The organism is Kribbella sp. NPDC104740 (genome assembly GCF_055583505.1).
Genome location: NZ_JBVJNV010000001.1, coordinates 1,416,446 through 1,472,464, shown reverse-complemented (window position 1 = coordinate 1,472,464; position 56,019 = coordinate 1,416,446). Strand labels below are relative to the sequence as shown.

Here is a 56,019-nt window from a genome sequence, read left to right as displayed (position 1 = left end):
GCCAGGAGATGACTCGGTCTTCTGGTTCGGCGGTGGGGTCGGTGGTGGCGAGGACCTGGGCGGTGAGGCGGGCGTGGACGGCGTGGAGGTCGTCTCGGAGGGCGGCTCGGGCCATGGTTTGCCAGCGGTCGGTTCTTGGGAGGGCGACGATTCGCTCCAGGAAGCGGCCTAGTTGCAGGCGTTCTCCCAGGGCGAAGTGGACCTTGGCCACCTCGAGGATGTCGAGGTCGGCTCGGTCGGCGGTTTCTACGATGCCCAGGCCGGCGTAGGCCGGCGGGAGGACGGCGATGCGGGTCGCGAAGTCGGCGGGGACGCCCTTGGTGACTAGGGCTTCTCGGCGTTGTTCGAAGAGGGCCAGTTCGCGGCCTCGGAGGACTTCCGGCAGGGCGGTGGTGAGTTTGGCGATGCCGGGGGTGAAGAACTCGATGAGTTCGGCGATGTCCATCGGGGGGCGGCGGTTGCTGACCAGCCAGCGGGTGGCTCGTTCGACCAGAGTGCGGGTTTCCAGGCGCATCTTGGTCTGGGTGTCGGCGTCGACGACGTTGTCGAGGTCGGCGTTCAACGCGAGCAGGTCGGGCTGGGCGAAGATGCGGGACGCCGCGAGGTTCGCCCGGACGACGTCTTCGGCGGTGCCGCCGGTCTCCAGGGAGAGGCGGTGGAAGGCCGTGATGCCGGAGGAGTTGACGAACTCGTTGACGACCTGGGTGGTGATGATCTCGCGGCGCAGCTGGTGCGAGGCCATCGGTTCGGCGAAGCGTTCCTGGATCGCGCGCGGGAAGTAGCTGACCAGCTTGTTCGACAGGAAGTCGTCGTCGGGCAGGGAGGTCTTCAGCAGTTCGGCTTCGAGCACGATCTTGGTGTACGCGATCAGGACGGACAGCTCGGGCGAGGTGAGCCCGCGGCCCTCGAGCTTGCGGCGCTTGAACTCGGCGACGCTCGGCAGGAACTCCAGCTCCCGGTCCAGCAGGCCCTGCTTCTCCAGCCGGCGGACCCAGTCCTGGTGGACGTGCATCAGCGCGGCGGCCTGCGAGGTCGCGTTGGCCAGGCCGATGTTCTGCCGGTAGTTGCTCTTCAGGACCAGCGCGCCGACCTCGTCGGTCATCGACGCGATCACGTCGTTGCGCTGCTTATCGGTCAGGTCGCCGTCGGCGACCACCTTGTCGAGCAGGATCTTGATGTTCACCTCGTGGTCGGAGGTGTCCACGCCGGCCACGTTGTCGATGAAGTCGGTGTTGATCCGGCCGCCGCCGCCGGCGTACTCGATCCGGCCGAGCTGGGTGAAGCCGAGGTTGCCGCCCTCGCCGACCGAGCGGGCGCGCAGGTCGGCGCCGTTGATCCGGATCGCGTCGTTGGCCTTGTCACCGACGTCCGCGTGCGTCTCCCCCGCAGCCTTCACGTACGTGCCGATGCCGCCGTTCCAGAACAGGTCGACCGGCGCCTTGACGATCGCCTGCATCAGCTCTGCCGGGGTCAGCGTCGCCGGATTTCCTTCCAGGCCGAGCGCCTCGCGGACCTCCGGCGAGATCGGGATCGCCTTGTCGGTGCGCGGGTAGACGCCGCCGCCGGCCGAGATCAGCGCGGTGTCGTAGTCGGCCCACGACGAGCGCGGCAGGTCGAACAGCCGCCGTCGTTCCACGAACGAGGAGGCCGCGACCGGGGTCGGGTCGAGGAAGATGTGCCGGTGGTCGAACGCGGCGACCAGCCGGATGTGCTCCGACAGGAGCATCCCGTTGCCGAACACGTCACCGGACATGTCGCCGACGCCGACGACGGTGAAGTCCTCGTTCTGGCAGTCGACGCCCATCTCGCGGAAGTGCCGCTTCACCGACTCCCAGGCACCGCGCGCGGTGATGCCCATCGCCTTGTGGTCGTAGCCGACCGAGCCACCCGAGGCGAACGCGTCGCCGAGCCAGAAGCCGTACTCCTTGGCGACGCCGTTCGCGATGTCGGAGAACGTCGCGGTGCCCTTGTCCGCGGCGACGACCAGGTACGCGTCGTCACCGTCGTACCGGACGACGTCGCGCGGCGGCACGATGTCGCCCGCGACGATGTTGTCGGTGATGTCGAGCAGACCCGAGATGAACGTCTTGTACGACGCGACGCCCTCGGCCAGCCACGCATCGCGGTCGACCGCCGGGTCGGGCAGCTGCTTGGCGTAGAAGCCGCCCTTCGCGCCGACCGGCACGATCACGGAGTTCTTCACCATCTGCGCCTTGACCAGGCCGAGCACCTCGGTGCGGAAGTCCTCGCGCCGGTCCGACCAGCGCAGACCGCCGCGCGCGACCGCACCGAAGCGCAGGTGCACACCCTCGACCTGCGGCGAGTACACGAAGATCTCGTACGCCGGCCGCGGCTGCGGCAGGTCCGGGATCGCCTTCGGCTCCAGCTTGAAGCTGATGTAGCCGCGCGGCTCGCCGTCGGCCCCGGGCTGGAAGTAGTTGGTCCGCAGCGTTGCCTGGATCACGGTCAGGTACGAGCGCAGGATCCGGTCCTCGTCGAGGCTCTTCACCGTGTCCAGCGCGGCGCCGATCTCCTTCTCCAGCTGGGAGATCGTCTCGCGCCGTACCGGGTCGTCGAAGGCGCCGCGCGCCGGGTCGAAGCACGCCTCGAACAGCTGGACCAGCAGGCCCGCGACGTCGACGTGGTTCAGGAACGTGTTCTCGATGTAGTCCTGGCTGAACGGCGTACCGCCCTGGCGGATGTAGCGCTGGTACGCGCGCAGGATCGAGACCTGCCGCCAGCTCAGGTTGCCGCGCAGGACCAGCGCGTTCAGCTTGTCCGACTCGGCGCGACCTTCCCAGACGGCGCGGAACGTGTCGGAGAACAGCTTGCGCAGCTCCTCGCGCTCCTCGGCCTCGCCGGGCGCACGCAGCCCGAAGTCGTAGATGTAGGCCGTACCGCCGCCGGGCCGGCGGATCTCGTACGGGCGCTCGTCGATCACCTCGACACCCATGTGGGTCAGGTGCGGCAGCACCTGCGACAGCGACAGCGGCGAGCCGGTCCGGTAGACCTTGAACCGGCGCTCGCCCTCCCACTCCTCGTCGATCGGCGAGTACAGCGACATCGCCAGGCCGTTCTCGGCCGGCAGCTTGTCGAGGATCGTCACGTCCTGGACCGCGACGCGAGCGTCGAAGTCCTCCTTGTACGCCTCCGGGAAGGCGCCGGCGTACTGGTTGTTCAGGCGGGTGACGGCGCCGTCGCCGCCGAGCGCGTGCAGCGCGACGGCGAAGTCGTCCTGCCAGGCACGGGTCGCCTCGACGACCTTCTGCTCCAGCAGGTCGGCGTCGTACTCGCCGACGGTCTGGCCGTGTTTCATCCGGACCACGAAGTGCACCCGGGCCAGCACGGACTCGGTGACGTGCGCGGCGTAGTCGACGGAGTCGGCGCCGATCGCGTCCTTGAGGATCTGCTGCATCTTCAGCCGGACCGCGGTGGTGTAGCGGTCACGCGGCAGGTAGACCAGGCAGGACAGGTAGCGGTTGTAGACGTCGCGCCGGACGAACAGCTTGACCGCGCGCCGCTCCTGCAGGTGCAGGACGGTCTGCACGATCGGCAGCAGGTCCTCGACCGGCGCCTGCAGCAGCTCGTCGCGCGGGTAGGTCTCCAGGACGTCGAGCAGGCCCTTGCCGCTGTGGCTGTTCGGGTCGAAGCCGGTCAGCCGGAACAGCTCCAGCGCCTTACGGCGCAGTACCGGGACCTGCATGACGCTCTCGGTGTACGCCGTCGACGACAGCAGCCCGATGAAGCGGCGCTCGGCGACCGGCTCACCGTTCTCGTCGAACGACTTCAGACCGACGTAGTCCAGGTACGACGACCGGTGCACGGTGGAGCGCGAGTTCGCCTTGGTCAGGATCAGCAGCTTCTTCTCGCGGGCCTTGGCGCTCACCTCCGGCGGCAGCAGCCCCGCGTTCTCGCCCTGGGCCGGGTCGGGCCGCAGGATGCCGAGACCGGTGCCCGGTACGCCGCGCAGAACGCCCTGCTCACCGCGCATGGTGAACGCGTACTCGCGGTAGCCGAGGAAGGTGAAGTGCTCGTCGGCCAGCCACTGCAGCAGCTCGCGGGCCTCCTCGACCTCGGTCGCGCCGACCGGCAGGTTGGTGGCCGGGTCGGCCAGCTCCTCGGCGATGCCGACGGCCTTCTCGTGCATCTTCGGCCAGTCCTCGACCGCTTCGCGGACGTCGCTGAGGACGCCCTGCAGCGCCTTCTCCAGCGCGCGGTGCTCAGCCGGGTCGGCGATCCGCTCGACCTCGAGGTGCATCCAGCTCTCCCGGACGCGGTCGTGCGCGTCCGGCGAGCTGGCGTCGTCCAGGACCTCCAGCAGGGTGCCGGTGACGTCACGGCGGACCACGAACTGGGGGTGGATCAGCAGCTGCAGCTCAAGAGCGCGGTCGGTGACGACCATCGCCGCGCTGTCGACCAGGAACGGCATGTCGTCGACCACGATCTCGATCACGGTCCGGCCGTTCGCCGACCAGCCGTGCTCCTCCACCGTCGGGGTGAAGACGTGCACCTTGGCCGTGCCCTGCGGCCGCGAGGTGGCCGACTTGTAGTGGTGCTTGGCCGCGCCCAGGCAGTCCTGCGGCTGGCGCTCGGCCACGTCCTCGGCGGCCACGTACCGGTAGTACCGCTCCAGGAAGCTCCTCAGCTTCTCGGGGTCCACCGACTTGTCGTGCCCGTGTGATCCCGCAGCCACTGCCTTGGCGAGCACATCGGCCTTCTGGACGTCCAGCTTGCTCTGCATTCCCCACCGTTCCACGCGATTTTCGGCGCTGCTCGCGCCCGGTCGCACGCCGTTGTGCGCCTCCCTCAGAGATTAGTCCACTTCGGTCACTGGTGTGATGGCGGGACGGTCCTTTCGGGTGCCTTACGAGTCACGTTTAACAGCTGGACGAGCGCGGTTCAGCTCCGCTGCAACCGGAGCGCCAGCGCGGGGCAGGCCAGGGCTGCGCGGCGGGCGTTCGTCAGCTCACCGGGAGTGATCTCGCGGCCGCGCAGGACCGGGAAGCCCCACTCGTCGAGCGTGACGTCGTCGGGCAGCAGCGTCGCGCACAGGCCGTGGGCGTCGCAGCGGGTCCAGTCGATCTCGAGCTTGTGGTCGCTCATCACGCACCTCCGGGCACGGGAAGGACACCTCGTACGGCGCGGCCGCAGGTGCCGGTGGACAGGTGGTGCTGCAGGTCCTCGGTGAAGACCTCCAGGGCTGACGCCAGGAAGCGGGCGGAGCCGTCGGGGTGGGCGCAGGCGCCGCGGCCGGGGACCAGTCCGAGGTGGCGCTGCGCGTCGTGCCAGCCCGCGGGGGCGCCGGCGAGGAGCCGGGCGAAGTCGTCGACGAGTGCGCCGAGTCCGAACAGGCAGGGGCCGCACTGGCCAGCTGACTGGCTCGCCAGCCACTGGGCGACGCGGTGGACCTCGCCGAGCGGGCAGGTGGTCGAGCCGAGCGCCAGGACGATGCCCGCCGACACCTGTGGGCGGCTGAGGGTGATGCCGTCGGTCTGCGGGAGCCAGCGGCCGTGGTAGCCGCCGAGGAGAACCGGGCCGGGTTCCGCACCGGCGTACTGGAGGACGGTGTCGAGTGGTATGCCTGTCGGCGTCTCCAGTACGCCGGGACGCTGGACGGCGCCGGCGATCGTGAGGAGCTGCGTACCGGGCTCGCTGCGGAGTCCGGTCGCGCCGAACTGCCGGGAGCCGAGGCGAGCCAGTACGGCGAGCTGGGCGAACGTCTCGACGTTCGACAGGAACGTCGGGCGGCTGTCGAGGCCTTGGCGGGTCGGCAGCGTACGCCGGCCCGGCGGCACCGCTGCGCCGCCGTTGAGGATGCTCAGGACCGCGCGGGCTTCTCCCGCGACGAAGCGGCCTGGGGTGTCAGCGATCTGGATGTCGACGCCGTCACTGCGGTAGCGCTGCTCGGCCTCGTCGGTGACGCGCTCGGCCAGCGCCGCCCGGAGCGACGCGGCCGCGGTGGCGTCGTGGACGGCCAGGACCACGCGCGGCGCACCCAGCGCTCGGGCCAGGCCGGTGGCGCCGTCGAGGACGAGGTGGGGAGCCAGGGTGAGGAGGAGGCGGTCCTTGCGGCTCACCGGTTCGCTCTCGGAGCCGTTGACGACCACTGCTTCGACACCGGTCGCGGGGAGGTCTGCGAGCTTCAACGCTATGGGGAAGCCGGCACCGCCGCGGCCCCTGAGGCCGACCTCCTCGGTGAGCGTCGCGTAGTCCGCTCGGGTGAGCTGCGGCTGCTCGCCGTGGGTCCAGAGGTGGCGGGCGAGGTCGGCGCGACCGGTGCCGAGTCCGGCGAGCATCCGGGCTTCGCCGATCACCCGGACCTGGTGAGCGGTGTCCTGGAGGGTGGTCATCGGGTTCTCCCGGCTCTGGCGAGGTTGAGCGGCGTACTAGCTCTGGCGGTGCGGCTGGTGAGGCGGGCTGCGGCTGCTGCTCCTACTGCGGCGAGACAGGCCAGGGTGAGGGCGAGCATCCACGGCGTGCCGCGGTCGGTGCCGGCGAGGAGGCTGTGGCCCATGGACAGCAGCCAGCCGAGCGAGGCGGCGACGTGGATCGCGCGCCAGCGCTTGGTGAAGGCGTGGGAGCGGGCCAGGCGGCCGCGGGCTGCTCCGACGACGGCTGCGAGGAGTACGCCGTACAGGGCCAGTACGCCGACGGTGATGGCGAAGGGGCGGTAGCCGGAGGTCCACGGGAGAAGCAGGACCTGGGTGCTGATGTCCACGTGAGCGTCGGCGATCACTGCGATGACGTGGGTCAGCAGGAGGACCAGGCCGGTGGCTGAGGCCGAGCGGTGGACGTACTGGAGCCAGAAGCGCTGCTCCGGTTTGCGGCCGCCTGCAGCGAGCAGGCCGAGTGCTGCCGCGACGGTGAAGAGGATCAGAGCGGTGACGCCTGCGGCGCGGGCCAGGTACCAGAGGGTCATCAGGCGGCCCTGCTCGCTGCTGGCCAGCCGGCCAACTCGGTGACCTCGCCGTCGGCGTCGACCAGGCGGGCGGGGTGGCGGGCCAGGGTGAGGCGACCGAGCGCGGCCTCGCCGGTGGCGATGATCGCTGTGCTGAAGGTGTTCGCGCGGACAGCTGTGGGCGCCCAGATCGAGGCGGTCCGGTACGGGCCGTCGGCCGGGCGTCCGGTGCGCGGGTCGATCACGTGGTGCGCCGTACCGGTGGCGGTGTCCCAGGTGCGCGCCGTACGGGTGGAGGTGGTCAGGCCGCCGTGGGCAAGGGTGACCTTGACCGCTGGGTCGCCTTCGCGTTCGGCGACCTCGATGACCCACGGCTCGGTCGGCGTACCAGCGGCTCGGAGGTCGCCGCCGATCTCGACCAGTACGGCGCAGCCGTGGCGCTTGCTGAGGACCAGTGCGGCGCGGTCGGCGGTCCAGGCTTTCGCGGTGGCGCCGAGGTCGAGGCTGCTGCCTTCGGGGATGCCGATCAGGGCCTGCTTGCGGTTGAGCTGCACGCGCTGCCAGCCGGGCACCGTCGGCGGGATGACGGTCGGAGCGGTCTTGGCTCGGACGGCGTCGATGTCGTCGTCGTACCCGGCCGCGATGACCGCTGCGCCGACAGTGGGGTCGACGGCGCCGCCGCTGAGGGAGGCGGCGACCAGGCTGACGTCGACGAGGTCGACCAGGAGGCGGGAGACCGGGACCATCGCACCGGCGCGGTCGTTGACGGTGGAGAGCTCGGAGTCGGCGCGGAAGCGGCTGGCGGCCTTGTCGACGCGGTCCATCAGCGCCTTGAGGGCTCCGCAGGCCGGGGAGAGCGCGGCTGGGTCCTCGACAGTCAAGCGGACTGTGCAGCTCCAGGCGGTCCAGCTACGGGTGGCGGTCATGAGCCGTTGCTCCCGCCTTGCGCCGGGGCGTCCTGGTCGGCCTGGCCGAGACCGCTGCTGCTCTGGTCGTCGCTGGGGCTGCTGCTCGACGTACTGGTTGCTTGGGGATCGCCGGCGGTGTCCGGCTGGCGTGCGGTCAGTACGGCGACCGCCAGGCCGGTGCTGCCGAGACCCAGTACGGCGGTCGCTACGGCGGCAGCACCTGCGCGGCGTAGCCAGCGGGTGCGGGCGAGGTGAGGGACTCCTGTGGTGACCATGCCCGCAGCTTCGTGGCGAACAGCTCAGGGGCGCACCAAGGGAACCTCAAGCCCCGATCAAGTCCTGCTGAGACTTCGCTGAGAGGTCCTCTCAGCGAAGGGCGGTCAGCACTCGCCGCGGACGTCCGGTGGGCAGGTGGTCTGGCGGTGTTTCTCGACGGCCGTCGCCACCTCGGCACCGGCCTCGCCGAGCTCGATCAGGCGCTCGGTGCCGAGCGTGTCGAGGACCAGCTCACGGATCAGCGCGGCGTGCGCCGGCGCGCAGGCCTTGATCGCCTCCATGCCCTGCTCGGTGATCACGATCTCCGGGTACCGCGCGTCGCAGGCCACCTTCGCGATCAGCCCGCGCTTCTCCATCCGGGTCAGGTGGTGCGACATCCGGGACTTCTCCCACTGGGTCGCCTCGCCCAGCTCGAACGCGCGCATCCGCCCGGTCGGCGCCTCCGACAGGTTGACCAGGATCTCGAAGTCCGACGCGGACAGCCCGAACTCGCGCTGCAGGTGCCGCGAGACGTGCGTCTCCAGCAGCTTCCACATCAGCAGGTAGCTGCGCCACGCCTTCTGCTCGTCGTCCCGGAACCACGGTTCATTCGCCACGCCTTCATCCTACTAGGCGCAGTTGACGCATCAACCTTTTGTGGTGTAGGCGGCAGCTATTGGCCGAGGAAGGTGAGGTGGACCGCCGAACCGTGGATGGTGAGGGTGCCGCCGGCGGCCTCGGTGGCGCGCCGGGCGATGTCGAGGCCGAGGCCGGTCGAGCCGCGGTCGCTGCGGCCGCGGGTGCCTGCGCCGAGCGGAATGCCGGGGCCCTCGTCGGCGACGACGAGGCGGATACCGGGATTGGAGGCGACGCGCTCGCGGGACAGGGTGATCCGGGCGGCGGTGCCGTCGGGGGTGTGGGCGACGACGTTCTCGACCAGCGCGTCGACGGCGGCGGCCAGGTCTTCGGCGGCGAGGCGGATCTCGGCGGGCGGGGTCGGCAGGTCGAGCGTGAGGTGGCGGCCCTGGTCCTCGAACAGCGGCGCCCAGAACGCGGCGCGGGTGCGGACCACCTCGACGGCGTCGCAGTGCGGGACGCGGCCCTCGCGCTGCGGGCGGCGGGCGGCCTTGATGACCGCGGTCAGGGTGCGTTCCAGGGAGGTGACCTGGGTGTTCAGCTCCTCGGCGCGTTCGCGGTCGGGCAGCGCTTCGACCTGGAGGCGGAGCGCGGTGAGCGGCGTACGGAGGCGGTGGGAGAGGTCGGCGACGGCCTCGCGCTCGACGGCGATGACCTCGTCGATGCGGTCGGCGAGGCCGTTCAGGGCGGCGCCGACCTGGGCGACCTCGGCGGGGCCGGTGGTCGGGGCGCGGGCGTCGGTGTCGCCGCGGGCCAGGCGTTCCGCCGTACGGGCTGTTTCTTCGAGCGGGCGGGCGAGGCGGCGGGAGACCAGCTCGGCGCCGGCGATGCTGAGCAGGAGGACGAGCAGGCTGCCGGCGATCAGGAAGCCGATCTGGAGCGCGAGGCCGTCGTACAGCTGGGAGTCGGTGAGGAACAGGCAGACGCCCGCCGGGCCGCCCTCGCGGGCGACGTCGATCTCGGTGACCTTGCCGCCGTCGACCTCGCGGACTGTCGCCGCGGACACCTTCGGCGGGCCCTTGTGGCCCTCGTCGTAGCCGCCCGGGACCGACTCGGGCTGCTTGGCGCCGCCCGGCGGAGCGTCGCCGAGCAGCGAGCCGCCGGGGAGCTGGACGGAGATCAGGCCGGGGCCGTCGTCGGCGACACCTTCGATGTACGCCGCGATCTCGTCGGGCGAGTTGTCCTTGTCGCCGACGTAGTACGCGACGTTCTGGGCGCGCAACTGGGCCTTCTCGAGCGCTTCGTCGACGGCGGCGTTACGCATCAGCAGCGTCAGCGGTACGGCGAACGCGAGCACGACGAGCGTGGTCATCCCGACGGACAGCAGGAGGATCCGGCGGCGCATCGTCAGCTGCCCTCGGGGGCGGCGAGTTTGATGCCGACGCCGCGGACGCTGTGCAGGAAGCGCGGTTCGGCCGCGGTTTCGCCGAGTTTGCGGCGCAGCCAGGACAGGTGGACGTCGACCGTCCGGTCGCCGCCGCCCCACGGGAGGCCCCAGACCTCGGCGAGCAGCTCGCGTTTGGTGACGACGGCGCCGGGGCGACGGGACAGGGCGAGCAGGAGGTCGAACTCCTTGCGGGTCAGGTCGACCGGACTGCCGTCGACGGTGACCTCGCGGCTGCGCGGGTCGATCTTCAGGGCGCCGAGCTGGAGGGCCTCTGATTGTTGCTCAGGGCCCCTACGGCGGAGGACGGCGCGGATCCGCGCGTCGATCTGGACCGAGCTGAAGGGTTTGATGACGTAGTCGTCGGCACCGGCGTCAAGCAGGGCGACCACGCTGGCGTCGTCGTCGCGGGCGGTGGCGACGATGACGGGGACGTCGCTGACCGAGCGGACCATGGCGAGCACGTCACGGCCGTCGAGGTCGGGGAGGCCGAGGTCGAGGAGGAGGACGTCGGGTTTGTCGCGGGCGACGGCGGCGACGCCGTCCGCTCCGCCGGCGAGGGGGGTGACGACGTGGCCTGCTGCGGTGAGGGATTTGGTCAGGGAGGTGCGGATCGCGTCGTCGTCCTCAACCAGCAGCACCCGGGCCATGGGTTGAGAGTAGACGGGCGGGCCAGCTCACTCCGTGAGTTCCTGGGGTGGGGTGAGTTGTTTGGGGGCCTTCAGGCCGGTAGCTCGGAGTTCCAGGTCGGCCAGTTGGGTGATGACTGCTTGGTCCTGGTTGCGCCAGGCGGCGACCGGGTCGTCGGAGATCTTTGCGAGCTTGTGCATCGGCTGGTTGGCCATGGCTCGGAGGGCGAACAGGTCGAGGTCGGCGGCGTTGTGGATGAACTTCTGGGCGGCGGTGGCGCGGCGGGAGAAGCGGATGCGCCTTGGGAGCCAGATCAGGAGGGCGAAGAGGACCGGGAGGGTGATGGTGACGCCGGCCAGCAGGTAGGCGAGTTGTTCGACCGCGTGGGCCTGCTCGCGGCCGGCGTCGGCGAGGCGGACCGCGGCGCCGGCGGCGCCGTCCACGGGGGCTTTGAGCTCGTCGCCGACGACGGGGACGCGGCCGACCGGTTCGGAGAGTTTGCGGAGGTCTTCGGCGAGGCCGTCGCCGGCCGACGCGGCCTTGCGGCCGGGGTAGCCGAGGGCGTTGGTGATGCGGAAGACGGCCAGGCCCAGCGCTGTGCACAGGGCGATCCAGCCGACCAGCATCAGGTCTCCGAAGACCTGCCAGAAGCGCTGGGTTCGCACTGCGGAGTAGAGCTTCACGTGCCGCCTCCCGGGAGCTGTAGAGGCGTGACACTAACGCAGGAGCCGCCTACCCGCGCCCCGAACTCGTGCGCCCGCCTGGCTTTAGTGCGCATTAGTCAGCGAGTACGCTGAAAGACATGCACGTTCAACTGGCCGGGCGGCTGGCCCGGCGTGGGAATGAACCACTGGGTGAGCACTGCCCGATCGACGTGGCCGTGCAGGCGGTCGGGACGCGGTCGGCGATTCTGTTGCTGCGGGAGGCGTACTACGGCGCCACGCGGTTCGACGACTTCGCTGCGCGCAGCGGGCTGACGGAGGCGACCACTGCCGGGCGGCTGAAGGCGCTGGTCGAGCAGGGTGTGTTGGAGAAGTTCCCGTACCAGGAGCCGGGGCAGCGGAAGCGGTACGAGTACAAGCTGACCGCCAGTGGCGAGGCGCTGATGCCGGTGGTGTTCGCGCTGGCTCAGTGGAGCAACGAGCACCAGGCGGCGGCAGCGCCGATCAAGCTGAGCCACAGCGGGTGCGACGCACCGGTGACCATCAAGGCGGAGTGCAGTGAGGGCCACGCGGTGGCGATGGAGCAGCTGACCGTCTCGTCCTAGAGCGACGTCCGCAGATGCCACAGGTGCGGGTAGTAGCGCAGGTCGAGCCGCGAGCGCAGGTAGCCGGCGCCTGACGACCCGCCCGTGCCAGGCTTGGTGCCGATCATCCGCTCGACCATGACCACGTGCCGCGCACGCCAGGCCGCTGCCAGCTCGTCGTGCTGCAGCAGTGCCTCGGCCAGCTCCCAAATCGCGCCGTACTTGCTCCGGTCGCGGGCGACTGCCGACAACCCGGTCCGCAGGTCCTCCTCCGACGACGTACCGAACCCGGCAGACTCCAGTACGCCGAGGAACGCGTCCCACAGCGTCGGCTCGTCCAGCCGCTGCTCCAGCCGGGCCTTCTCGGTGTCGGTCAGCCCGCGGAACCGCTTCACGAACGACGGGTCCTTCGCGCCGGACAGGAACTCGATCTCCCGGAACTGCACCGACTGGAACCCGCTGGCCGGCGACAGCCGGTGCCGGAACTCGCCGAAGTCCTGCGGCGTCATCGTCTCCAGGATGTCGACCTGCTGGGTCAGCGTCCGCTCGATCGTGTGCACCCGGCGGAGCAGGTGCTGGGCCAGCCACAGCTCACCGGACAGCATCGCGTCCCGGGAGGCGGTCATCTCGTGCAGGACCTGCTTGAACCACAGCTCGTACACCTGGTGGATGGTGATGAACAGCAGCTCGTCGTGCGCCGGCGGGTCCGACTCGAGCCGCTGCTGGTCGAGCAGCTGCGGCAGCCGCAGGTAGCTGCCGTAGGTGAGCCGGCCGCCCTCCTCGCCGAAGTGCACGTCGACACCGTCCCACCGGCCGGTCACGGCGTCGGCGCTGGGACGTCCCTCGTTCTCGCTCTGGCTGCTCACGGGCCGAGGATAACCGCCACTACAGCCGGTGACCTGTGGAACTCGGTCCCGTAGGCGGCACTGCGACGCTCCGGCTGTGACGTGTTCGAGAAGGTGGTGTGACGCAAGCAGCCTTCGTTCGTTGGAAATGAGGTCAACGGGGTCGATGTGAGATGTGGTGGGCACGTGCACACGCTGGAGCGAGTGGCGGCGGTCGAGGTCGGTCCGGCCGAGGTCGAGGCGGCGCTGCTGGAGAACTACCCGGCGCTGGTGCGCCTGGCCTACCTGGTGCTTCCGTCGGCGTTGGGCCGGCACCGGCGGGTCCTGGCGGCGCACGGTGTGGTCCAGCGGGCGATGCCCGACCGGCGCAAGCTGGAGCGGCAGCTGACCGGTGAGACCAGCGCGGCGGCGTACGTCCGTCGCAAGGTGCTGCACGACGCCGTCCGGCAGGCGCACACGCGGCCGCCGCTGCGGCTGCTGCCGCAGGTCTGGGGCTTCCGCCTCTTCCCGCGCTCCGGTGCGGCCGACGACCTCGTGCTCGACCAGGTGATGGCGGCCTGTACGCCGGAAGCCCGCGCCGCGTGGGCGCTGGTCCGCATCGAGCACCTGAGCGTCGGCGACGCCGAGAGCGAGCTCCGCGCGGCGGGGGTCGACTCCGCGGCCGCGGCGATCAAGGAGGCGGCCGAGCTCGACGAGAGCGCGGTCGCCGGGGTCAGCGGGCCGCTGGACGCGCAGGTGTTCGACCCGTGCGCCGTGCGGCTGGCGCCGACCGACCTGATGCGCCGCAAGGCGCGTGGCCGGGCGGTGGCGATCATCGTGACCGTGCTGCTGGCCCTGGTCCTGCTGGCCTCGCTGGTGCTGACCGCTGGGCGCAAGGAGACGGCGCAGGCCGCTCCGGTCGTGGCGCAGCAGCCGGTGACCAAGCAGCTCAGCGCCGACGACCTGCGACGGTCGCGGGTGCTGTGGCAGGACACGGCCCGGGTGGACTTCACCGCGTGGCCCGCACGAGGCGGCCGGATCGGCGACCGCGAGCTGCTGTCCAGAGCGCTCCGTACCTGGTCGGACGGGACGAGCGTGATGGCAGTGGCCGGTACGTCGCCGGTCGCCCCGGCGGAGGCCCCGCAGCTCCTGTACGCCGGTGACGTCGACGGCGCCGCCGTGGTGCTGTTCCACGACGGCCAGCGCATCGCCCGCTACAGCGACCGCGACGGCAAGCTGGTCGTTGCGCGCTCCGACGACGCGGACGTGACCACCTCCGCCGTCGTCGCGATCAGCGAGAACGCCGACGGCGTACGGTTCCTGGCCGCGCCGTGGGTCGCGGAGACCGGCCTGCGGGACCTGAAGAAGCCGGACACGCCGACCGGCAAGCTGCCGACGGCGGATGGCATCACCGCGCCGGTGAAGCCTCCGGCTGCCGACTGTTCGTCGTGGCCCGCGCTGCAGCTGCGCTCGTCGGAGGCGATCGCGGAGAAGCATGCGTTCCTGGTCACGTACCTGGGCGGGCTGTCGCCGGTGCACCTGACCTACATGCCGCCGCCGTCGCTCGGGCCTGCGCGCTTCCCGCGGGAGGCGACCAGTGGTGCCGCGCTGGTGAGCTGGGCGCGCACGGTGTGCGGGCTGCAAGCCCTGGAGAACAAGGGCGTCAAGGCGGCCAACAACTGGACCTTCGCCGAGCAGCGGCTGCCGGACGGGACCTACGGCGCGTGGGTGTGCACCCGGTCGGACAGCTGGTCCGGTGGCGGCTGGGCGAGCGTGAAGCTGTTCCCGGCCGGGCTGGCCGCCGGCCAGGCATCCAACACGGCTATCTGCAGCCGGTTCGACCAGAACGTGCTGGCAACGACCGCCTGGCGCTCACCGACCGGTACGACGTACCTGCTGGCAGCTGGTAGCCGCAAGGTCGACCGGCTCACCGTTGGTGGTCAGAACATCCCGGGCTCGGTCGTAGCGCTGCCGGGGAAGGTGACCTCGCCGGTGAGCGCGCACCTGACCACCGGCGACACCATCCGGCCGCTCATGAAGTAGCGGCCTCCGCTGCGGACAGCGGGCGCAGCGTCACGGCGTACGTGCGGGGCTTGGTCGGGTCGATCCGGTGCGGCGGGAGTACGCCGTTCGGCGTCTCGCCCATGCCGGTCTCGGCGGCGCCGACGTGCAGCGTCACCCAGCCGCGGTTGCGGACGAGCGGGAGCTGGAAGTCGTACTCCGCGCGGTCCAGCCGGTCGTACGGCGTGACGCTGACGTCTACTGAGGCACCTGCTGCAGCGGCGACCATCAGGCCGTGCTGCCGGTCGGACAGGGTGGTCCAGCGGGTGTCGGTGTGGTTGCCGTAGGCCTGTGGACGGGAGTAGGCGACGTACTGCTGGTCGACCGTGCTGTCGTAGACGCCGATGCGGGTGCCTTGCGCTCGGTCGCTGTAGGACTCTTCGGGGCCGCGGCCGTAGTAGGCGAAGTTCTTGAGGGTGTCGGGGACCTGGAGCTGGAAGCCGAGACGGGGCAGGTACGGGAGGGTGCTGAGTTTGCTGCCCGTCGGGGTGACCTGGTGGGCGAAGGTGATCGTCCCCGCCGCGTCGATCGTGTAGGTCATCGTCTGCTGGAAGGCGAGCTCACTCGCATGGCCGGGGGCGGCGGCGGAGCTGGGGACGGTGACCTGGACCCGGCCGTCTTTGAGTCGTGTGGTTCGGGTGGCGCCGGGGGTGGTGCGGAGGCGATCGAGACCTAGCTGGTTCCAGATCAGGCGGTCGGCGGTGCCCCAGGCGTAGGTCTCGTTCGAGGTCGGCGGGCGCCAGACGTCGAGGGTCGGGCCGGTGCGCAGGAGTTGTTTGCCGCGGGCAACCAGGGAGGTGAGGCGGCCGGCGGTGAAGGTGTAGGCGAAGTTCGGACCGGAGACGACAGTGCGGCCCGGGGCAGTCGCGACAGAAGGTCGACCGACGGCGATCGGGGTTGACGCGGTGGTGCCGCCGAGGGGGAACTGGTCGCGTTGCAGGGGGCCGGCGTCGAGGTCGAGGAAGCGTTCGGTGGGCGACGGGGAGACCGGGACGGTGAAGGTTTGACTGGCGTTCGGTGCGAGCCTCAGAGGGACTGCACCTTGCCGGATGACCTTGCGTTGTTCGCGGATCGTCCAAGTGACCTTCAGGTTCAGCGGCGCGAACTGTTGTTCGTTGTGCGCGGTGACGACGCCCGGACGCGTCGAGGTGAAGCGCAGTGGGGACAGGGCCCAGGCGAGCTCGGCGGTCTCGGGCTGCAGGGTTCGGTCGGTGCTGACCAAGCCGTCCGTGCCCGAGAGGCTGAGGCCGAGACTGGCGAAGGTGCCCTCGTTCTTCGTCGACTCGAAGTCCAGGGACAGGACGGGCTTGGCGCCGGAGAGAATGCGGACCTGGTCGATGGTGCCGTGGGCCAGGCGGGTGCGCGTGTGGTCCTGCTGGAGCTGCGCGTTGCGGCCGAGGTTGACCTCCCAGACCGTCGGCTCGATCGTTCCGGTCGCGGGGAGGCGCGTCGTCCGGCCGTCGATCGAGACGGTCAGCGCGGTGCCGTCGTACGAGCCGGTGACGTGGTGCCAGGTGTCGTGCCAGTTCTCCGGGACCGGCATCGCCACAGCCTTCTCGACGCCCTGCAGGGTGACGCGGAACTCGAGCGTTGCAGCGTTGGGCATCTGCAAGGCGTACTGGTTGCCCTTGGTGACGATCGGGAACGAGCCGGACCAGACGTCGGGTTTCACCCAGGCATCGACGGTCAGCGGACCGGAGACATCCAGCGCAGGATCGCGGAAGACGTTGACGAAGTCGTCGAGGCCCGACAAGTAGACCCCTCGGCCGTTGTGACCGGCAACGATCGAGGGTTTGCCGACGAAGAACGTCTGCACCTCTCCCGGCGTCGTGACCAGCGGCTGGTCGAGGTTCTGCTCGGCCCAGTCCCAGAGGAAACCGCCCTGCACCGACGGGTACTTCCGCGCGAGCGCCCAGAACTGGCCGAAGTTGCCCAGACCGTTGCCCATGGCATGCGCGTACTCCCCCATCACGATCGGCTTCGGCGACACCTTCGCCTTGGACTCCAGTGCGGCCGGCGTCGGGTAGCGCGGTCCCGCGACATCGGCGTACGGCGCATCGCCGTCGGGCACGTTCGACTGGTGGTAGAGCAACCGGGTCGGGTCGTGCTCGTCGGCCCAGCGGGCCATCGCGAAGTGCGCGGCGCCGAGCCCGGCCTCGTTGCCGGTGTCCCAGAACACGACGCTCGGGTGGTTCTTGTCGCGCTCGACCATCGCGGTGAAGCGGTCGGCGTACGCCGCCTGCCACTCGGGCTTGTCGGCCAGGCACGCGTTCGGGCAGCGCTCGTGCGCGTGCGTCTCGATGTCGACCTCGTCGGCGATCAGCAGCCCGTACTTGTCGGCGAGCTCGTACCAGTACGGGTCGCTCTCGTAGTGCGAGGTCCGGACGGCGTTGAGGTGCAACTGCTTCATCAGCCGGACGTCGCGTTCCATCGCGGTGCGGGTGACGTGCCGACCGGTCGCCGGATCGGTCTCGGCGCGGTTGACGCCACGGAACAGGATGCGTTTGCCGTTCAGCAGGACCTGCCGGTCCTTGACCTCGATCTCGCGGAAGCCGACCTGCTGGCTGGTCCGGTGCACGATCCGGCCGTCCTTGTCCGTGAGCGTGAGCAGCAGGCGGTAGAGCGTCGGCGTTTCGTCCGACCACTTCGCCGGATCCTCGACGACGCCGCTGAGCTTCAACTGCTCGCCGTCGGCCTTTCCATGTAGCGCCGTCACTTCATGCCCGGTTGCGTCGCGCAACGACGCGGTCAGTTGGTAGCCGCGGGCATCGACCAGCGAGGCGTCGACAGTGAGCGTCGCGTCCTGGTACGCCGCGTCGAGGTCCGTGCTGATGGCAACGTCCTGGACGCGCGAGGTCGGGACGGAGTAGGAGTAGACGTCGCGGAAGATCCCGGCGTACCGCCACTGGTCGTAGTCCTCGAGGTACGAGCCGGCCGACCAGCGGTGCACCTGGACGGCGACGGTGTTCGCGCCGGGCCGGGCGTGCTCGGTGATGTCGAACTCGGCCGGACTGTAGCCGCCCTGGTCGTAGCCGACGTACTCACCGTTGACCCAGACGAAGTAGCCGCTGGTCACGCCCTCGAACCGGAGCAGTTGCCGGCGGCCCGCTTCACCACGAGGCAGCTCGAACGTCTTCAGGTACGCGCCGGTCGGGTTCACGTCCCGCGGCGTCTTCGGTGGGACGTCGGGCCAGAGCTCCTCGGGGATGTTGCGGAACATCGGGTGATCCAGGAAGTCGCTCTGCCAGGTGTGCGGGACCTGCACGGCCGGCCAGCCGGCGCCGCCGGACTTCGCGAAGTCGTCGGGAACGTCGGCGGGCTTGTCGAAGAGGCGAAACTTCCAGGCGCCGTCAAGCGAGCGCACGTACGGCGTACCGGCGGCTTTGAGCGCCGAGGCATCATCGGCGTACGGCCAGAGGCGGGTGTGCGGTGCGGTCTGTCCCTCGGCGACCCGGCCGGGGTCGTCGAGGTAGCGGTAGACGTCGTCGGGCGCCGGCGCGGCCATCCCCACGCTGCCGCCGAGCAGCACCAGGACCAGCAGGCTGCCGATCAGTCCCCGCAGGCGGCGCATCGGTCTCCTCATCGTTGATCTTCCTAGGACGATGCGTGGAACGGGTCAAGAGTTGGGGGTTGACTCCGGGTCGGCGGTTGACGACGCTGGGTCGATGGATCGGCGAGTCGCGGCGGCGAACGGCCTGATGCAGTTCTACAACGAGGCGACGGGACTGTTCGACACGACCGGGTGGTGGAACTCGGCGAACGCGCTGACCGCGTTGATCCACACGCAGCAGCTGACCGGGGACGAGACGCATCGGGCTGCGATCGCGCGCACGTACGAGCTGAACCTGGATGCGCAGCAGGGGCAGTTTCGCAACGACTACCTCGATGACACCGGGTGGTGGGGGCTCGCTTGGGTTGCGGCGTACGACCTGACCGGGGAGGCGCGGTATCTGGAGACGGCGGGCGTGGACGCCGAGCACATGGCGGCGTACTGGGACGACCGCTGCGGCGGTGGGGTGTGGTGGAGCGAGGCGAAGACGTACAAGAACGCGATCACGAACTCGCTCTTCATCCAGCTGAACGCGGCGCTGCATCACCGGATGGCCGGTGACGCTCAGCTGGAGCGTGCGCAGGCGGGTTGGGCTTGGTTCGAGCAGAGCGGGATGATCAACGGCGCGAAGCTGGTCAACGACGGGCTGGATCTCGCGACTTGCCGGAACAACGGTGAGACGGAGTGGTCGTACAACCAGGGGGTGCTGATCGGTGCGCTGACCGAGCTGGGCCAGCTGGAGAAGGCGCGGGAGCTGGCTGATGCGGCGACGGTCGCGCCTGGGCTGCACACGGCGGACGGGATTCTGCGCGAGCCGTGCGAGTCGGGTGACTGTGGGGCGGATGCGCCGTCGTTCAAGGGGGCGTACGTGCGAGGGCTCGGGCAGCTGAACGCGGCGTTGCCGGATCGGCCGTACACGGCGTACGTGCAGCGGCAGGCTGAGCGGGCGTACGCGAGTGATCGGACGGAGAGGGACCAGTACGGGCTGCACTGGTCGGGGCCGGTTGATCAGGTGGACGCGGCGCGGCAGCACAGCGCGCTCGACCTGCTGAACGCGACGCCGTGACGGTTGGCGGCGCCGTCTAGGCTGGCCCGGTGGATCGCCGGGAGCTGCTGCTGGAAGTTCGACGGACCCGGAACGACTGCGTGTTCGGCCTGCGGCTGACGCTGGACGCCGGGCGCGCCGAGCGAGGGATCGCGTTCGCCGAGAGCTACGACTACCTTCCGCTGGGGTCCGACCCGGGGCGCGAGTACATCTACTCCGTCTACGCCGGGTACGCCGGGCTCGAGCCGCTGACCGTCTTCCTGGAGGAGCTGCTCGGCGAGACCTTCGAAGGCGAGCCGGCCGATCGGCTCGTGGCGTGCTTCCACGCGCTGGTCGCGGCGGGTGAGCTGGGCGACGGGCTCGCGCTGCAGGAGAACCACCGGAAGGTGGCGGTGTGGTGCGAGCAGGCCGGCGTCACCGCGGAGACCGAGACCTGGACGTGGATCAACTCGGATTGACCTGATCTATTCCCATCGTTGCGCCTGATGTGCCACTCTGAGCGGCGATAAGTCTGAACTATCGGACCCGCCCGACCGATTGGCCTGACTCATGCTGCGACGCGCCCTCGCGCTCACTGGTCTGCTCGCCTTGATCCCGCTCCCGGCTGCCGCGACCCCAGCGACCACCACCCTGTACGTCGCACCGACCGGCAGCGGCTCTGGGACCTTCGCGCACCCGTTCGGCACGCTCGAACAGGCCCGCGACCAGGTCCGGAAGCTCACCCGCCACCAGCGCGCCGACATCCGCGTCGTGCTGCTGCCCGGCGAGCACCGCCGTACCGGCACCTTCCGGCTGACCGCTGCCGACTCCGGCCGGAACGGCCACGAGGTCGTCTACCAGGCGCTGCCCGGCACGAAGGTGACGATCAGCGGCGGTCGCGCGGTCACCAACTGGACGCTGTCGGACCCCGCGAAGAACATCTACAAGGCCCACGTCGGTGCGATCGACTTCCGGCAGCTGTACGTCGGCGGCGAGCGTCAGCAGCGCGCCCGCGGCCCGGAGAACCCGGCCGGCTTCAGCAAGACCGCGACCGGCTACACCGACACCACGCGGAGCATGGTCGGCTGGAAGAACCAGGGCGACATCGAGGTGAACAGCCGCTGGGGCTGGATGCACTACCGCTGCCCGGTCCAGTCGGCATCCGGTACGACGGTGGTGATGCAGCAGCCCTGCTTCCACAACGCGAACCTGCACCAGGGGTACGAGATCCAGAACCCGAGCTGGATCGAGAACGCGTACGAGCTGCTCGACTCCCCCGGCGAGTGGTACCTCGACAAGTCGACGGGCGACCTCTACCTGTCCCCCAAGCCCGGCCAGGACCTGCGGACCGTCACCGTGCCGCTGGTCGAGGACCTGGTCAACGTCACTGGTACGGCGGCCGAGCCGGTGCGCGACGTGCGCTTCGACGGCATCACCTTCGCGTACTCGACCTGGCTGGCGCCGAGCAGCGCCGACGGCGTCGTCGAGGGTCAGGCCGGCTTCCGGATCGTCGGCACCGGGCACCCGGACTTCGACGAGACCCGGCCGCACTGGCAGAGGACGCCCGGCGCGGTGAACGTCGGTCACAGCCGCAACGTTGCCTTCACCAACAGCACGTTCACGCATCTGGGTGCCGTCGGCCTCAACCTGAACACCGGAGCCCAGGGCACCGTTGTTCGCGGCAACATCGTGACCGACGTCGCGGCGACCGGAATCCAGATCGGCGGCACCGACGTCGTCGACCACCACCCGGACGACCCGCGGGCGATCACCAAGGACAACCTGGTCAGCAACAACCTGATCACCCGCGCGGCGGCCGACTACAGCGGATCGCTGGCGATCCTGGCCGGGTACACCGAGCACACGGTGATCGAGCACAACGAGATCCGCGACCTGCCGTACTCCGGGATCTCGATCGGGTGGGGCTGGGGGCTGACCGACCAGGGCGGCAACCCGGCGTACCCGGGCAACGCCGGGATCCCGGTGTACGCGACGCCGACCACCGCGCGCGACAACGTGGTCCGGGACAACGCGATCAGCGACATCATGAAGAAGCAGGCCGACGGCGGCGCGATCTACACGCTCGGGTCGCAGCCGGGCAGCGTGGTCTCGGGCAACTACATCCGGAAGACGCCGGGGCCGGCGTACGGGGCGATCTACCACGACGAGGGCAGCAAGGGGTTCACGACCAGCGGGAACGCGCTGTGCGAGGTCGCGGAGCGGTGGATCTTCCTGAACCACGCGCTCGGGATCGATGCCCGGCGCAACTTCACGTCGACGCCGGTGTTCCTGGCCCAGGCCGGGACGGTGGACTCGACGATCGCGGACAACACGGTGGTCGCGGGATGCTCGGAACTGCCGGCGTCGATCGTGGCTCGTGCTGGGCTCGAGGCGGCCTACCGGCATCTCGATCCGAAGCCTGCGCCGGGTGATCGGGTGGCGCCGACGGCGCCCGGGCGGCCGGTGGTGACGACGAGCTTTCCGACGATCGCCGATGTGAGTTGGGCGGGGTCGGTGGATGCGGTCGGGGTGACTGGTTACACGGTCTTCGTGGACGGTCGGGCGCTCAGTGCTTCCGGTGGGCTGAGTGCTCGGGTGACCGGGTTGGAGGCAGGGCGTCGTTACAGCATCAGCGTTGCGGCGCGGGATGCCGCGGGCAACGAGTCCGGGCGGAGCCCGTCGGTTGGTGTGACGATGCCGGCGGCGGAGAACCTTGCGCTGGGCAAGGAGGTGAGCGTCTCGTCGTACTCGGAGCCGAACGTGCCGGCGCTCGCGGTCGACGGGAAGCTGTCGACGCGGTGGGCGCAGGGGCTCGGGCTACCGGATCCTTCGTTCTTGCAGGTCGATCTCGGGGCGCTGTACGACGTGACCGGGATCGTCACGACGTTCGAGCTGCCGCGGGGGTACGCGTACAAGCTGGAGGTGTCGGCGGACGGGTCGGACTGGACGCTGTTCGACGACCGCACGCGGGAGGTGACGACGCAGCCGGACAATTACGCGTCGGTGCCGGGGGCGGTACGGGGTCGTTACGTGCGGCTGACGGTGACCGGGTCGAGCTTCAACGGGGGCAGCGTCTACGAGCTCGAGGTGTACGGGAAGCGTTCTGTGGTGACTGACGATGACGTGGCGCCTGCCGCTCCGGTCCGGCCGTCAGCCGAGGTGTTGTTGCCGACGGCAATTGAGTTGAGCTGGCCGGCTGCTGGTGGTGATGTCACGAGCTATGTGGTCTACCAGGACGGGGTGAAGCTGGTGGCGACGCCGTTCGCCAGGCTGCGGGTCGACGGGCTGGCGCCAGGGTCGACGCATGCGTTCACGGTCGTCGCGCGGGACGCGAACCTGAACGCGTCCGCGCCGAGTGCGGCGAGCAGCATCACGACGTACGGCGAGGCGGGGCTCGCGGTCGGGAAACCTGTCACGGTGTCCTCGTACTCCGAGCCGAACCGGCCTGAACTCGCCGTCGACGGGGATCTGTCGACGCGGTGGGCGCAGGGGCTCGGGTTGCCGGATCCGTCGTTCGTGCAGGTGGATCTGGGAGCGCCGACCGCGGTCCGGAGCGTGGTGGCGCACTTCGAGCTGGAGCGTGGGTACAAGTACCGGGTCGAGATGTCGCTCGACGGGAGCGACTGGCAGGTCTTCGACGACCGGACGACGGTCGCGACCAGTCAACGGGTGAATGCTTCGATCGGCGCGGCGGCGGTGCAGGCGCGGTACGTGCGGCTCACGGTGGTGAACTCCAACTGGAACGGCGGCAGCATCTACGAGCTGCGCATCTATGGTGGGTCCTCATGAACGACACCTACCGGCCGGGCTACGAGACGGTCGCCGAGCGGTTGCTCGCCTACATCGCCGAGCAGGGGTTGCAGCCGGGCGACCGGCTGCCGACCGAGAAGGGGCTCGCCGAGATCCTCGGGACCGGGCGGTCGGTGACCCGCGAGGCGATCAAGGTGCTCGCGGCCGTCGGGCGGGTCGCCGTACGGAAGGGGGCCGGAATCTACGTGTCGGTGCCGACGAACGCGGATCGGCAGGTGTCGTACTTCCAGCCGACGGATCTCGCGCACGTGTCGATGCTGTTCGACCATCGGCGGTTGATCGAGGCGGAGTCGGCGCGGTTGGCGGCTTCGCTGGCGAGGCCGGCGTTGGTACAGGCGATTCGTACGGCGGCGGAGGCTTCGGTCGTGGCTGCCGGGGATCCGGAGGCGTTCCGGGTTCATGACCGGGCGTTCCACGATGCGGTGGCTGAGGCTTCGGGGAACGTGTTTCTCCAGGCGGCGGTGACGTCGTTGCGGGACTTCAAGGAGCAGTCGGACCGGCTGCTGTTCGCGGGGGCGGTGCCGGGGTCGCTGGAGGTGGCGGCCGAGCAGCATGTCGGGATCGCTGCGGCGATCGCGGCGGGTGATGCCGACAAGGCGGCGACGGGGATGGTGCAGCACATCGACACCACGCAGGCGCAGTTCGAGCAGCGGATCAGGGAACGATTGAAGGGCGAGGGACTGTGAGCAAGATCGAGCGCGTCGAGGTCGAGCTGGTCGACATCCCGGCCGCCTACCCCTTCCGGTGGCGGGACGGGTTGCCGGGATCGGAGCCCGCGCTGCGTGGCGGCGTACTGAAGATCACCACGTCCGACGGCGTCGTCGGGCGCGCCGAGACGCCGCGCGGGGTGATCGCCGCCGACCTCGTCGAGCGCCGCGTCCGCGACGAGCTGATCGGCCAGGACCCCTTGCACCGCGAGTGGTTGTGGCACCGGATCTGGGAACTCGACCGGATCGAGGAGTTCCCGCTGTACTTCCTCGGCCTGGTCGACATCGCGCTCTGGGACATCGCCGGCCAGGTCGCCGGGCTGCCCGTCCACGCGCTGATCGGCACCTACCGGACCAGCATCCCGGCGTACGCGTCTACGGTCACGTACGACTCGGTCGAGGAGTACCTCGACGTTGCCGACCAGTGCCTGGAGCGCGGCTTCGGCGCGATCAAGCTGCACGCCTGGGGCGACGTACGGCGCGACGCCGAACTGGCGACCCGGCTGCGCGCGCACGTCGGCGACGACGTCGCCCTGATGTACGACGGCTCGGCCGGCTTCGACCTGCCCGACGCGGTCCGCCTCGGCCGCGTCCTCGGCGACCTCGGCTTCCGCTGGTACGAGGAACCGATGCGCGAGTTCAACCTGACCAGCCACCGCTGGCTGTCCGAACGCGTCGACATCCCGTTGCTGGTCGGCGAAACCAGCGACGGCGCCCACTTCAACACCGCCGACTTCATCCACTCCGGCAGCGCGACGTACGTCCGCACCTCCGCGGCACTGAAAGGCGGTATCACCGGCGCGCTGAGGATCGCCCACCTCGCCGAAAGCTTCCAGCTCCGCGCCGAGATCCACGGCATGGGCATCCCCAACCAGCACCTCTGCATGGCCGTCCCCAACACCACGTACTACGAGGCCCTGGTCTGGGGAAACCCCATCATCACCGACCCGTCGGTCGGCCCCGACGGCCTGATCACCGCCGGGACCGCACCCGGACTCTCCTAGGCCTTGCCGACCAGGATCCACATGTAGTCGTGGTTCTTGACCGGGAAGGTGGCGGTCTTGTTGCTGACTTCCTTGGTTTTCTTGCAGTCGGTGGTGGTGTAGCGCCAGCGGACGACCTGGACGCGCCAGGACTGTTTGAGTTGGTGGAGGCGGCGGATCTTGTTCTTGGGGACCTCGGCGGTGTAGGACCAACTGTCGGAGACCGAGTGGGACTTGCCAACGGTTTTGGCGTACTGGGACTTGATCTCGGCGATCACGACATTGGCGCTGATGCCGAGGTCGCCGGTCCAGGACGAGTTGGACTCCGAGGTGGCGGTCTTCTGGTAGGTGATGCGGCCGGGGCCTTCCATCCAGTCGGAGTAGAGGTTGGTGCCGACGTAGACCTCGTGGCCGCCGCGGACGTACCAGTTGATCTCCTTGGTGTTGCACTTCTTGGCCACCGTGGCCGGGGCGGCTTCGGCGCCGAGGGCAACCAATCCCGGTGCGAGCAGACCGGCCAGTGCCGCGGTGGTCCCCAGCATCGTGCGCACACGGATCGCGAACTCCTACCTCGAAGTGGGCTTCAGTGGTAGGAAAATTACCAACCCGACCACTCAAGCCGACATGATGTTTCCATCACAGTGCGTCACAAGTGCGTTACTGGTCCAACGCTGAATCAGTGGCCAGGGCGATCACCTGTTCCTTGGTGATGCCGCCGGGCTCGGGCTGCTTGCCGGGGTTGTGGATCAGGACCGACGCGAGGTTGCCGTCCGGCTGCAGGTACGCGGCGCCGAGCATGTACTTCTGGATGCCCTGCCCCCGGGCCGGCACTCCCTCGGCGTACATCACCTTCCGGCCGTCGGGCGTCGTCTCCTCGGTGCAGGTCAGCCCGCCGAGTTGCGCGGAGCACTTGCTGACGAACTGCGCCGAGTCGACGGCGATGATCACCGACTGCTCGAGCGCCCCCTTGCGCCAGGTCTCGATCGAGCCGAACTGCTCCGGCACGGTGTCGTCGAACGCGTGCGTGAGCGTGCCCCCGGTCAGCACCCGTACGGCGGCCGCGTGCGCCTCGGCGTACGTCGGCTTGAAGTTCTTCAGCTCGTCCTCGGCCTCCTGCTGCTCGGTCGACAGCGGCGGCAGGTCGACGCGAAGGTCGGTGGCCAGTGCGAACAGCTTCGCGTCGGTGATCCCCATGCCGCGCACCGGCACGGTCGCGTTGTTGCCCCAGAACGGGTCGGTCCGGACCATCACGAACTCGCCGTCGGCCTTCGTGTAGGTCAGCTCGGCCGCCTCGCCGCGCCGGCCGAGCTGCGCCTTGCGGCCGTTCGGCAAGGTCACCGTTCGGCACTTCAGCGCCGGCGTGAAGGCCATCGAGCCGCACCGGTCGCTGGTCGCGGACGCCGACGTGGAGACGTGGAGATCGACGTAACCGACGCCTGCCTGGCCGGCGATCTTCCAGCCGACCCGGTTTCCGCCGCTGCGGATGCCTGGGGTCTGCCCGATCGCAAACCCACCCTTGCTGCCGTAGTCGAGATGCTCTCCCGCGGGATCGAGGTGCTGCCGCAGCGCGGCCCGCATCGCCTTGTCGAACGCCGCGTCCTGGGCCGCGTTCCCGGAGAACTCGCCGGGCGTGACCGCGGGCCTGGTCGGCGAAGGGGTGGAAGCGGGCGGCAGTCCGCCCTGCACCGGGGACAGCCAACTCGTCACCACCGCGATGAGCGCACCCACAGCGGCGGCCGAGACAACCGCACCAGCCCCCGTCAGCACTCGCCATCGACGCAGCCGGCGCTGCCCGGCCAGCAGGTCCTCCCCCGCGGTCCGCGGCAGCAGGTCGTCCTGCCACGCGGCGGCCTCGATGAGCTTCGCCTCCAGCTCCTTCTCGTCGATCATCGGTCCTGCCCTCCTACCGTCCCGAACTGGGCGGTGAGCAACTCGGTCAGCCGGGCGAGCGCCCTGGCGTTCTGGCTCTTGACCGTGCCCGCGCTGCAGCGCAGGTCCGCGGCGGTCTCGTCGATCGACATCCCGAGGAAGTGCCGCAGTACGACGACCCGCCGCTGCCCGATCGGCAGCTTCGCGAGCGCCTCCATCACCGCCCGGCTGTCCTCCACCGCGGGCGGCGGCATCGACGGCTCCTCCAGTCCGTCGAGGCCCGGCGCCTCCCGGCGCCACGGCCGGCGGCTCTCGTCGATGCCGGAGTTCACCAGGATCCGGCGCGCGTACGCGTCGACGTTCCCGGCCCGCTGGACGCGCGGCCAGGCGACGTACAGCTTCAGCAGGGCCGTCTGGACCAGGTCCTCGGCCTTGTGCACGTCGCCGCACAGCAGGTACGCCACCCGGCGCAGCTGCGTGCGCCGCTGCGCGACGTACGCGCTGAACTCCTCGTCCCGCGAAGCCATCCGGTCGTCTCCTCACTCGGTCCGTCACGAGCTAGTACGGAAGGCGCGCGGTGAAAGGTTGTCAGACGGCCGGGTGACCGACGGGTAATGCCATGATGTGGCGCATGGAGCTGAAGATGTCGGCGTCGTACGACGCCACCCCTGAGGAAGTCTTCGCGATCGTCACCGACGCCACCTTCCGCGAGCAGGCCTGCGAGAAGACCAAGGCGCTGTCGTACGACGTCAAGGTCACCACGACCGGTGACGACACGGTGGTCCGGGTCGAGCGGAAGATGCCGTCGGACGACGTCCCGGACATCGCCCGCAAGTTCGTCGGCGAGACGCTGACCGTGGTGCAGACCGAGACCTGGCACGCGGCCAAGCCGGACGGGTCGCGCGACGCCGACGTGCACGGTGAGATCGCGGGGACGCCGGTGACGCTGAAGGGCACCGCGACGATCCGGTCCGAGGGGGCGCAGACCGTGCAGGCGATCACCCTGGACGTGAAGGTCGCGGTGCCGCTGATCGGCAAGAAGATCGAGCCGTTCGTCGTCGAGGCGATCCGGTCCGGCCTGGCCAAGGAGCACGAGCTCGGCCGCGAGTGGCACGACGGCACCAACTGAGCCGTGTCGTTACCCGGCCGGCGCCGGCTCCGGTGGCAGTCTGGAAACGGAATGTCACCGGAGGTGAGCCAGTCGTGCGTACGAAGCGAAGGACTGCCGCACTGTCGGCCGGCGAGGACACGCAGTACTGCGTGTTCTGCGAGGCGACGGTGCTCTTCGAGCGGGTCGAGGCCGGGGACCATCCGGTCGACGACCCGGCCGGCGAGTGGATCTGCGTCAGCTGCGGCTCGGCCCTGCTGATCGGCCCGCCGTCGCAGCACCTCGAACACACTGCCTGAAACCCGGTACGCCGCCAGGCCGCGCCCGGCAATGGGTGGGGCGTGAGCCCGGCCCGCTCGGCCGGGGCGGTGGCCGAGCCGGCGGGATCCCACGAGTTGGGCGCGGATGCAGGCTCCCCTGCTGCCGGCATCCGCGCCCGTTTTCGCTACAGCGGTGGGCCGAAGCCGCAGAGGACCGGGCGCGCTCGCGCCGGGTCGAGCGCGTTGGCAACCAACTGCGCGACCGTCGGGTCAAAGGCGAGCCCGACGTGGCCGACCGGGTCGAGCGGGCACGTGTCCTGGACGAACTGGTTCTTCACCCCGGGCTCGCGGACGAACGACGTCTCGTGCGGCGTCACCAGCGCATCCAGCCGCGACGCGATCACCGTGTACTTGACGCCCGGTTGCGCGATCGGGCCCGCGGTCAGCTTCGCCACCTCGCTGCCCCCGACGATGATCTCGTCGCAGGCCGGGCAGCCGAAGTCGCGCAGCACCTGGTCGACCAGCGGCCGCAGGCCGAGGTAGTCGCCGACGCTGACCAGGCCGGCGAACGTCGTGCCGTGCGTCGGCGGTGCGAGCGCGACGACCTTGCCGACCTTCGCCGAGTACCCGCGGACCTTCGGCCCGTACAGGCTCTGGAAGCCGCCCTCGGAGTGCCCGACGATGTCGACCTTCGCGGCGCCGGTCGAGGCGAGGACGCGGTGGACGAAAGCCTCGATCTGCGCCGACGACTGGACGATCGAGACCGTGCCGCCGACCGGGATCGCGGGTGACGCCTGGCCGTAGGTGAGGGTGAAGGCGCAGTAGCCCTTGGCCGCGAGGTACGGGCCGAGGAAGGAGTAGTTGCCGGGGCCGTTGCCGCCGAGGCCGTGCAAGAGGACCAGCGGGTTCGGGTGCGCGGCCGACGGCTTGCAGGCCCAGTTGTCGAAGCCTGAGGACGGCGCGGCGCCGCGGGACGTCGTCGCATCCGCCGAGGCGATCCCGGCGGTGGCGAGCAGCAGCCCGGCGACCACGCCGGCGGCTGCTCGAAGGAGGTGAGGTTTCATCGCGGCTCCCGAGGGCTGTGTCGTTCGGTGACGACGGGGTGACCGACAGTGGAGCACGTCCGCCGGTTCTCGACAAGCCCTCGTGTTCAAAACCTGTCAGCTGGTTACCGACCGGCCGCACAGGGTAACGTCCGCGCATGGGGCGAGTGATCAGAGGCCTGGACGCCGACCAGCGACGCGCGGAGCGACGCGAGCAGCTGCTCGACGCGGCGCTCGACCTGTTCTCGAAGCAGGGCTACCCGAACACCTCGATCGAGCAGATCTGCACCACGGCGTACGTCGGGACGAAGAGCTTCTACGAGGTCTTCGACAGCCGCGAGGCCTGCTACGTCGCGCTCCTGAAGCGCACGTCGGAGCGCCTCGAGGACACCATGACCAGGCTCGCCAGCACCCACGCCGGCGGCAGCGAGCGCGAGGTCGCCCCCGGCCTGCTCTCGGCCTTCGCCCATGCACTCGTCGACGACCCTCGCGTCGCGCGCGTCACCTTCGGCCAGGCCGGCGGCATCTCCCCCACGGTCGAGCGCCAGCGCCGGACCAACCGCCGCTGGGCCGCCGGCTTCCTCGAACAGCTCTGGGACGCGTACGACGGCCCACCGTCCGAGCTCGACCGCCGGACCCGGCACGGCGTGGCGATCGGGCTGGTCGGCGGCCTGTTCGACCTGATCTCCGACTGGCTGCTCGACGCCGACCTGTACAACCGGCGCCAGCTCGAGGACCTGATCGACGACCTGACCACGTTCTACATCACGGTCCGGCGCGGACTCGTCACCGAGCACTGATCCCCTTCCACACAAGGCCGATCCACCCGCATCCTGGACCGCAGCACGTCAGGTCCAGCGCCCGCACGTCCCACTCCTAGCACGGCGTTGGCGTCACCTCCGGCCAGACCGGACTGGCGTTGCTCTGGGCAAGGACCCACGACGCCGAGGTCTGCCGCTTCGTACCGAACGGCACGCTGGTCGAGCGCGCGGCCGGTCTCACCGACGGCGGCTACGCGGCCCCGGACACCCCGTCGCCGACCGCCGCCCGGGTGTTCATCGTGCTGGTCCTGGCTGGGCTGGTGATCTTCGAGCGGCATAGGCTCGGACGGCAGCTGAAGCTCGTGAAGGCTCATTTCGACTACCAGAAGACCGCGGCGGCGACGTTCCAGGGACATCGGCAGCTGCGGCAGGCGGGGTGCAGGAGTTGCGGGGATCTGTGAGCGACTGGTCGTACCGGCCGCTGATCTGGCTCGCCGTCGCGACGTTCTCGACCGGCATCGACGGCTACGTGCTCGCCGGGCTGCTGCCCGCGATCGCCGCCGACCTGCACGTCGAGGCGGCGCTGGCCGGGCAGCTAGTGTCGGTCTTCGCGCTGACGTCCGCGCTGGCCGGGCCGGTTCTCGGCACGCTGACGAGCCGGTGGGAGCGGCGCGGCACGATCGCCTTGTCGCTGGCGGTCTTCGTGCTCGGCAACCTGGTCGTCGGGCTCGCGCCGAGCTACCCGATCGCGCTCGGCGGGCGCGTCGTCGCGGCGCTCGGCGGCTGTCTGCTGAACGCCGCGGTCACCGGCTACGTGATCGCCCTGACCCCGATCCGGCACCGCGGCAAGGCGCTGTCGTTCGTGCTCGGCGGCTGGATGACCGCGACCGCGCTCGGCGTACCGGTCGGGCTGGCGCTCGGGCAGACGAGCTGGCGGTTCCCGCTGCTGATGGTCTCGGGGGTCGGCACGATCGCGCTGATCGGCATCCTGCTGAAGCTTCCCCACCTGCACCTGCCCGCGGGATCGCTCGCCGATCGCCTGCGCCCGCTCAAGCAACCACAACTACTCGCCGGCCTGCTCGTCACAGTCGGCATCCTCTGCAGCAGCTACACCTGCTTCACCTACGCGACGATCATCCTGCAGCCGGCGTACGACGGCGGCTGGGTGATCATCGCGATCATGTTCGGGTACGGCGTCGCGAGCATGCTCGGCAACGCCGTGACCGGGCGGCTGACCGACCGCTTCAGCGCGCTCCGCGTGCTGACCGTCATGCTGACCGGGCTGCTGCTGAACGCGGTCCTCGGCGTGGTCGCGTTCGCGATCGGCGCGGTCGCGGTCCTCGGGCTGGTGTGGTTCTTCGCCGCCGGGATCGGGAACGGTGGCGCGGCCGTTCCCCAGCAGGCGCGGCTGGCCGCGCTGGCGCCGGAATCGGCCGCGATCGTGATGGCGCTGAACGGCAGCGCGATCTCGCTGGGCTGCGCGCTCGGCGGCGGACTCGGTGGGCTGACGCTGGCCGCGGGCTCAGCGTCGTACGGACTGCTGAGCGTCGCGGCCGGCATCCTCGCGATCACGCTGGCGCTGCACCTGGTCCTGACCAAGGTGCAGCGCCGCACGATCAGCCCTGGTGCGGGTAGCGGTAGTCCGTCGGCGGGACGAACGTCTCCTTGATCGACCGCGGGCTGGCCCAGCGGATCAGGTTCCACATCGAGCCGGCCTTGTCGTTGGTGCCGCTCGCGCGCGAGCCGCCGAACGGCTGCTGGCCGACGACCGCGCCGGTCGGCTTGTCGTTGACGTAGAAGTTCCCCGCCGCGAAGCGCAGGTACTCGCTCGCGGCGGCGACGGCGTGCCGGTCCTGGGCGATGACGGCTCCGGTCAGCCCGAACGGCGCCGCGCTCTCCATCTGCTTGAGCACGGTCTCGTAGTCGCCGTCCTCGTAGACGTGCACGCCGAGGATCGGGCCGAAGTACTCGGTGGTGAAGATCCCGTCGGTCGGGTCGTCGGAGACCAGCAGCGTCGGGCGGACGAAGTAGCCCTGGCTGTCGTCGTACGTTCCGCCGGCCAGCACCTCGATCGAGTCGGTCGCGGCGGCCCGGTCGAGCGCCGCCTTGTGCTTGGCGAACGCGCGGTCGTCGATCACGGCGCCGATGAAGTTCGACAGGTCGGTGACGTCACCCATGGTCAGCGCGTCGGTCTCGGCCGCGATGTCGTCGCGGATCTTGTTCCAGACCGAGCGGGCGACGTACGAGCGGCTGGCCGCCGAGCACTTCTGGCCCTGGTACTCGAAGGCACCGCGGACCATCGCGGTCTTCACCACCGCCGGGTCGGCCGACGGGTGGGCCAGGATGAAGTCCTTGCCGCCGGTCTCGCCGACCAGCCGCGGGTAGGTCCGGTACGACGCGATGTTGGCGCCGACCGTGCTCCACAGCTTCTGGAAGGTCGGCGTCGAGCCGGTGAAGTGGATGCCGGCCAGGTCCGGGTGGGTCAGCGCGGCCTTGCTGACCTCGATGCCGTCACCGGTGACCAGGTTGATCACGCCGGCCGGGAGCCCGGCGGCCTCGAACAGCCGCATCGTCCAGTGCGCCGCGAACTGCTGGGTCGGCGACGCCTTCCAGACCACGGTGTTGCCCATCAGCGCGGGCGCGGTCGGCAGGTTGCCGGCGATCGCGGTGAAGTTGAACGGGGTGATCGCGTAGACGAAGCCCTCGAGCGGGCGGTAGTCGGTGCGGTTCCAGACCCCCGGCGAGGAGATCGGCTGGTCGTTGATGATGTTGCGCGCGAAGGCGACGTTGAAGCGCAGGAAGTCGATCAGCTCGCAGGCGGCGTCGATCTCGGCCTGCTGCACGGTCTTGGACTGGCCGAGCATGGTGGCCGCGTTCAGGGTGTCGCGCCACGGGCCGGCCAGCAGGTCGGCGGCCTTGAGGAAGATCGCCGCGCGGTCGTCGAACGACAGCGCGCGCCAGGCCGGAGCGGCGGCCAGCGCCGCGTCGACGGCGGCCTTGCCGTCGGCCTCGGTCGCGTTGCCCAGGGTGCCGAGCACGTGCGCGTGCTTGTGCGGCTGGACGACGTCGATCCGCGCGCCGCCGCCGAGCCGCTGCTCCCCGCCGATCGTGCAGGTCAGGTCGATCGCACCCGCCGCGTTGAACTCCTTGAGCTTGGCCTCCAGGCTGACCCGCTCGGCCGAACCCGGCGCGTAACCGCGGACCGTCTCGTTGTGGGGGGTGGGGACGGCGGTGACGGCATCCATGCTGCGCTGCTCCTCGATCGACTGGGGTGGGTACGCCGGGTACGACGGTCGCTCGACCGGCCCGATCGGAGCCTGCCGCGACACGTTCGCGCCTTCATGCTGCCACGCCGGGGGCACGGACCACGAACCCGACTGGTCTCGTCGTCAGTTGTAGCAGATCATCCGATATTACTTTCGATGGATGATCTGTTACGAGACGATCCGGACCGTCCCGGTGATCGCGTGCGTCGCCCCGGTCCACCAGCGCAGCGTGCCGTCGCCGTCACGCCCGGCGAGCGTCCAGGTGTACGCGCCGGCCGGCAGCAACCGCCGCGCCGAGTCCTTGCCGTCCCAGTCCGCGCGCGCCGATCCGTTGGTCGTCGCGCAGTTCAGCGTACGGCGTACGGTCGGGCCGGACTTGATCGTCAGCGAGCACGTCGGCAGCGCCTTGCTGATCCCGAACTCGGCGTTCCACAACCGCAGCGCCGGGTTGAACGAGGGCGGCGCGGAGCCGTTGCCGAGGTACTTCGGGTAGGCCACGAACGCCGAGTTCGGGCCGATCCGCGCGATCTCGTCCGGCGCGACCCAGGCCAGCGTCTCGTCGTGCACGTCGAACGAGCCGTTCCAGCTCACCGGCCCGACGACGCCGGTCGCCGTGGTGCCCAGCCGGTTCACCTTGAGCGTCCCGGGGGCAGGGTGGTCGGACGCGTAGGTGTCGTACACGACGTGCCCGCCGGACAGCGCGACGTGCCGGGTGTGCCCGGAGGTGAGCTGGATCGCCGCCGCCTTGGTCTGCAGGTTGCGGTGGGCAACGACGGACTGCGCGCAGTCGTCCTGGGTGTTCGCGGCACAGGTCGCCCACGCGACCCAGTCGTCGTGGACCGCGAGCGCTTGCACCGTCGCCGTACCGGCTGCTTTGACCTGCAGCAACGCACCGCTGGCCAGGTCCCGGCGCCAGATGGTGTTGTTGTCCTCGGCCCAGCTGAGGTAGTTGCCCCACAGGTCGACCGCCTGCGTCCAGCTCGCGGCGATCGGCTGCTGCGTGCTGACTCCGGTCCGCAGGTCGTAGAGCATCGGGACCTCGTTGCCGTACCACGGGTAGCAGCCCGGGCCCGGCGGGTCGCAGCGGTCCTCGGTGTAGAGCGCCTTCCACCACAGCAGGCGCGACCCGGAGATCCGCAGCTGTCGCCCGCCCATGATCGCCACCCGCGTGGCCGGGGTGAACACCTTCGTCCGGACACCGTCGTCGGTGACGAGCCAGAGCGCGCCCGCCGTGTCCACGTACGCCGTACGCCGGCCTTCGCGCGACACCAGCTTGGTGCCGCCGCCCTCCTGGCCGAGCTTGGTCTGCGCGGACAGCGTGACCGTGCCCGGGCCGCGCGTGTAGAACCTGCGGCTCGCCGCGTTGGCCGGCTGCTGGGTGTCGACGTAGGCCACACCACCGGCGCCGAGCTGGACGACGTACGTGATCGGCGGCAGCAGGTCGACCGGCGCGAGCCGCGTCCGCGCCGCCGAACCGCCGACGCCCGCTGCGGCGTCGACGCCGGGGTTCGGCGTACGGGTGTCGAAGACGAACCGGTTGCCGTCGGCCACCACCGTGCGGGTGTCGTCGACCTGTGTGCGGGTGCCGTTCGCCGCGATCGAGCCCGCGGCGCACTCGCCGGTGCCCTGACAGGTCGTCCACGCGGTCGCCGTCCCGGCGATCGCCGTCGCGACCACCCAACCGGGCAGCCGCGTCACGACCGGCGCGGCCGAGCCGTCGGTCGTCGAGCGGACGACGTACGAGCCGGTCGGCGGGAGGTCGGCGTAGTCCTGGTGCGTCCAGGCCACTGAGGTCCCGGACAGCGAGACCCCGCTCAGGTAGCGGGTGTGGCCGGCGTCGGCGATCACACGCGGGTGCGTCGGATCGGCGTACGAGCGATAGGTCAGCTGCCGGTCGCCCTCGGTTCCAACCGAGCCGACGGTGACGTACCCGGTGTTGTCGACTGCCGCCAGGTTGTAGTCGCTCAGACCGGGATAGGTCCCGTTGACCTGGCAGCCGGTCCGGCCCGCCTCGACCCGGTAGCCGGCGTTGCTGAACCAACCCCAGGGCGCGAACAGGAAGCCGCCCCGCGTCCAGTTCGCGCCCGGGATCGGCTGCGGCGAGCCGTCGCAGCGCAGCGTGGTCGGCGTACCGACGTACTGGTAGGCGACGGTGCCGCTCGGGTAGGTCATCCCGTAGATCTTGTCCCCGGACAGCTGCTGGAAGCTCAGATCCACCTGGTACGCCGGGCCGCCGGCCGGCTTCACCCACGTCGACAACCCGACCAGCGAGTTGTCGACGTTGCGCGACACCTTGTACAGCACACCGGCCGGCGAGGCCCCCAGCACGTCGACGTACGGACGGTCGAACAGGACCCGGTTCACGTCCTGCACTCCCGCCGCCTGCGCCGAAGCCGGTAGCAGCATGCCCAGTACCGCCACCACCCCGACCAGCCGGCGTACCTTCATCCCGATCCCCTCCCCTTGCTCACCTCGATGCAGCATTCGGCCGAGAAGTTGCGCTTCAGATGACGCGGACCGTCCCAGTGATCGGGTGCGTCGCGCCGGTCCACCACCGCAGGGTGCCGTCGGCGTCGCGTCCGGTGAGCGTCCAGGTGTAGGCACCCTTCGGCACCAGCCGACCCGCCGAGTCGCGACCGTCCCAGACCGCGCGGGCCGATCCGTTGGGCGTCGCGCAGCTGAGCGTTCGGCGTACGGTCGTGCCGGACTTGATCGTCAGCGTGCAGGTGGGCAGGGCTTTGCTGATGCCGAACTCCGGGTTCCAGACCCTGAGTGCGGGGTCGAACGAAGGTGGGGCCGAGCCGTTGCCGAGGTACTTCGGGTAGTCGACGAAGGGTGAGTTGGGGCCGATGCGCGCGACGTCGTCGGGGGCGATCCAGGTGAGCGTCTCGTCGTGCACGTCGAAGCCGAGCGGGTACAGCCGGATCGGGCCGACGGTGCCGGTCGCCGAGGTGCCGAGCCGGTTCACCTTGAGCGTCCCCGTCGGCGGGAAGCCGTTGGCGGAGGTGTCGTAGACGACGTGGCCACCGGACAGTTCGACGCGGGTCGTGTTGGCGCTGACCAGCTGGATCGGCGCCGCCCTGGTCGTCATGTTGCGATGGGCGACCACCGAACTGCCACAGGGGCTCGAACCTCCGGTCGTACAGGTCGACCAGGCCACGTAATCGCCGTGCACCGCGAGGCCGTTCACCGACGCCGTCCCCGCCGGCTTCACCTGGACGACGGCACCGCTGGCGAGGTCACGGCGCCAGATCGTGGAGCTCTCGCCGGTCCAGGCCAGGTAGTTGCCCCAGAGCTTGACCATCCCGTAGCCCGGCAGGGGTGGCAGCGCCACAGTGCTCACTCCGGTGCGCAGGTCGTAGAGCATCGGCACGCGGTTGTAGAGCGGCTCGCACGGCGGCGGACGCATGTCGCAGCGGTCGCCGTCGTACACGCCCTTCCACCACAGCAGCCGGGAGCCGGACAGCCGCAGCTCCGGGCCGATCACCACCTCGACCCGGTCGGCCCCGGCGAACACCCGCGTCCGTACGCCGTCGTCGCCGACCAGCCAGAGCACGTTGGCCTCGTCGACGAAGGCTGTCCGCCGGCCGTCGCGTGCCACCATCTGTTGGGCCAGCGGTTTGACCGTGGTGCCGAGCCGGGTCTGCGCCGAGAGCGTGACGGTGCCGCCGGACCGGGTGTAGGTCCGGCGGTTGACCGAGTCGGCCGTCGGCTGCGTGTCGGAGTAGGCGACCCCGCCGGCGCCGATTGCGACCGCGTGGGCGATGGGCGGCAGCAGGGCGACGTCAGCGAGCCGGGTGCGCGGCGCGCTGCCACCGATCGCCGTGCCCTCCTCGATGCCGGGCGTCGGTTGCTGGGTGTCGAAGACGAACCGGTTCCCGACGCCGGCGATGGTGTGGATGCCGGTGGTCGAGGTCTGCGCGCCGTTCGCCGCGATCGAACCCGCCGTGCACGGATCCCGCTGACAGGTACTCCAGGCGGTGGCTCCGCCGGCGATCGCCGTCCCGACCACCCAGCCGGGGATCCTGGTCGCCGTCGGCGGAACCGACCCGTCGGTCGAGGACCGGACCACGAACGAGCTGGCCGGCGGCTGCTGGTCGTAGTCGAGGTGGGACCACGTCACCGCCGTACCGGCCAGGGCGACCGCGCCGAGGTAGCGGACATGGCCGCCGTCGGCGATCACGCGCGGGTGTGTCGGGTCGGCGTACGAGTGGTAGGTCAGCTGCTGGTCGCCCTGCTCGCCGACCGGGCTGATCGTGACCCAGCCGGTGTCGTCCATCGCGATCAGGGCGTAGTCGCCGGGGCCGGGGTAGCGGGCGGTGACGCGGCAGCCGGTCGGGCTCACCTCGACCCTGTCGCCGTCCTCGCTGATCCACCCGAACGAAGCGAACAGGCCGGCGCCGTCATAGCGCTGGGCCGGCGGGGCGGGCGGCGGGACGTCGTCGCAGCGCTTGGTGACCGGCGTGCCGATGTACTGGTAATTCCGGTCGGTCCCGAAGATCTTGTCCCCGGCCAGTCGCTTGAAGTCGAGGCTCACCTCGTACGCCGGTGCCGCGGCGGGTTTCACCCAGGCGGACACCTCGCGCAGGGTGTCCTCGATCGGGCGGGACACCTTGTAGAGAACGCCGGCCGGCGAGGCGCCCAGCACCTCGACGTACGGGCGGTCGAACAGCACCCGGTCCAGGTCCTGCACCCCCGCCGCGCCGGCGTACGCCGGAATCATCCCCAGAACCAGAGCCATCCCGAGCAGCCGGTGCGTCTTCATGCTGTGTCCTCTCCTTGACTGCTCGATGCAGCCAGGAGGGACGAAGTTGCGCTACTGGCGCCAGGGCATGTGCTGGAGGGCCCAGGTGTTGCCGTCGGGGTCGGCGAACCAGGCGTAGAAGACGCCGCCGAGGTCCTCGGTGGGGCTGACCTCGATGCCGCGGGCGATCAGGTTCTCGCGGGCGGCTTCGATGTCGGCGACGACGAGGTGCAGGCCGCGGAGGGTGCCGGCGGGCATGTCGAGGGTGGGGAGGCCTTCGGCGAGCGTGATCGAGCAGTGCGAACCCGGCGGGGTGAGCTGCACGATCCGTACGCCGTCGGTCGGGGTCACGTCGACGTCGGCGTGGAACCCGGCGCGGACGTAGAACTCCTTCGCCCGCTCGAGGTCGGTCACCGGCACGGGGACCAGCTCGAGCAGGTACGCGCCGGGCAGCACCGGGTCAGCGGTGGGGTCCGCCGGGATCTCGCTCTCGTCCGCCGGCACGCTCGTCGTCGTCGGGCGGTCGTCGGGCACCTGCTCCGTCATCGCACTTCCCCCTCGATCCCGGTCTCGCCTACGCGGACTTCTTCGTCGCCTTCTTCGCCGCGGTCTTCTTGGCCGGGGCCTTCTTCGCCGCCGCGGTCTTCTTCGCGGGAGCGGCCTTCTTCGCCGCGGCCGCCTTCTTCGCCGGCGCCGACTTCTTCACCGGCTCCTCGGACGCCCCGGCACGACGCGCCTTCGCGGCCTCGACCGACGCCCGCAGCGCGGCGACCAGGTCGACGACCTCGGCGCCCTCCGGCTCCTCCTCCTCGGACTCCGGCAGCGGCACCCCGGCCGCCTTCGCCTCGACGACCTGCTCCAGCGCGTGCCGGTACTCGTCGTGGTACTGGTCGGGGTCGAACTCCCCGCGCAGGGTGTCGATGTACGACTCGGCCATCGCCTTCTCCTGCTTGCGGATCTCGATGTCCTCGTCGGGCGCCGCGAAGGAGGCGTCCCGGACCTCGTCGGGCCAGAGCATCACCTGCAGGATCAGCACGTTCTCGTGGGTGCGCAGCAGCCCGAGGCTCTCCCGCGAGCGCAGCGCGACCTTGACCAGCGCGTACAGCTCGGAGCCCTCGAGGGCGTCGCGGAGCAGCACGTACGGCTTGCCGCCGGGCCCGCCGTCGGCGGCCAGGTAGTACGACTTGCCGAGGTAGAGCGGGTCGACCTGGTCGGCCGGCACGAACTCCAGCACGTCGATGACCTTCTTGCTGGACAGCGGCAGGTCGGCGAAGTCGTCGGGCTCGAGCACGATCATCCGGCCGTCGGCCATCTCGTAGCCCTTGCCGATGTCGGAGTACGGGACCTCCTCGCCGTCGATCGAGCAGATCCGCTTGTACTTGATCCGGCCGCCGTCGGCGACGTGGACCTGCCGGAAGGAGATGTCCTTCTCCTCGGTCGCGGAGTACACCTTGATCGGGATCGTCACCATCCCGAACGAGATGGCCCCCTTCCAGATCGCCTGCATCGCCATCAGCTCCCTGTCAGCTCAACCGTCAAGCCCTGCCCCGCCGGCCTTCCGCGGCGAGGAGATCGGGGATCTCCTGCGTCGCGTACCACAGCAGGTCTTCACCTTCGCACGAGTCGAGGGCGAAGACAGCGTCCTCGTGCCCCGGATCCTTGGTGTCACCGTGCGCGACGTCCCACAGGTCCGCCGCCTTCCCGACCACTTCGGCGGCCGATTCGGCGTCCAGGTGCACCGCGGCCACGGCCGTCCACGGGATCACCACGTGCAGCTCCAGCCGCGCGTCACCCAGGTGCACGCTGCCGTCGGCCGGCGGTACGGCGGCCACCTCGCAGGCCACGACGACCCGCCGCCGCGGCGCGTACGGGTCGGCGGCGATCAGCCCGACCGACGCCTTCGCGGCCTGCGCCATCGCGGCGTACTCGAGCTCCTCGTCGTCGCCCTGGGAGTACCACTCGCGCAGCGCCGGTGTCACCGCGTACACCGTCATCGGCGCCGGGCCGAGCTCGGCGGCGTGACAGGCCGCGTCGAGCAGCGGCAGCGTGGACGGTACGTAAACCCTCATTGGCCCGCCTTCTTGGTGCTTCTGGGCTTCTTCCGGCCGCGGGTGGCCCGGTTCCGGCTGCCCTTGGTGGTGTCCAGCAACTCGTCCAGCGCGTCGGTGACGCACTGCGCGAACACGGCCAGGTCCGGCATCGCCGTCCGGTCCGCGTTCAGCCCGAACGAGACCTTGCCGTCGTACGACGTGACGCCGACCGACAGCCCCTGACCGGGCATCAGCGGGACCACCGGGTACGACGCGAGCATCGGCGCGCCCTGGGCGTAGAGCGGGAACTGCGGCCCCGGCACGTTGGTGATCACGACGTCGTCGATCGGCCGGACCGTGGCGGTGGCGACCCGGGCGGCGAGCGCGTGCAGCGTGGTCGGGGCGAAGCCGGCGATGCCGACCAGCGAGCGGGCGCTGACCGCGCGCCCGGTGTCCTTGTGCACCTTGGTCTGGTACGAGATCTGGTGCAGCCGCATGACCGGGGAGTTCTCCCCGACCGGCAGCGTCACGGTCGAGGCGATCACCGACGACCCGAGCGACGTCGGCTCCTCGTCCTCGTCGTCCCGGATGCTCACCGGTACGACGGCCCGCACGCTCCGGGTCGGGCCGACGCCCTCGCCCCGGGTCATCATCCACGCCCGGAAGGCGCCGGCGACGACGGCCAGGACGACGTCGTTGATCGTGCCGCCGTGCATGGCGCGGACGGTCCGGAAGTCCTCCAGATCGGTCTGCACGGTGGTGAACCGGCGCTGCCCGGAAGTCTTCACGTGCAGCGAGCTCTCCTGCGCGTGCCGCTGGGCGACCAGCGAGCCGACCACGTCACCGATCACCTCGCGCACCGACGTCGAGCCGGTCAGGCTGGCCATCTCGGCCCGGGCCAGCTCCAGCACGGCGGCCGGGTGCCGGGTCGCGTCGGCGAAGACGCCGGCCAGCAGCTCCAGCGCCGACGGCGGGTGGTCGGGCTGCCAGGTGTCGGTCGGGGTCTCCCGCGGGTGCGCGGTGGAGTCGAGCACGACCTGGCCGATGTCGACCGTGCTGTTGCCGTCGACAAGGGCCTGGTGGGACTTGGAGATGATCGCGAACCGGTCGCCCTGCAGGCCCTCGACCAGGTACATCTCCCAGAGCGGGCGGGCCCGGTCCAGGCGGCGGGACATGATCCGGGCGACCAGCTCCAGCAGTTGCGCGTGCGTGCCCGGCCGTGGCAGGGCGGAGCGGCGTACGTGGAAGGTGATGTCGAACTCTTCGTCGTCCACCCAGACCGGCCCGGCGAACCGGCCGGGGACCTGCTGGACCCGCTGCCGGTACCGCGGGACGAAAGCGATCCGGTCCCGGATCAGCGCGACCAGGCTCTCGTAGTCGAACTCGTCGTCGGAGTGCACCGGCGGCTCGAAGATGTCGACCGTGCCGACGTGCATCGGCGTGGCCGGGGACTCGGCCTTGAGGAAGGTCAGGTCGAGCGACGACAACCGGTCCGGCATCTCGCGGTCCCCTTCCTCATGGCGTGGTTCGCTCACCCTAGCCGCCTGCTCCGACAGTGAGCTGCAACACTACTGAAGGCGATCGTGACACGACTGATGGTCGGCTGCGGGAACCCGGCGCGCCCGGTGTTCGTAGCACCCAGTGGGCGTGTTCGGCGCCCGTCTGATCACGACTGGTGAAAGGCCCCTCGCATCATGCGTTTCTCCCGCGGTACCGCTCTCGCTCTCCTGCCCGCGCTCGGCATGCTGGTCCTGGCCGGCTGCGGCGACGACTCGAGCAGCGGCGGTTCCCCCTCGCCGAGCGCCCCGGTGACGACCCCGACCGACACGCCGACCACGCCGGCGACCACCCCGTCGGACGACCCGAAGAACACCCCGTCGAACACCGCGGACCCCTCCGGCGACCAGGCCGACGTGACGATCAACATCACCGTTGCCAACGGCAAGGTGAACCCGAGCGGCCAGAGCATCAAGGTGACCGCCGGCCAGACCGTCCTGGTCACCGCGGTCAGCGACGCCGACGAGGAGCTGCACATCCACGGCTACGACAAGGAGCTGGAGCTGACGCCGGGCAAGCCCGCGTCGGTGAAGTTCACCGCGGACATGAAGGGCACCTTCGAGGTCGAGACGCACAAGAGCGGCAAGCTGGTCGCCAAGCTCGTCGTCTCCTGACCTGATGACGTCTCTTCTGCTGCCGCTCCACGGGATCGGCGGCCGGCAGGACCTGCCCGTCCCGTTCGGGCTGGCCGTCGGCGGTGCCGCGGTGGCGATCGCGCTGTCGTTCGTCGTACTGGGCCTGGCCTGGCGGACGTCGAAGTACCGCGGCAACGCGTCCGGCCGGGCGCTGCCGATCGGCGTGACGCAGGCCGTCGACTCGTCGTGGTTCCGCTGGATCGTCCGCCTGGTCGGGCTGGCGATCTTCCTGTACGCGATGTTCTCGCTGCTGTTCGGTGTGGACCGGCTGACCAACCCGATCTTCGGGTTCATCTACATCCTGGTCTGGGTCGGGCTGGTCCCGATCTCGCTGCTGCTCGGCCCGGTCTGGCGCACGCTGAACCCGCTGCGCACCGTCCACCTGCTGCTGTCGAAGCTCCTCCGCCAGCCCGCCTCGCGGGGCGTGCTCGAGCTGCCGAAGTGGGTCGGGCTCTGGCCGGCCGCGCTCGGCATCCTCGCCTTCACCTGGCTCGAGCTGGTCGCTCCCGACCGCGCGACGCTCCCGGTGCTGCAGGCCTGGATGGCCCTGTACGTCGTGATCACGCTGTTCGGCGCGATCCTGTTCGGCGACCGCTGGTTCGCCGCCGGCGACCCGTTCGAGGCGTACGCCACGCTGATGGCCCGGCTGTCGCCGTGGGGCCGGCGCGACGACGGCGCGATCGTGTTCCGCCGCCCGCTGGAGAACCTGGACGGGCTGAAGGTCCAGCCGGGTCTGGTCGGCCTGGTCGCGGCGCTGCTCGGCAGTACGGCGTACGACGGCTTCTCGAACTCCTCGGCCTGGATCGGCTGGGCGCAGAACTCCGGCTACTCGATGACTCTGCTCGGCACCGGGATGCTGATCGCGTTCATCCTGTTCGTGCTGGTCACGTACTCCGGTGCGACGCTGCTGGCCGGGCGGCTGTCGGACAACGGCTCGCGCTCGTCGCTGCCGGGGCTGTTCGCGCACTCGGTGGTGCCGATCGCGTTCGGGTACGTCGTCGCGCACTACCTGACGCTGTTCATCCTCGAAGGGCAGCGCACGCTGATCTACCTGAGCGACCCGCTCAGCAACGGCGCCAACGTCTTCGGCACCGGGCTGCTCGCGGTGAACACCGGCATCACCAACCACAGCACCGCGATCTCGGTCGTGCAGGTGCTCGCGGTGGTCTGCGGGCACCTGCTCGGTGTCGTCTCGGCGCACGACCGCGCGGTCGCACTGTTCCCGCGGCACAAGGCGCTGGCCGGTCAGGTGCCGCTGCTGGTCGTGATGGTCGGCTACACCGCGGGTGGGTTGCTGCTGCTGTTCTCGTCCTGAGCTCTCCTCGCGGGGCTGGACAGCACCGCGAGGAGGACGAAGGCGACCATCCCCAGGATCAGGTGGGAGTTGCCGGGGATCGACTGCCAGAACGACCAACTCAGCTCCCGGTCGTCGCGGTACGGAACCCACCAGATCGACCTGAGCACGAACAGCCCGTACCAGAGCGCGGCCGTCACGATCGCGGGGTTGCGGCCCCAGCGGCGGTCGACCGCTCTGATCAGGCTGACGCCGAGCGGGATGATCCAGACCCAGTGGTGGCTCCAGGACACCGGCGACGCGTACAGGACCGCGAGCGCCATCACCGAGATCGCGGTGACGCGCTCGTCGGCCAGCCAGTAGCGGCGGGCAAGCCAGAGCACCGCGAGGCCGAAGACCGCCGACAGCACGAACCAGACCGGCTGGATCCAGCCGGCGTCGTCGCCGAGGCGGCTGAGGAAGCCCATGAACGACTGGTTCGCGGTGTAGGCCAGGCCGCCGACGCGGTTGGCGTTGCGGACCACGACGGTCCAGTACTCCCAGGACTGGTTCGGGACGATCGCGAAACCGATCGCCATCGTCGCGAGCAGGCCGAGGACGGCGTTGCGCAGGGCGCGCCACTGCTTGGTGATCAGCAGGAACGCCAGGAACGGCAGCGGGGTGAGCTTGACGCCGATCGTGACGCCGACCCAGAAGCCGCGCCATCTGGCGTTCTGCGGCCTGATCAGGTCGAGCAGGATCATTGCTGTGAGCAACAGGTTGATCTGGCCGAACTGGATGGTCTGCCAGACCGGCTCCAGCAGCAGCGACGCCAGGGTGAGCGCGGCCAGAACAGCCATCTTCTTGGTCTTCAGCTGGTCGGGCAGCAGGTTCCACGCGCTGCTCGGCAGGGACGCGCGCCAGATCGCGGCAATGCAGAGCACGGAGATCGTCGTCCAGACCACCAGCGCGACGCCCCACGGGACGGCCGCCAACGGGACCATCGCGATCGCGGCGAACGGCGGGTAGGTGAACGGGAGCCCGGAGCCCGGCAGCTGCGCGTCGTACAGGGAAGCGCGGTCGAGGAGGACGGAACCGCCCATCCGGTAGACGCGCAGGTCGATCATGCCGTCGAACAGCCCGTACGCCCAGGCGCCGAGGGCAACGAACGCAGCCGTGCCGAGCACCGCGGCGACGATCCAGCGGGTGTCGGTGCGGCGGGGCTCTGTGGACGTGGTCGTCACGTGAGGTCGACTCCGAACAGGGTTTCCAGCTCGCGCTTGGTCTCGTCGTACGCCGTGTGGTGGATCGCGGTCATCCCGAGCTTCCGGGCAGCCGCGACGTTCAGCTCCAGGTCGTCCACGAACACGCACTCCGCCGGCGGCAACCCGACCCGCTCGGCCGCCAGCAGGTAGATCTCCGGCTCCGGCTTGCGCAGCCCGACCTCACCCGAGATCACCAGGTCGTCGAACATCCCGTCCCAGGTGTCGATCGGGTAGGAGTTCCCCCAGGAGTTGGACAGCAGGGCGGTCTTGATCCCGTGCCCCTTGACCCGCCGCACCAGCGCCGTCATCCGCGGCTCGTGCTCGAAGTGCGCGAACATCCGCTCGATCAGCCCCTCGGCCTCGAGCGGCCTGCCGTCCCGCGTGGTGAGCAGCGCCGCCAGCTTCCGCTCGAAGTCCGGCACCGCGATCTGCCCACGCTCCAGCGCGTGCACAGGATTCAGCTCCGCTTCCGCCGGATCGACGTCGAGCCAGGCGACGACCGCCTTGAAGTACGCCTCGAAATCCAGATTGTCCAACTCGGCCCACCGCCCGAGCGCCACGTCCAGCCCGGACGTCAGCACCCCACCCCAGTCAACCAGCAGCCCCCGCAACACCTTGTCGTCAGACATGCGCGCAAGCCTACTCACGCCCGGATCCACGCCGAGCACCACTGGTCAACACCCCCGCAGGCTGAGGCCCTCACGCCAACTCCTCCGCGACCGCCCGCGCCCACCTGCTCCTCTTCCACCACCACAGACCACTCCGGGAGGAGCTACTCCACCGCCGCAGACCCTCCACGGGTGGCTGCTCCGTCTGTTCCTCTTCCAGCGCCGCAGACAACCTCAGCCCACGCGGACGTACCCGGCGCCACCCCACCACCCCAGCCCGGCACCCGCCGTACAACTCAATGGTCGTACTCGACCGACACATCCCCCGAGGAGGTCTTCGCCGTGATCGTCCGCGTAGCGACCGGATCCGTCCGCACCTCGGTGTGCTCGTCCCCCGACGACGTATCCGTGTCGACCTTGTACGCCTCGGCCCCCTCCGGCACCACGACCGTCACGTCCCCCGACGTCCCCTGCGCCCGCACCTCCTGCGGCGCCACCGTGAACCCCAGATCGATCTTCCCCGACGTCGTCTTCCCGAACACCTTCGTCGCCGTCAGCCCGCTCGCCTCGACGTCCCCCGACGTCGCATCCAGCGTCAGCTCCCCACCGACGCCATGCACCTCAATATCCCCCGACGTCGTCTTCAACTTCCCGACCTCGGCGACATCGGAAACCTTGATCGTCCCGCTCGTGTTCTCGACCGACACCGCGAGCTCCTTCGGCACCGTGATCACGTAGTCCGTCCCGCACCCGAACGACAGGAAACTGCACCCGCTCGACTTCAGCTCGAGCTTCCCGTTCGCGTAACTCTCGTCCGGATCACTCCCGAACACGGTCTTCTTGAACTTCCGCTCGACCTTGATCTCCGAGACGCCCCCCGCCACCACCTCGACGTCCGACGACTTGCTGACCACCGTCAACGAGTTCCCCTGCACCGGAAAACTCCCCTCCGTGGCCTTCGCCTCCTCGGTCAGGTTCGTCAGCGCCCAGTACGCACCCCCCAGGATCAACGCCACCGAGATAGCAATCCCGAACCGCCGCTCAGGCGTCATCTCCCGCCCAGCCCGCCCTTGCACCTCGGACATCCCAACTCCTTGCTACTCCCCTGCTGACCCCCTCACCCTGACACACCCCCACCCCCGGTGTCGGTCGGGTTTTCCCCCCGAAAACACCTCAATCGACCCTGAGTTCCCTGCCGTTCTCCGGGCACGCCGGGCCACGCCCTTCTCTCGTACGCCGCAGCGCGCGCCCGCCGACACGTCGCACCACCCGCTCCCTGGCACGCGACCCCGCCCCACCACCCGCTGCCTCGTACGCCGCACCACCCGCTCCCTCGGCACGCCGCGCCACCCGCTCCCTCGGCACGCCGCGCCCCGCGCCGCCCCCGTGCGCGGAAGCACCCGCTGCCTCGGTACGCCGAACCGCCCACGCACGCCAGCAACCGATCCCACCCGCCCAGCCGCGGCCCCAGCCCCACCACCCGGAGCCCCCTGACCCAAGTCCCCGCCTCCAGCTCCACCGCCCGAGCCACGCGCACAGCCCACCGCTTCACCGAGCACCCGGCACCACCCCAGCCACGCGCACCGCCCAGCCGCAGCCCAGCCCCACTACCTGGAGCCCTCTTGGCCCCAGCCCCTGGCTCCAGCTCCACCACCCGAGCCACGCGCACCGCCCGCCGCTCCACCCGGCGCCCCGCGCCACCCGAGCACCACCCACCACCACCGAGCGCCCGGCCCGAGACACGTCCACCAGTCGTCGCCCACGCCACACCTGCAAAGTCCCCGGCTCCGGCCCACCACCCAGCTATAGCCCCAGCGCCTGGGACCCCATACCTGGCACCCCGCTCAGCCCGCGGCCCGACCACACGCAATCGCCCAGCGCCTGCAGCACACGGCACCGGCACCCAGGTCCAGCCCAGCACACGGCACCGGCACCCAGGTCCAGCCCGGCCCAGCGCCGTACCGGCTAACCTCAGCGCGCCTTGGCAGCCGGCGCCCGACCCGCCGTCTACTGCTTCGCCGCCTGCGACCGGCTGCCAATCGCTTGCCGCCTGCTGCCCGCTGCCTGCCGCCTGGCCACCTGCTGCTTCGCCGCCTGCCGCCTGCTGCTGCCCGCTGCCACCGCGGCGTCGTGGTCCGGCAGCGGGGCCAGCACGTACTGCCTGCCGCCTGCCGCCTGCCGCCTGCCGCGGAGCCTCCTCGACGCCTCGGCCTACGTCGACATGTGCTCCTTCTCCACCCCCGCCGCCAGTTGCTGCAGCGCCTTCCTCAGCTTGCTCGACTTCCCCGTCTCGGTCAGGCTGCGCCCGTGCGTGAGCGCCGCGTCCGTCGCCGCCAGGTCCAGCGGCAGGACTGCCGCCACCTCCACCCCGGCGTACCTGTGGAGCGCCTCCGCGGCCGCATCCACCGGCGAGCTGCCGAGCGAACCCGAGCGCACCCGGTTGACCACCACGCGCGTCGTCACCGACGGCACCATCGCCCTCAGCTCGTGCAGCGCCCTGATCAGCCGCGTGAGCCCCACCGGGTCCGCCGTGCCGACGACGATCACCTCGTCGGCCTCCTCGAGCGTCGCCAGTGTTGCGCCGTTCCGCCGCGGTGCGAGTGTGTCGAACGAGATCTCCTCGTCGCTCTCGATGCAGAAGCCCACGTCGACCACCGTGCACGGCGCCAACTGCCGCGCCGTCGCCCACACCGACTCCAATGCCGCCGGCCGCAGCTCCGTCCACCGGTCGGCGCGGCTCAAGCCGGTCAGCACCAGCAGGTAGTCCGCAACCCCGCGCGCATGACGAGCCAGCAGCTCGACATCCAGCGCCCCGCTCCCCGCCGACCGCGCGGCCGCGGCCAGCCCGGAGGTCTCGTCGAGGATCCCCAGCATCTGCGCCACCGCGCCGCCGTACACATCCGCGTCGGCAAGTAACGTCGGGATCTGCCGAGCCGCCAACTCACTCGCCAACCCGACCGCGACGGTACTCCGCCCAGGCGCCCCCGTCGGGCCCCAGACCGCGAGCAAGCGCCCCTTGCCCGAGGGGTCGTAGTGCCGCTCCGGCGGAGCCGTCCCCGGCTGCACCGGCACGAACCCACCCGCGAAGTGCGACACCGTCGTCGGCGGCCCCGAGTCCACGGCGTCCGTGATCGCTCGCCCGAGATCCTCCCCGCTCACATCAGCCGGCAGGATCCGCTCGATCCCCATCCGCGCCAGCCGATCCTCGGCTCCACTCGGCTCACCGTTGTCCGACGGATCCACCAACGCCAGTACGACGATCCGCCGCGCATGCAACGCCGCCACCGCGTCGGCGGTCAGCCGCGGCAGATCCTCCGCCAGCACCACCGCCCGAGCCTGCCCACTCCCCGCGGCGGCCATCACATCGGCGATGTCCACGCACCGCCGCACCACTCGAATCCCCGGCGCCCGCTCGGCCCGCCGGACAACCTCCGCCTCCCAGGGCGCACCCGTCACCGCCAACAACACCGGGACAGCCATCAGCAACCCCACCCGACAAGCCCGACACCGGCACCAGCCACGCTCCGTGCAGTACGCCGATCAGCCGCACTCACCCGGCCCACCTGCACGGGCGGAGTACTCACTCGCGACCGAGCCACGACCTCGAACCACCAGCCGTGACCAGCTCCCACCGACGTCTTCAGCTCCGGACGCCAAGCACCAACCGCAGCAACCGGTGCCAGCGCTGCACCGGGCGCGGCTGACCAGGTAAGGAGTGGAGTACCCGTCAGCACGCTCGGCGTACGCGCTTCTGGCGGTGCCGGCGTGTGCGGAGTGCGCTGCCAGGCGGCTGTCACCTCGTACGGCGGTGGCGTCGTACGAGGTGCGGGTGGAGTTGCTGTTGAGGTGCTCATCAGCGGCCTCGGCGGACGAGGACTGGCTCGCCTGAAGACATGGCGGACAGCGCAGCGGGGAGTTTGGGCAGATCTGCGGGGTCCAGAGCGATCAGGACCTGGCGGCGGGCTGAGCTGCCGGAGACGCCTTTGGTGGCGTCGATTTGGCTTACTCGGACTGTTTCCCAGAGTTTTCGGGCGGGCTGGGTGGGGTCTTTGGGGATGACCCAGATGTCTACCTGGTCGCCGGCTGTGGTGTCGGAGGGGAGGCGGCCGGTGGCTATGGCCAGGGGGAGCTCGGTTCGGTCGTTGTCGGTTTGGGTTACTGCTGCTTGGCGGGGGACGAACTCGCCGGCCTTGACGGCGCGGACCATGACCAGGCCCTGGAGGTCGGCGTCGGCGGCGACGTACTGGTTGGCGGCGTTGTTGCTGGTGAAGCGGACTCGGACTGTGGTCAGGTCTTCGGAGGTGAGCTTGGTGCCGGCGGGGAGGTCTCGGTCGGCGGCCCAGATGGTGGTGGTGTCGTCGGCTGAGGACAGGAGCTTGGCGCCGGCGAGTGCGGTGATGGCGACGAGGAGTACGCCGAGGACGAGGCGGCCGTCTCTCCAGCGGGCTCGGCGGTTGCGCTGCGGCGGGGCCGACGGCACCGCGAAGCCGCTGCGAACTGGACTCTGCACCACGTTGACTCTTTCCTGTCACTTGTCGGTCGCGCTCCGGAGCCGCCCATTCTGCCAAGTCGGTCACGCTGCGTGCGTTCGGTTGTCCACAGCGTGGTGACGGTGTCGCTACCTGGGGACAAACTCAATCGTTCGGCGGCCAACCGTGGCAAACTGAAGGAACCGGGATTGCAGGAAGTTGCAGTTCCAGCACCCCGTCGACCACGGAAAGGGCGTCATGCCGGCACCGCGCTTCCTCCAGCTCTCCGACGTCGCCGAGGTGCTGAACATCTCGGCCAACCAGGTCTACGCGCTGGTCCGGCGGGGGGACATTCCCGCGGTGAAGATCGGCGGGCGCGGGCAGTGGCGCGTCGAGGCGACCGAGCTGGAGAAGTACATCGAGCGGCTGTACACGGAGACGCGGCAGTTCATCACCACGCATCCGTTCGGCGAAGAGGCCGAGCAGTCGGAGGAGTTGCACCAGTAGGTCGCGGGACGAGTGAGAGCCGTGGCGACGGCCGCGTTGCAGGCGGGCGACGGACGGACGGTGCGGCGCGCTAGGCCGAGGCGTCGACGAGCGGCTTGCGGCGTACGGCGTACTGGTGGCTGGTCAGCGGCGGCGTAGGGCTGACAACGCCTGGGTGGGGACCAGGCGGGTGTTGTAGACCTCGGTGCGGCGGCGGGGAGCGTCGAGGGGATGCTCGGCGAGCTCCAGGAAGTCGGCGCCTACTCGGTCGATGGTGCCGGTGAGCGGGATGCGCTGGGGACCGGCGCAGTAGAGCGTCACCGGGGAGCGGTCTCGGGCGACGCCGCGGAGGAGATGGGCTAGGCCGAGCTTGGCGGCCACCGCGCCTTCGGCTGGTTCGGCCCACGGGCCCAGGCCGTGGATGGACGTGAGGGCCTCCGCGGGGATGAGCCATTCCTCGAAGCGGTCGGCTTCCAGGAGGAGGCAGTCCTTGCCTACCCGGGTCAGTTCGCCCTGGACGGGGTCGGCGTGGGTGAGCTCGACGCGGATGGTCGTACCGACGGCGCCCCGGAGGCGGTCGAGCAGGGTGATCTTGCCGACCTCGGCGCGGATCCGTTCGGCGACTTCGCCGTAGAGGTCGCCGTCCTGCAACGCCTCGAACTGGGACTCGAGGTCTTCGAAGAGGGCATCCAGGCGCATGCGGTGAACCTACCCGCTTGCCTGCTCATCGGCACTCTCCGTACTTGGAATCCACTCTCCGTGGTCGTAGCGGTCGGTTTGGACTTGCCAAACCCGGTTGAGAGCGAGCTATATTGATCAAGCCAACGCAAACTCAAGCAAACTCATAGATCGAGAGCGAAAGCAGGGGAACGGGATGATCCGGGGACTGAAGGCGCTGATCGCGCTGGGTGCACTGGCTGGTCTGGGGTTCGCTCTGCAGTGGGTGACCGCGGGCGCGATGAGTGCCGCCTCGACGCGGGACCTCATCTCGATGGCGTTCGTGACGGTGGCCGCGGTCGCCTGGACGGCGTACGGGTGGTTGCTGCTCGCGGTGCTGGCGACGGTGCTCGAGCAGGTGCCGGGGGCTGTCGGGCGGGTCGGGGCTGCTGTCGGTGGTCGGATCACGTCGCAGGGGTCGCGGACGTTGCTGCGGTCGGCGCTCGGGGTGGCGGCGGTGACGCCGCTGACGATCGGGGTGGCGCATGCGTCACCGGCGCATCCGGGACAGCAGCCGGTGAGTTCGGGGGCTGCTTGGCGGGCGACCGAGCCGGCTTCGACGGTGGTTGTCGGTGAGGCGGGTGACTGGCGGGCGGTGGAGAGGGCGTCGACGGTTCAGCTGGGTGAGTCCGTACGGACCAGCCAGCCCGCGAGGCCTTTGGTGTCGGAGCCTGCAGGTTCCGACGCCCGGGAGCCGCGGGTTCGGGTACCGGATCGGCCTACTGACGGGGCCCCGGTTCGGTACACCGATCTCGCGAGTGGGCGGCATGTGGTGGCTCGCGGGGAATCGCTGTGGTCGATCGCCGCGGCTGAGTTGGGAGCGAGCGCCTCGGACTCGGCGGTCGCGGCTCGGTGGCCTCAGTGGTACGCCGCCAACCGTCAGGTGATCGGTCCCGATCCCGACGTGCTTCGTCCTGGTCAGGTGCTGCAGACGCCGGCCTCGTTCGATCGTTCCGTGTCGCAGAATCCTCAGGAGAAGTGAGATGACCACTCGACGCACGCTGACCGCTGTTCCTTCTGCTGCTGACGAGGCGGGGAAGGAGCGGGGCGACAAGGACGGGGCCCGGACGTACCCGATGGGGGCGACCGGGGTGCGGAAGCCGGTTGAGGTGGTGCCGACGCAGGGGGCGTTGGCGTTGCGGTACGAGGCGGACGAGGTGCCGCCGGCTCGGCCGGTACTGCGGTTGGTGCCAGGTGGAGCCGGAACGCCGGAGGTGCGCGGGCTGCCGGAGGTGCGGGAATGGGCCACGCGGTTGGTGCAGGCGATCGCGGAGACGATCGGTGGGGATCGGCCGGTGAGTCAACTGCTTCGGTGGACGGACACTGCCGTGTACTTCGATGTGCACCGGCGGGTGCGGCTGCTCGGGTTGACGACGACCGCAGGGAAGCGGGCGGCGAAGGAGCGGAGCTGTGTGCGGTCGGTGCATGTCTGCCGGCCGGAGAACGGGGTCGCCGAGATCGCCGCGCATCTGAGGACCGGTGGGCGGTCGCGGGCGATGGCCCTGCGACTGGAGGTCCGGCGGGGGCGCTGGGTCTGTACGGCGCTGGAGCTGGGCTGACCGGCGTACAAAAGTAAAAGACCCGGGGGTGCTTCAGCGGTGCAGAGGAAGTGTGAAGCGGACCCCCGGGGAGCGGTCCCAGGTCGCGTGTGGCCCGGGACCGCTCGGGGTGGGCCGGTGGAGCGACCGCCCCCGGGCGCTCCACCAGCAGGTTCTATTGGATCGCACCAGGTGGGACCGGCGCATCGGTTCGGACTGCCTATATCTCGGTGCCGACTACCCACATCTGGGGCCGCGGTCTCAGCAGGTGGAACGAAGCTCGGGCGCCGGCTGTGGTGACGGACTTCGCCGGCGACTTCCTGTCAGCTGTCGGCTGTGGTGACGGACTTGGTGAGGGCCTGGAGGGCGGCTTCCGGCGTACGGCGGCCGAGGCCGCACGCGGTGGCGACGTCCACGCGGCGGCCGGTGGTGGACTCGATCAGGCGGAGGGTCCGAGCCAACGCCTCGTCCGACTGAGTTTCGTGGATGAGGCCGGCGACCAGGCGGGTGGCGGGTGGGACGCGGAGCTTCGACAGCGGGCGGTAGAAGGACGGCGCAACCGGCGCCGGGGATTCACCCGCTGCGAACGGTAAGTGGATGTAGTCGAGGAGCTGGGTCACCGGCCATGCCTTGCCGAGGGCGTTGGCGAGCGCAACGACCGGGGCGGCGGTCTGCGGTTTGCCCAGAGCCTTGTTCTGGAGGTCGCCCAGGCACAGGTGCAGGGCGAAGCGGGCGCCGACCGGCGCGCGGCTGACCATCGCGACGACCTGACGGGCCAGGTACGCCGCAGCAACAGCGCGGAGCGGCCGCGGCATCTGAGTGACGAACACCAGTTCCGCCGGGAGCTCCAGCTGGAAGACGACGCGGTCGCCGGCGATGGCGTGGATCGCGGCGATCTCGGCGAGCATCAGGTCGGCGAAGACCTTCCGGTACCGGAAGCCGCCGACCGGGCCGAACGTGAACAGCGCCAGATCGAAGTCGCCCGGCAGGCCGACCAGGAAGCTCAGGTCGTCGTGATCGTTGCGAGCGGCAACGGACTGCAGTGCGGCGTACCCGGTCTCGAAAGCGCGGACGTGCCCCAGGTCGACGCCGCTCCCGGTGAAGCGGTGGCCGCGGCGGACGCCGAGGCGGGAGGTGTGGTCGTAGTTCGACCAGTCGCCGGGGCGGCGCAGCTCCAGGTCGGAGTGGTTGCCGAGAGCATGGATCAGGTTGAGGATCCAGAGCTGCCGGTCCCCGGTCTCACCGTCGGGGAGAAGACGAGACCGGGGACCGAGGACGTCCAGGGCCAGCTGGATCGCGGCGTCCGCGGACGACGCGGGGATGCTGCCGAGAAGTTGCACCTGGCGTTGGGGGCTGGGAAGAGTCACAGGGGCCAATTGGACAGCATCGAAGTGATTGCCGAGTGCCCATATTTGGGTACCGAACTACCCAACTTCACGACGCCAGTACGACGGTGAAGCCGCCGGGGAGGACCTCCGCTCGGGTGGTGGCGGGGCGCCGGGAGTGGAGCTGGCCGGAGGACGTGTACGAGTAGGCGGTCCCCCGGTGAGCGACGGGGACCGAGCGGGGGTGGTGGTCGACGCTGACGACGAGCTCGTTGGGGCCTAGTTGGAGGCGGCTGATCAGTGGGAGCAGGAGGAGGGCGTCGATGCGGACGTTGGCGCCGGTGGAGGTTGCGGTGAGGGTGGTGGCGGCTGCGGGGAGGGTGCCGGCGGCGATCGGGAGGAGGGCGCCGGGGGCGGCGGAGACTCCTTGTGGGCCGCCGGAGCCGTGGTTGATCGTGCTGCCGGTGGACCATCTGGATTTGCCGGCTGAGCGGTCGGGGATCAGGTCGACGATGGGGAGGACGAGGCGGGTGTCGGTAGCGGCCGGCAGGGGCCAGGAGGCGTGGGCGCCGGCGGGGAGGGTGATGTAGGAGCCGTTGCTCCATTGGGATTCGCCGGTCCACGCGGAAGGTGGGGTGACGACTGCCGCGCCGGAGGAGAGTTGGGCGGATTCGGCTTCGATGACCTGGAGGCCTGTGGTGGTGGGTTGTGCCGCCAGGGCTTGGGCTCGAGCTGCCAGGGCGGGGTCGGCGTCGACGGCGAGCATCGAGAGCAGGCCGTGGATCGTCGACTCCGCGCCGGAGTTGCGGTTGATCACACCGTCGCCGGAGATGCCGTCGTAGGTACGGCCGGTTGTCGCGTCGTAGACAGCCTCGCCCGCGCGGTTGGCGCCGAAGTACCAGGCGGCGACGAACGCGGCGAGCTGTCGGAGCCCGGGGCGATCAGCAGCCGTGGCCACGGACAGGAGGCCTTGCAGGCGGGCGTCGACGCCGTACGCGATCTGGGTGCGGTCGATGGGCGCCGGGAGCCAGCCGTTGTCGGGGCCGCCGGCGGTCAGCACGAGTGGGGTGAAGCCTGCCGTGTCGCCCACAGCCGGTGCCAGCAGGCGCCGGTCGCGGAGAGCGGTCGAAGCGACGGCGAGGGCCGACGGCATCTGGGCGCCCCAGGCGTGCCAGTCGGAGATGGACTCGCCCCACGGGAGGAGGGCGCGGAACGGCCACTCGCGGGTGCCGCCGGCGCTCATGGCGGCGATCGCCTCGGCGAAGCGAGCCAGAGCCTGCTTGGCGCGTGCGGAGCCGCCGGAGCGGACGTAGGCGCTCAGGCCGAGCACTGCCTCGGAGGTGGCGTCGGCGCCAGCGACGATGAGCCAGGCCGGGACCCGTCTGCCGTCGACGATGTTCCAGGAGCCGTAGTGGACCAGGACCTGACGGTCCAGCGCGCCGAGGGCCAGCTCCAGTCGCGTCCGCAGGAAGCGGGCGAACGCGGGATCGACCGATCGGAAGACCTCGTAGCCCTCCCCCAGCGCCCACACCGTGCGAGCCAGCCAGTACGACGGCCCGCTGTCCGACGGATCGGGCAGCTCGACCGGCTCGGCGCTGGGGTTGAGGGTGCCGTCCGGCTGCATCCAGAGGACCACGTTGCCGGCGTTGGCGCCGCTGGTCGTCTGCAGGTAGGTGAGGCCGCGCAGCAGCCCGAACGCCGCTGAGCGGCTGTGCGCGTCGCGGTGGGCTCGGTAGTGGCGCAGGTAGACGACTGCCGCGCGGGCGATGTCGTCGGTGTTGAAGGCGCCCTGGCCGTAGGTGTTGGTGGCGGGGTCGTACGGGCCGCCGCCGATGCGGGCGTAGGTGCCGTCGGGGCGGCGGTCGGCGTACGTCCAGAGGACGCCGAGTGGGCCGGGGCCGTAGGTGGAGTGGCCAACCACAGTGGGAGGTGTCACCACGTCACCCAGATAGTCGAGGTGAGCGAGGTTGGCGCGCTGGTACTTGGAAGGTGTGGCGGCCTCGAGCGCAGGTGTGCCGGCGGCCGAAGCCGGCGTGGCGGTTGCCGTGGGCAACCCCGCCGCCAGGGCGAGCGATCCTCCCAGGACCGCTCGCCGGCTGACCGTCATGACAACCGGTCCAGCCGCGCCACGCCGATCTTCGCGTCGGCC

At 70.3% G+C, this 56,019-nt stretch carries 49 protein-coding genes (2 of these 49 only partly in view); 17 read left to right on the top strand and 32 right to left on the bottom strand.

Going from position 1 to position 56,019, the window contains the following annotated elements; genetic code table 11:
- From ACZ6Z4_RS06790 to ACZ6Z4_RS06745, 10 genes are all read right to left on the bottom strand, one after another.
- A protein-coding gene (locus ACZ6Z4_RS06790; RefSeq protein WP_465558954.1) for an NAD-glutamate dehydrogenase crosses the window boundary here: on the bottom strand, positions 1-4,741 show its 5' portion. It extends 134 nt beyond the left edge of the window; 4,741 of the gene's 4,875 nt are visible here — the first part of the coding sequence; its start codon is at positions 4,739-4,741; its stop codon lies off the left edge, out of view.
- 158 nt (positions 4,742-4,899) lie between these two features.
- Positions 4,900-5,103, bottom strand: coding sequence for a ferredoxin (locus ACZ6Z4_RS06785; protein WP_363673359.1), 204 nt, complete (start codon positions 5,101-5,103; stop codon positions 4,900-4,902).
- On the bottom strand, positions 5,103-6,350 hold the full coding sequence (locus ACZ6Z4_RS06780; RefSeq protein ID WP_465558951.1) for an NADH-ubiquinone oxidoreductase-F iron-sulfur binding region domain-containing protein: 1,248 nt from the start codon (positions 6,348-6,350) through the stop codon (positions 5,103-5,105). The genes ACZ6Z4_RS06785 and ACZ6Z4_RS06780 overlap by 1 nt, the downstream gene beginning before the upstream one ends.
- Entirely contained in the window at positions 6,347-6,919 is a 573-nt protein-coding gene (locus tag ACZ6Z4_RS06775) for a hypothetical protein (RefSeq protein ID WP_465558949.1), read from the bottom strand. The genes ACZ6Z4_RS06780 and ACZ6Z4_RS06775 overlap by 4 nt, the downstream gene beginning before the upstream one ends.
- Positions 6,919-7,824 (bottom strand): FAD:protein FMN transferase, encoded by a 906-nt coding sequence (locus ACZ6Z4_RS06770; protein WP_465558947.1) that lies wholly within the window; start codon positions 7,822-7,824, stop codon positions 6,919-6,921. Before ACZ6Z4_RS06770 ends, ACZ6Z4_RS06775 begins: the two co-directional genes overlap by 1 nt.
- Complete coding sequence (locus ACZ6Z4_RS06765; protein WP_465558945.1) at positions 7,821-8,081, bottom strand: hypothetical protein; 261 nt, start codon at positions 8,079-8,081, stop codon at positions 7,821-7,823. The genes ACZ6Z4_RS06770 and ACZ6Z4_RS06765 overlap by 4 nt, the downstream gene beginning before the upstream one ends.
- A gap of 105 nt (positions 8,082-8,186) precedes the next feature.
- Positions 8,187-8,678: a MarR family winged helix-turn-helix transcriptional regulator gene (locus ACZ6Z4_RS06760; RefSeq protein ID WP_465558943.1), complete on the bottom strand. Its 492-nt coding sequence runs from the start codon at positions 8,676-8,678 to the stop codon at positions 8,187-8,189.
- Between the two features lie 56 nt (positions 8,679-8,734).
- Entirely contained in the window at positions 8,735-10,042 is a 1,308-nt protein-coding gene (locus ACZ6Z4_RS06755; protein ID WP_465558941.1) for a sensor histidine kinase, read from the bottom strand.
- A gap of 2 nt (positions 10,043-10,044) precedes the next feature.
- Positions 10,045-10,731 (bottom strand): response regulator transcription factor, encoded by a 687-nt coding sequence (locus ACZ6Z4_RS06750; RefSeq protein ID WP_465558939.1) that lies wholly within the window; start codon positions 10,729-10,731, stop codon positions 10,045-10,047.
- A 27-nt stretch (positions 10,732-10,758) separates the two neighbouring features.
- Positions 10,759-11,394 (bottom strand): hypothetical protein, encoded by a 636-nt coding sequence (locus tag ACZ6Z4_RS06745; RefSeq protein WP_465558937.1) that lies wholly within the window; start codon positions 11,392-11,394, stop codon positions 10,759-10,761.
- 119 nt (positions 11,395-11,513) lie between these two features.
- Between ACZ6Z4_RS06745 and ACZ6Z4_RS06740 the strand changes: the two genes are divergently transcribed.
- Positions 11,514-11,978, top strand: a complete 465-nt coding sequence (locus tag ACZ6Z4_RS06740; protein WP_465558935.1) for a winged helix-turn-helix transcriptional regulator — start codon at positions 11,514-11,516, stop codon at positions 11,976-11,978.
- On the opposite strand, the gene ACZ6Z4_RS06735 is transcribed toward ACZ6Z4_RS06740, so the two are convergent.
- Positions 11,975-12,823, bottom strand: coding sequence for a tryptophan 2,3-dioxygenase (locus ACZ6Z4_RS06735; RefSeq protein ID WP_363673379.1), 849 nt, complete (start codon positions 12,821-12,823; stop codon positions 11,975-11,977). The genes ACZ6Z4_RS06740 and ACZ6Z4_RS06735 overlap by 4 nt on opposite strands.
- A gap of 165 nt (positions 12,824-12,988) precedes the next feature.
- Between ACZ6Z4_RS06735 and ACZ6Z4_RS06730 the strand changes: the two genes are divergently transcribed.
- Positions 12,989-14,824: a hypothetical protein gene (locus ACZ6Z4_RS06730; RefSeq protein WP_465558932.1), complete on the top strand. Its 1,836-nt coding sequence runs from the start codon at positions 12,989-12,991 to the stop codon at positions 14,822-14,824.
- Here the strand turns inward: ACZ6Z4_RS06730 and ACZ6Z4_RS06725 are convergent.
- Positions 14,814-18,425: a glycoside hydrolase family 2 TIM barrel-domain containing protein gene (locus ACZ6Z4_RS06725; RefSeq protein WP_465558930.1), complete on the bottom strand. Its 3,612-nt coding sequence runs from the start codon at positions 18,423-18,425 to the stop codon at positions 14,814-14,816. The two genes, ACZ6Z4_RS06730 and ACZ6Z4_RS06725, sit on opposite strands and share 11 nt — an antisense overlap.
- 82 nt (positions 18,426-18,507) lie before the next feature.
- Here ACZ6Z4_RS06725 and ACZ6Z4_RS06720 point away from each other — a divergent pair, with 82 nt between their 5' ends.
- The 5 genes from ACZ6Z4_RS06720 (at position 18,508) to ACZ6Z4_RS06700 (ending at position 24,937) form a co-directional block, all read left to right on the top strand.
- Positions 18,508-19,458 (top strand): glycoside hydrolase family 76 protein, encoded by a 951-nt coding sequence (locus tag ACZ6Z4_RS06720; RefSeq protein WP_465558928.1) that lies wholly within the window; start codon positions 18,508-18,510, stop codon positions 19,456-19,458.
- 29 nt (positions 19,459-19,487) lie between these two features.
- A complete protein-coding gene (locus ACZ6Z4_RS06715) occupies positions 19,488-19,895 on the top strand; it encodes a hypothetical protein (protein WP_465558926.1) in 408 nt (135 codons plus the stop codon).
- A gap of 91 nt (positions 19,896-19,986) precedes the next feature.
- Entirely contained in the window at positions 19,987-23,205 is a 3,219-nt protein-coding gene (locus tag ACZ6Z4_RS06710) for a discoidin domain-containing protein (RefSeq protein ID WP_465558924.1), read from the top strand.
- On the top strand, positions 23,202-23,912 hold the full coding sequence (locus ACZ6Z4_RS06705) for a FadR/GntR family transcriptional regulator (RefSeq protein ID WP_465558922.1): 711 nt from the start codon (positions 23,202-23,204) through the stop codon (positions 23,910-23,912). Before ACZ6Z4_RS06710 ends, ACZ6Z4_RS06705 begins: the two co-directional genes overlap by 4 nt.
- Positions 23,909-24,937, top strand: coding sequence for an enolase C-terminal domain-like protein (locus tag ACZ6Z4_RS06700; protein ID WP_465558920.1), 1,029 nt, complete (start codon positions 23,909-23,911; stop codon positions 24,935-24,937). The genes ACZ6Z4_RS06705 and ACZ6Z4_RS06700 overlap by 4 nt, the downstream gene beginning before the upstream one ends.
- Here the strand turns inward: ACZ6Z4_RS06700 and ACZ6Z4_RS06695 are convergent.
- The 3 genes from ACZ6Z4_RS06695 to ACZ6Z4_RS06685 form a co-directional block, all read right to left on the bottom strand.
- The gene (locus ACZ6Z4_RS06695) at positions 24,934-25,467 is read right to left on the bottom strand and encodes a hypothetical protein (RefSeq protein ID WP_465558917.1); all 534 of its coding nucleotides are present in this window, start codon (positions 25,465-25,467) and stop codon (positions 24,934-24,936) included. The genes ACZ6Z4_RS06700 and ACZ6Z4_RS06695 overlap by 4 nt on opposite strands.
- Positions 25,468-25,573: 106 nt before the next feature.
- On the bottom strand, positions 25,574-26,806 hold the full coding sequence (locus ACZ6Z4_RS06690; protein WP_465558915.1) for a hypothetical protein: 1,233 nt from the start codon (positions 26,804-26,806) through the stop codon (positions 25,574-25,576).
- Complete coding sequence (locus ACZ6Z4_RS06685) at positions 26,803-27,312, bottom strand: SigE family RNA polymerase sigma factor (RefSeq protein ID WP_465558913.1); 510 nt, start codon at positions 27,310-27,312, stop codon at positions 26,803-26,805. The genes ACZ6Z4_RS06690 and ACZ6Z4_RS06685 overlap by 4 nt, the downstream gene beginning before the upstream one ends.
- Positions 27,313-27,416: 104 nt before the next feature.
- Here ACZ6Z4_RS06685 and ACZ6Z4_RS06680 point away from each other — a divergent pair, with 104 nt between their 5' ends.
- The gene (locus tag ACZ6Z4_RS06680; protein WP_465558911.1) at positions 27,417-27,914 is read left to right on the top strand and encodes a DUF2505 domain-containing protein; all 498 of its coding nucleotides are present in this window, start codon (positions 27,417-27,419) and stop codon (positions 27,912-27,914) included.
- Positions 27,915-27,988: 74 nt separating this feature from the next.
- The gene (locus ACZ6Z4_RS06675; protein WP_363673405.1) at positions 27,989-28,192 is read left to right on the top strand and encodes a hypothetical protein; all 204 of its coding nucleotides are present in this window, start codon (positions 27,989-27,991) and stop codon (positions 28,190-28,192) included.
- Between the two features lie 146 nt (positions 28,193-28,338).
- Here the strand turns inward: ACZ6Z4_RS06675 and ACZ6Z4_RS06670 are convergent, their stop codons facing one another.
- Complete coding sequence (locus tag ACZ6Z4_RS06670) at positions 28,339-29,217, bottom strand: alpha/beta fold hydrolase (RefSeq protein WP_465558908.1); 879 nt, start codon at positions 29,215-29,217, stop codon at positions 28,339-28,341.
- A 137-nt stretch (positions 29,218-29,354) separates the two neighbouring features.
- On the opposite strand from ACZ6Z4_RS06670, the gene ACZ6Z4_RS06665 reads away from it, so the two are divergent.
- The 3 genes from ACZ6Z4_RS06665 (at position 29,355) to ACZ6Z4_RS06655 (ending at position 31,626) form a co-directional block, all read left to right on the top strand.
- Positions 29,355-29,996, top strand: a complete 642-nt coding sequence (locus ACZ6Z4_RS06665) for a TetR/AcrR family transcriptional regulator (RefSeq protein WP_465558906.1) — start codon at positions 29,355-29,357, stop codon at positions 29,994-29,996.
- Between the two features lie 119 nt (positions 29,997-30,115).
- Positions 30,116-30,418 carry a hypothetical protein gene (locus ACZ6Z4_RS06660; protein WP_465558904.1) on the top strand — a complete coding sequence of 101 codons (303 nt, stop codon included), beginning with the start codon at positions 30,116-30,118 and terminating at the stop codon, positions 30,416-30,418.
- The gene (locus tag ACZ6Z4_RS06655) at positions 30,415-31,626 is read left to right on the top strand and encodes an MFS transporter (RefSeq protein ID WP_465558902.1); all 1,212 of its coding nucleotides are present in this window, start codon (positions 30,415-30,417) and stop codon (positions 31,624-31,626) included. Before ACZ6Z4_RS06660 ends, ACZ6Z4_RS06655 begins: the two co-directional genes overlap by 4 nt.
- Here the strand turns inward: ACZ6Z4_RS06655 and pruA are convergent.
- The 7 genes from pruA to ACZ6Z4_RS06620 all read right to left on the bottom strand — a co-directional run bounded on the left by pruA (position 31,574) and on the right by ACZ6Z4_RS06620 (position 41,532).
- Positions 31,574-33,286, bottom strand: coding sequence for an L-glutamate gamma-semialdehyde dehydrogenase (gene pruA, locus ACZ6Z4_RS06650; RefSeq protein WP_465558900.1), 1,713 nt, complete (start codon positions 33,284-33,286; stop codon positions 31,574-31,576). The two genes, ACZ6Z4_RS06655 and pruA, sit on opposite strands and share 53 nt — an antisense overlap.
- A gap of 105 nt (positions 33,287-33,391) precedes the next feature.
- On the bottom strand, positions 33,392-35,671 hold the full coding sequence (locus ACZ6Z4_RS06645; protein WP_465558898.1) for a hypothetical protein: 2,280 nt from the start codon (positions 35,669-35,671) through the stop codon (positions 33,392-33,394).
- A gap of 55 nt (positions 35,672-35,726) precedes the next feature.
- Positions 35,727-37,988: a hypothetical protein gene (locus ACZ6Z4_RS06640; RefSeq protein WP_465558896.1), complete on the bottom strand. Its 2,262-nt coding sequence runs from the start codon at positions 37,986-37,988 to the stop codon at positions 35,727-35,729.
- A gap of 51 nt (positions 37,989-38,039) precedes the next feature.
- Positions 38,040-38,513 carry a VOC family protein gene (locus tag ACZ6Z4_RS06635; RefSeq protein ID WP_465558893.1) on the bottom strand — a complete coding sequence of 158 codons (474 nt, stop codon included), beginning with the start codon at positions 38,511-38,513 and terminating at the stop codon, positions 38,040-38,042.
- Positions 38,514-38,541: 28 nt separating this feature from the next.
- Positions 38,542-39,474: a non-homologous end joining protein Ku gene (gene ku / locus ACZ6Z4_RS06630; RefSeq protein WP_465558891.1), complete on the bottom strand. Its 933-nt coding sequence runs from the start codon at positions 39,472-39,474 to the stop codon at positions 38,542-38,544.
- A 28-nt stretch (positions 39,475-39,502) separates the two neighbouring features.
- Positions 39,503-40,036, bottom strand: a complete 534-nt coding sequence (locus ACZ6Z4_RS06625) for a DUF6912 family protein (protein WP_465558889.1) — start codon at positions 40,034-40,036, stop codon at positions 39,503-39,505.
- Positions 40,033-41,532, bottom strand: a complete 1,500-nt coding sequence (locus ACZ6Z4_RS06620) for a WS/DGAT/MGAT family O-acyltransferase (protein ID WP_465558887.1) — start codon at positions 41,530-41,532, stop codon at positions 40,033-40,035. Before ACZ6Z4_RS06620 ends, ACZ6Z4_RS06625 begins: the two co-directional genes overlap by 4 nt.
- Before the next feature lie 159 nt (positions 41,533-41,691).
- Here ACZ6Z4_RS06620 and ACZ6Z4_RS06615 point away from each other — a divergent pair, with 159 nt between their 5' ends.
- Together ACZ6Z4_RS06615 and ACZ6Z4_RS06610 are read left to right on the top strand one after the other, a co-directional pair.
- Positions 41,692-42,168, top strand: a complete 477-nt coding sequence (locus ACZ6Z4_RS06615; RefSeq protein WP_465558885.1) for a cupredoxin domain-containing protein — start codon at positions 41,692-41,694, stop codon at positions 42,166-42,168.
- A gap of 4 nt (positions 42,169-42,172) precedes the next feature.
- On the top strand, positions 42,173-43,504 hold the full coding sequence (locus ACZ6Z4_RS06610) for a hypothetical protein (protein WP_465558882.1): 1,332 nt from the start codon (positions 42,173-42,175) through the stop codon (positions 43,502-43,504).
- Here ACZ6Z4_RS06610 and ACZ6Z4_RS06605 read toward each other — a convergent pair.
- The 5 genes from ACZ6Z4_RS06605 to ACZ6Z4_RS06585 all read right to left on the bottom strand — a co-directional run bounded on the left by ACZ6Z4_RS06605 (position 43,465) and on the right by ACZ6Z4_RS06585 (position 49,845).
- Positions 43,465-44,706: a glycosyltransferase 87 family protein gene (locus ACZ6Z4_RS06605; RefSeq protein WP_465558880.1), complete on the bottom strand. Its 1,242-nt coding sequence runs from the start codon at positions 44,704-44,706 to the stop codon at positions 43,465-43,467. The two genes, ACZ6Z4_RS06610 and ACZ6Z4_RS06605, sit on opposite strands and share 40 nt — an antisense overlap.
- The gene (locus tag ACZ6Z4_RS06600; RefSeq protein ID WP_465558877.1) at positions 44,703-45,356 is read right to left on the bottom strand and encodes an HAD family hydrolase; all 654 of its coding nucleotides are present in this window, start codon (positions 45,354-45,356) and stop codon (positions 44,703-44,705) included. The genes ACZ6Z4_RS06605 and ACZ6Z4_RS06600 overlap by 4 nt, the downstream gene beginning before the upstream one ends.
- Positions 45,357-45,631: 275 nt before the next feature.
- Positions 45,632-46,420 (bottom strand): DUF4097 family beta strand repeat-containing protein, encoded by a 789-nt coding sequence (locus ACZ6Z4_RS06595; RefSeq protein ID WP_465558875.1) that lies wholly within the window; start codon positions 46,418-46,420, stop codon positions 45,632-45,634.
- Positions 46,421-47,546: 1,126 nt separating this feature from the next.
- Positions 47,547-48,815, bottom strand: coding sequence for an AAA family ATPase (locus ACZ6Z4_RS06590; RefSeq protein ID WP_465558872.1), 1,269 nt, complete (start codon positions 48,813-48,815; stop codon positions 47,547-47,549).
- Between the two features lie 373 nt (positions 48,816-49,188).
- A complete protein-coding gene (locus ACZ6Z4_RS06585) occupies positions 49,189-49,845 on the bottom strand; it encodes an SAF domain-containing protein (protein WP_465558869.1) in 657 nt (218 codons plus the stop codon).
- 217 nt (positions 49,846-50,062) lie between these two features.
- Here ACZ6Z4_RS06585 and ACZ6Z4_RS06580 point away from each other — a divergent pair, with 217 nt between their 5' ends.
- Entirely contained in the window at positions 50,063-50,311 is a 249-nt protein-coding gene (locus tag ACZ6Z4_RS06580; protein WP_363673444.1) for a helix-turn-helix domain-containing protein, read from the top strand.
- Positions 50,312-50,434: 123 nt separating this feature from the next.
- Here the strand turns inward: ACZ6Z4_RS06580 and ACZ6Z4_RS06575 are convergent, their stop codons facing one another.
- On the bottom strand, positions 50,435-50,989 hold the full coding sequence (locus ACZ6Z4_RS06575) for a hypothetical protein (protein WP_465558865.1): 555 nt from the start codon (positions 50,987-50,989) through the stop codon (positions 50,435-50,437).
- A 175-nt stretch (positions 50,990-51,164) separates the two neighbouring features.
- Between ACZ6Z4_RS06575 and ACZ6Z4_RS06570 the strand changes: the two genes are divergently transcribed.
- Together ACZ6Z4_RS06570 and ACZ6Z4_RS06565 are read left to right on the top strand one after the other, a co-directional pair.
- Positions 51,165-51,989 (top strand): LysM peptidoglycan-binding domain-containing protein, encoded by an 825-nt coding sequence (locus tag ACZ6Z4_RS06570; protein WP_465558862.1) that lies wholly within the window; start codon positions 51,165-51,167, stop codon positions 51,987-51,989.
- 1 nt (position 51,990) lies between these two features.
- Positions 51,991-52,566 (top strand): Rv3235 family protein, encoded by a 576-nt coding sequence (locus tag ACZ6Z4_RS06565; protein WP_465558860.1) that lies wholly within the window; start codon positions 51,991-51,993, stop codon positions 52,564-52,566.
- Positions 52,567-52,868: 302 nt separating this feature from the next.
- Here the strand turns inward: ACZ6Z4_RS06565 and ACZ6Z4_RS06560 are convergent, their stop codons facing one another.
- The 3 genes from ACZ6Z4_RS06560 to ACZ6Z4_RS06550 form a co-directional block, all read right to left on the bottom strand.
- On the bottom strand, positions 52,869-53,912 hold the full coding sequence (locus ACZ6Z4_RS06560; protein ID WP_465558858.1) for a hypothetical protein: 1,044 nt from the start codon (positions 53,910-53,912) through the stop codon (positions 52,869-52,871).
- A 67-nt stretch (positions 53,913-53,979) separates the two neighbouring features.
- Complete coding sequence (locus tag ACZ6Z4_RS06555; protein ID WP_465558855.1) at positions 53,980-55,977, bottom strand: hypothetical protein; 1,998 nt, start codon at positions 55,975-55,977, stop codon at positions 53,980-53,982.
- Positions 55,974-56,019, bottom strand: the 3' portion of a protein-coding gene (locus ACZ6Z4_RS06550; protein ID WP_465558853.1) for a glycoside hydrolase family 130 protein. Its footprint extends 1,013 nt past the window's final position; only the last 46 of its 1,059 coding nucleotides appear in the window; the start codon falls outside the window, past its right edge; the stop codon is at positions 55,974-55,976. Before ACZ6Z4_RS06550 ends, ACZ6Z4_RS06555 begins: the two co-directional genes overlap by 4 nt.

What these genes read in the sequence shown, in the direction of transcription:
- ACZ6Z4_RS06785 (WP_363673359.1), bottom strand. Translation starts at nt 5,103, where the DNA reads ATGAGCGACCACAAGCTCGAGATCGACTGGACCCGCTGCGACGCCCAC.
- ACZ6Z4_RS06780 (WP_465558951.1), bottom strand. Translation starts at nt 6,350, where the DNA reads ATGACCACCCTCCAGGACACCGCTCACCAGGTCCGGGTGATCGGCGAA.
- ACZ6Z4_RS06775 (WP_465558949.1), bottom strand. Translation starts at nt 6,919, where the DNA reads ATGACCCTCTGGTACCTGGCCCGCGCCGCAGGCGTCACCGCTCTGATC.
- ACZ6Z4_RS06770 (WP_465558947.1), bottom strand. Translation starts at nt 7,824, where the DNA reads ATGACCGCCACCCGTAGCTGGACCGCCTGGAGCTGCACAGTCCGCTTG.
- ACZ6Z4_RS06765 (WP_465558945.1), bottom strand. Translation starts at nt 8,081, where the DNA reads ATGGTCACCACAGGAGTCCCTCACCTCGCCCGCACCCGCTGGCTACGC.
- ACZ6Z4_RS06755 (WP_465558941.1), bottom strand. Translation starts at nt 10,042, where the DNA reads ATGCGCCGCCGGATCCTCCTGCTGTCCGTCGGGATGACCACGCTCGTC.
- ACZ6Z4_RS06750 (WP_465558939.1), bottom strand. Translation starts at nt 10,731, where the DNA reads ATGGCCCGGGTGCTGCTGGTTGAGGACGACGACGCGATCCGCACCTCC.
- ACZ6Z4_RS06740 (WP_465558935.1), top strand. Translation starts at nt 11,514, where the DNA reads ATGCACGTTCAACTGGCCGGGCGGCTGGCCCGGCGTGGGAATGAACCA.
- ACZ6Z4_RS06725 (WP_465558930.1), bottom strand. Translation starts at nt 18,425, where the DNA reads ATGAGGAGACCGATGCGCCGCCTGCGGGGACTGATCGGCAGCCTGCTG.
- ACZ6Z4_RS06720 (WP_465558928.1), top strand. Translation starts at nt 18,508, where the DNA reads ATGGATCGGCGAGTCGCGGCGGCGAACGGCCTGATGCAGTTCTACAAC.
- ACZ6Z4_RS06710 (WP_465558924.1), top strand. Translation starts at nt 19,987, where the DNA reads ATGCTGCGACGCGCCCTCGCGCTCACTGGTCTGCTCGCCTTGATCCCG.
- ACZ6Z4_RS06705 (WP_465558922.1), top strand. Translation starts at nt 23,202, where the DNA reads ATGAACGACACCTACCGGCCGGGCTACGAGACGGTCGCCGAGCGGTTG.
- ACZ6Z4_RS06690 (WP_465558915.1), bottom strand. Translation starts at nt 26,806, where the DNA reads ATGATCGACGAGAAGGAGCTGGAGGCGAAGCTCATCGAGGCCGCCGCG.
- ACZ6Z4_RS06685 (WP_465558913.1), bottom strand. Translation starts at nt 27,312, where the DNA reads ATGGCTTCGCGGGACGAGGAGTTCAGCGCGTACGTCGCGCAGCGGCGC.
- ACZ6Z4_RS06680 (WP_465558911.1), top strand. Translation starts at nt 27,417, where the DNA reads ATGGAGCTGAAGATGTCGGCGTCGTACGACGCCACCCCTGAGGAAGTC.
- ACZ6Z4_RS06670 (WP_465558908.1), bottom strand. Translation starts at nt 29,217, where the DNA reads ATGAAACCTCACCTCCTTCGAGCAGCCGCCGGCGTGGTCGCCGGGCTG.
- ACZ6Z4_RS06665 (WP_465558906.1), top strand. Translation starts at nt 29,355, where the DNA reads ATGGGGCGAGTGATCAGAGGCCTGGACGCCGACCAGCGACGCGCGGAG.
- ACZ6Z4_RS06645 (WP_465558898.1), bottom strand. Translation starts at nt 35,671, where the DNA reads ATGAAGGTACGCCGGCTGGTCGGGGTGGTGGCGGTACTGGGCATGCTG.
- ACZ6Z4_RS06640 (WP_465558896.1), bottom strand. Translation starts at nt 37,988, where the DNA reads ATGAAGACGCACCGGCTGCTCGGGATGGCTCTGGTTCTGGGGATGATT.
- ACZ6Z4_RS06635 (WP_465558893.1), bottom strand. Translation starts at nt 38,513, where the DNA reads ATGACGGAGCAGGTGCCCGACGACCGCCCGACGACGACGAGCGTGCCG.
- ku (WP_465558891.1), bottom strand. Translation starts at nt 39,474, where the DNA reads ATGCAGGCGATCTGGAAGGGGGCCATCTCGTTCGGGATGGTGACGATC.
- ACZ6Z4_RS06625 (WP_465558889.1), bottom strand. Translation starts at nt 40,036, where the DNA reads ATGAGGGTTTACGTACCGTCCACGCTGCCGCTGCTCGACGCGGCCTGT.
- ACZ6Z4_RS06615 (WP_465558885.1), top strand. Translation starts at nt 41,692, where the DNA reads ATGCGTTTCTCCCGCGGTACCGCTCTCGCTCTCCTGCCCGCGCTCGGC.
- ACZ6Z4_RS06610 (WP_465558882.1), top strand. Translation starts at nt 42,173, where the DNA reads ATGACGTCTCTTCTGCTGCCGCTCCACGGGATCGGCGGCCGGCAGGAC.
- ACZ6Z4_RS06600 (WP_465558877.1), bottom strand. Translation starts at nt 45,356, where the DNA reads ATGTCTGACGACAAGGTGTTGCGGGGGCTGCTGGTTGACTGGGGTGGG.
- ACZ6Z4_RS06595 (WP_465558875.1), bottom strand. Translation starts at nt 46,420, where the DNA reads ATGTCCGAGGTGCAAGGGCGGGCTGGGCGGGAGATGACGCCTGAGCGG.
- ACZ6Z4_RS06590 (WP_465558872.1), bottom strand. Translation starts at nt 48,815, where the DNA reads ATGGCTGTCCCGGTGTTGTTGGCGGTGACGGGTGCGCCCTGGGAGGCG.
- ACZ6Z4_RS06580 (WP_363673444.1), top strand. Translation starts at nt 50,063, where the DNA reads ATGCCGGCACCGCGCTTCCTCCAGCTCTCCGACGTCGCCGAGGTGCTG.
- ACZ6Z4_RS06575 (WP_465558865.1), bottom strand. Translation starts at nt 50,989, where the DNA reads ATGCGCCTGGATGCCCTCTTCGAAGACCTCGAGTCCCAGTTCGAGGCG.
- ACZ6Z4_RS06570 (WP_465558862.1), top strand. Translation starts at nt 51,165, where the DNA reads ATGATCCGGGGACTGAAGGCGCTGATCGCGCTGGGTGCACTGGCTGGT.
- ACZ6Z4_RS06565 (WP_465558860.1), top strand. Translation starts at nt 51,991, where the DNA reads ATGACCACTCGACGCACGCTGACCGCTGTTCCTTCTGCTGCTGACGAG.
- ACZ6Z4_RS06555 (WP_465558855.1), bottom strand. Translation starts at nt 55,977, where the DNA reads ATGACGGTCAGCCGGCGAGCGGTCCTGGGAGGATCGCTCGCCCTGGCG.